45 protein-coding genes and 3 pseudogenes are annotated in these 43,114 nt (G+C 37.4%); 32 read left to right on the top strand and 16 right to left on the bottom strand.

The features are described from left to right. Window positions 1-709: pseudogene (locus tag ACERC7_RS05035) on the bottom strand (IS3 family transposase); the annotation flags it as partial. A gap of 93 nt (window positions 710-802) precedes the next feature. Between ACERC7_RS05035 and ACERC7_RS05040 the strand changes: the two are divergent. The 5 genes from ACERC7_RS05040 (at window position 803) to radC (ending at window position 5,860) form a co-directional block, all read left to right on the top strand. Then, the gene (locus tag ACERC7_RS05040) at window positions 803-1,504 is read left to right on the top strand and encodes a recombinase family protein (protein WP_373666317.1); all 702 of its coding nucleotides are present in this window, start codon (window positions 803-805) and stop codon (window positions 1,502-1,504) included. Next, window positions 1,501-3,066 carry a recombinase family protein gene (locus tag ACERC7_RS05045; RefSeq protein WP_373658786.1) on the top strand — a complete coding sequence of 522 codons (1,566 nt, stop codon included), beginning with the start codon at window positions 1,501-1,503 and terminating at the stop codon, window positions 3,064-3,066. Before ACERC7_RS05040 ends, ACERC7_RS05045 begins: the two co-directional genes overlap by 4 nt. Before the next feature lie 115 nt (window positions 3,067-3,181). Beyond that, window positions 3,182-4,006, top strand: coding sequence for a Cof-type HAD-IIB family hydrolase (locus ACERC7_RS05050; RefSeq protein WP_373659907.1), 825 nt, complete (start codon window positions 3,182-3,184; stop codon window positions 4,004-4,006). Window positions 4,007-4,022: 16 nt separating this feature from the next. Then, a complete protein-coding gene (locus ACERC7_RS05055) occupies window positions 4,023-5,135 on the top strand; it encodes an AI-2E family transporter (protein ID WP_373659906.1) in 1,113 nt (370 codons plus the stop codon). A gap of 41 nt (window positions 5,136-5,176) precedes the next feature. Continuing rightward, entirely contained in the window at window positions 5,177-5,860 is a 684-nt protein-coding gene (radC, locus tag ACERC7_RS05060; RefSeq protein ID WP_373666318.1) for a DNA repair protein RadC, read from the top strand. 229 nt (window positions 5,861-6,089) lie between these two features. On the opposite strand, the gene ACERC7_RS05065 is transcribed toward radC, so the two are convergent. Together ACERC7_RS05065 and ACERC7_RS05070 are read right to left on the bottom strand one after the other, a co-directional pair. After that, window positions 6,090-6,788 carry a gamma-glutamyl-gamma-aminobutyrate hydrolase family protein gene (locus ACERC7_RS05065; RefSeq protein WP_373658790.1) on the bottom strand — a complete coding sequence of 233 codons (699 nt, stop codon included), beginning with the start codon at window positions 6,786-6,788 and terminating at the stop codon, window positions 6,090-6,092. 167 nt (window positions 6,789-6,955) lie between these two features. After that, entirely contained in the window at window positions 6,956-7,597 is a 642-nt protein-coding gene (locus tag ACERC7_RS05070) for a redox-sensing transcriptional repressor Rex (protein ID WP_373658791.1), read from the bottom strand. A 150-nt stretch (window positions 7,598-7,747) separates the two neighbouring features. Between ACERC7_RS05070 and ACERC7_RS05075 the strand changes: the two genes are divergently transcribed. The 5 genes from ACERC7_RS05075 to ACERC7_RS05095 all read left to right on the top strand — a co-directional run bounded on the left by ACERC7_RS05075 (window position 7,748) and on the right by ACERC7_RS05095 (window position 11,429). Further along, on the top strand, window positions 7,748-8,617 hold the full coding sequence (locus ACERC7_RS05075) for an Rgg/GadR/MutR family transcriptional regulator (protein WP_373666319.1): 870 nt from the start codon (window positions 7,748-7,750) through the stop codon (window positions 8,615-8,617). A gap of 305 nt (window positions 8,618-8,922) precedes the next feature. Continuing rightward, window positions 8,923-9,306 (top strand): hypothetical protein, encoded by a 384-nt coding sequence (locus ACERC7_RS05080; protein ID WP_373666320.1) that lies wholly within the window; start codon window positions 8,923-8,925, stop codon window positions 9,304-9,306. Window positions 9,307-9,362: 56 nt separating this feature from the next. Then, window positions 9,363-10,151, top strand: a complete 789-nt coding sequence (locus ACERC7_RS05085; RefSeq protein WP_373666321.1) for a hypothetical protein — start codon at window positions 9,363-9,365, stop codon at window positions 10,149-10,151. Beyond that, window positions 10,135-10,797 (top strand): hypothetical protein, encoded by a 663-nt coding sequence (locus ACERC7_RS05090; RefSeq protein WP_373666322.1) that lies wholly within the window; start codon window positions 10,135-10,137, stop codon window positions 10,795-10,797. Before ACERC7_RS05085 ends, ACERC7_RS05090 begins: the two co-directional genes overlap by 17 nt. Continuing rightward, window positions 10,794-11,429, top strand: coding sequence for an ATP-binding cassette domain-containing protein (locus ACERC7_RS05095; RefSeq protein ID WP_373666323.1), 636 nt, complete (start codon window positions 10,794-10,796; stop codon window positions 11,427-11,429). The genes ACERC7_RS05090 and ACERC7_RS05095 overlap by 4 nt, the downstream gene beginning before the upstream one ends. Window positions 11,430-11,602: 173 nt before the next feature. Here the strand turns inward: ACERC7_RS05095 and ACERC7_RS05100 are convergent, their stop codons facing one another. The 6 genes from ACERC7_RS05100 to ACERC7_RS05125 all read right to left on the bottom strand — a co-directional run bounded on the left by ACERC7_RS05100 (window position 11,603) and on the right by ACERC7_RS05125 (window position 15,664). Next, window positions 11,603-11,824 (bottom strand): DUF4649 family protein, encoded by a 222-nt coding sequence (locus ACERC7_RS05100; protein ID WP_018367884.1) that lies wholly within the window; start codon window positions 11,822-11,824, stop codon window positions 11,603-11,605. Between the two features lie 12 nt (window positions 11,825-11,836). Beyond that, entirely contained in the window at window positions 11,837-12,184 is a 348-nt protein-coding gene (locus tag ACERC7_RS05105) for a DUF1831 domain-containing protein (RefSeq protein WP_018367885.1), read from the bottom strand. A gap of 3 nt (window positions 12,185-12,187) precedes the next feature. Further along, window positions 12,188-13,303, bottom strand: coding sequence for a cysteine desulfurase family protein (locus ACERC7_RS05110; RefSeq protein WP_373666324.1), 1,116 nt, complete (start codon window positions 13,301-13,303; stop codon window positions 12,188-12,190). A 1-nt stretch (window position 13,304) separates the two neighbouring features. Beyond that, a complete protein-coding gene (locus ACERC7_RS05115; protein ID WP_373658798.1) occupies window positions 13,305-14,285 on the bottom strand; it encodes a ribose-phosphate diphosphokinase in 981 nt (326 codons plus the stop codon). 238 nt (window positions 14,286-14,523) lie between these two features. Further along, entirely contained in the window at window positions 14,524-15,081 is a 558-nt protein-coding gene (locus ACERC7_RS05120; protein ID WP_373666325.1) for a GNAT family N-acetyltransferase, read from the bottom strand. Between the two features lie 10 nt (window positions 15,082-15,091). Beyond that, a complete protein-coding gene (locus ACERC7_RS05125) occupies window positions 15,092-15,664 on the bottom strand; it encodes a CYTH domain-containing protein (protein WP_373658800.1) in 573 nt (190 codons plus the stop codon). A gap of 96 nt (window positions 15,665-15,760) precedes the next feature. Here ACERC7_RS05125 and ACERC7_RS05130 point away from each other — a divergent pair, with 96 nt between their 5' ends. From ACERC7_RS05130 to pta, 4 genes are read left to right on the top strand one after another with little or no spacing between them, the layout of a single operon-like run. Continuing rightward, entirely contained in the window at window positions 15,761-16,429 is a 669-nt protein-coding gene (locus ACERC7_RS05130) for a GTP pyrophosphokinase family protein (RefSeq protein ID WP_018367890.1), read from the top strand. Next, window positions 16,404-17,234, top strand: a complete 831-nt coding sequence (locus ACERC7_RS05135) for an NAD kinase (RefSeq protein ID WP_373658801.1) — start codon at window positions 16,404-16,406, stop codon at window positions 17,232-17,234. The genes ACERC7_RS05130 and ACERC7_RS05135 overlap by 26 nt, the downstream gene beginning before the upstream one ends. After that, window positions 17,231-18,142: an RluA family pseudouridine synthase gene (locus ACERC7_RS05140; RefSeq protein ID WP_373666326.1), complete on the top strand. Its 912-nt coding sequence runs from the start codon at window positions 17,231-17,233 to the stop codon at window positions 18,140-18,142. The genes ACERC7_RS05135 and ACERC7_RS05140 overlap by 4 nt, the downstream gene beginning before the upstream one ends. Window positions 18,143-18,165: 23 nt before the next feature. Continuing rightward, window positions 18,166-19,155 (top strand): phosphate acetyltransferase, encoded by a 990-nt coding sequence (gene pta, locus ACERC7_RS05145; protein ID WP_373658803.1) that lies wholly within the window; start codon window positions 18,166-18,168, stop codon window positions 19,153-19,155. Window positions 19,156-19,196: 41 nt separating this feature from the next. Here pta and ACERC7_RS05150 read toward each other — a convergent pair whose 3' ends face one another. Both ACERC7_RS05150 and ACERC7_RS05155 read right to left on the bottom strand, forming a co-directional pair. Then, complete coding sequence (locus tag ACERC7_RS05150; RefSeq protein ID WP_373659890.1) at window positions 19,197-20,807, bottom strand: ABC transporter permease; 1,611 nt, start codon at window positions 20,805-20,807, stop codon at window positions 19,197-19,199. 1 nt (window position 20,808) lies between these two features. Beyond that, window positions 20,809-21,546, bottom strand: coding sequence for an ABC transporter ATP-binding protein (locus tag ACERC7_RS05155; RefSeq protein ID WP_373658806.1), 738 nt, complete (start codon window positions 21,544-21,546; stop codon window positions 20,809-20,811). Between the two features lie 126 nt (window positions 21,547-21,672). On the opposite strand from ACERC7_RS05155, the gene ACERC7_RS05160 reads away from it, so the two are divergent. After that, the gene (locus ACERC7_RS05160) at window positions 21,673-22,419 is read left to right on the top strand and encodes an SDR family NAD(P)-dependent oxidoreductase (RefSeq protein ID WP_373666327.1); all 747 of its coding nucleotides are present in this window, start codon (window positions 21,673-21,675) and stop codon (window positions 22,417-22,419) included. 37 nt (window positions 22,420-22,456) lie between these two features. On the opposite strand, the gene ACERC7_RS05165 is transcribed toward ACERC7_RS05160, so the two are convergent. Further along, window positions 22,457-23,059, bottom strand: coding sequence for a DUF3862 domain-containing protein (locus tag ACERC7_RS05165; protein WP_373659888.1), 603 nt, complete (start codon window positions 23,057-23,059; stop codon window positions 22,457-22,459). Window positions 23,060-23,200: 141 nt separating this feature from the next. On the opposite strand from ACERC7_RS05165, the gene rlmD reads away from it, so the two are divergent. From rlmD to ACERC7_RS05235, 14 genes are all read left to right on the top strand, one after another. Beyond that, window positions 23,201-24,556 (top strand): 23S rRNA (uracil(1939)-C(5))-methyltransferase RlmD, encoded by a 1,356-nt coding sequence (rlmD, locus tag ACERC7_RS05170; RefSeq protein WP_373666328.1) that lies wholly within the window; start codon window positions 23,201-23,203, stop codon window positions 24,554-24,556. Between the two features lie 516 nt (window positions 24,557-25,072). Then, on the top strand, window positions 25,073-25,330 hold the full coding sequence (locus ACERC7_RS05175; RefSeq protein ID WP_373659884.1) for a thiazolylpeptide-type bacteriocin: 258 nt from the start codon (window positions 25,073-25,075) through the stop codon (window positions 25,328-25,330). An 82-nt stretch (window positions 25,331-25,412) separates the two neighbouring features. Further along, entirely contained in the window at window positions 25,413-26,558 is a 1,146-nt protein-coding gene (locus ACERC7_RS05180; RefSeq protein WP_373659883.1) for a hypothetical protein, read from the top strand. A gap of 21 nt (window positions 26,559-26,579) precedes the next feature. Further along, window positions 26,580-27,821, top strand: a complete 1,242-nt coding sequence (locus tag ACERC7_RS05185; RefSeq protein WP_373659882.1) for an aminotransferase class III-fold pyridoxal phosphate-dependent enzyme — start codon at window positions 26,580-26,582, stop codon at window positions 27,819-27,821. Continuing rightward, entirely contained in the window at window positions 27,818-28,549 is a 732-nt protein-coding gene (locus ACERC7_RS05190; protein ID WP_373659881.1) for an SDR family oxidoreductase, read from the top strand. Before ACERC7_RS05185 ends, ACERC7_RS05190 begins: the two co-directional genes overlap by 4 nt. A 15-nt stretch (window positions 28,550-28,564) precedes the next feature. Then, window positions 28,565-29,254: an ABC transporter ATP-binding protein gene (locus ACERC7_RS05195; protein ID WP_143935231.1), complete on the top strand. Its 690-nt coding sequence runs from the start codon at window positions 28,565-28,567 to the stop codon at window positions 29,252-29,254. Continuing rightward, the gene (locus ACERC7_RS05200) at window positions 29,247-29,984 is read left to right on the top strand and encodes an ABC transporter permease (protein ID WP_373659880.1); all 738 of its coding nucleotides are present in this window, start codon (window positions 29,247-29,249) and stop codon (window positions 29,982-29,984) included. Before ACERC7_RS05195 ends, ACERC7_RS05200 begins: the two co-directional genes overlap by 8 nt. A 131-nt stretch (window positions 29,985-30,115) precedes the next feature. Beyond that, window positions 30,116-32,626 carry a hypothetical protein gene (locus ACERC7_RS05205; protein ID WP_373659879.1) on the top strand — a complete coding sequence of 837 codons (2,511 nt, stop codon included), beginning with the start codon at window positions 30,116-30,118 and terminating at the stop codon, window positions 32,624-32,626. Window positions 32,627-32,638: 12 nt separating this feature from the next. Next, window positions 32,639-33,742: a hypothetical protein gene (locus ACERC7_RS05210; RefSeq protein WP_373659877.1), complete on the top strand. Its 1,104-nt coding sequence runs from the start codon at window positions 32,639-32,641 to the stop codon at window positions 33,740-33,742. Between the two features lie 28 nt (window positions 33,743-33,770). Then, window positions 33,771-34,679: a hypothetical protein gene (locus tag ACERC7_RS05215; RefSeq protein WP_373659876.1), complete on the top strand. Its 909-nt coding sequence runs from the start codon at window positions 33,771-33,773 to the stop codon at window positions 34,677-34,679. A gap of 1 nt (window position 34,680) precedes the next feature. Next, window positions 34,681-36,579 carry a YcaO-like family protein gene (locus tag ACERC7_RS05220; RefSeq protein ID WP_373659875.1) on the top strand — a complete coding sequence of 633 codons (1,899 nt, stop codon included), beginning with the start codon at window positions 34,681-34,683 and terminating at the stop codon, window positions 36,577-36,579. Between the two features lie 23 nt (window positions 36,580-36,602). Further along, window positions 36,603-37,481, top strand: a complete 879-nt coding sequence (locus ACERC7_RS05225) for a lantibiotic dehydratase C-terminal domain-containing protein (protein WP_373659873.1) — start codon at window positions 36,603-36,605, stop codon at window positions 37,479-37,481. 1 nt (window position 37,482) lies between these two features. Continuing rightward, the gene (locus ACERC7_RS05230; protein ID WP_373659872.1) at window positions 37,483-38,253 is read left to right on the top strand and encodes a SagB/ThcOx family dehydrogenase; all 771 of its coding nucleotides are present in this window, start codon (window positions 37,483-37,485) and stop codon (window positions 38,251-38,253) included. 19 nt (window positions 38,254-38,272) lie between these two features. After that, window positions 38,273-38,437 (top strand): hypothetical protein, encoded by a 165-nt coding sequence (locus ACERC7_RS05235; RefSeq protein WP_172643155.1) that lies wholly within the window; start codon window positions 38,273-38,275, stop codon window positions 38,435-38,437. A 230-nt stretch (window positions 38,438-38,667) separates the two neighbouring features. On the opposite strand, the gene ACERC7_RS05240 is transcribed toward ACERC7_RS05235, so the two are convergent. The 3 genes and pseudogenes from ACERC7_RS05240 to ACERC7_RS05250 all read right to left on the bottom strand — a co-directional run bounded on the left by ACERC7_RS05240 (window position 38,668) and on the right by ACERC7_RS05250 (window position 39,946). Continuing rightward, window positions 38,668-38,877, bottom strand: a complete 210-nt coding sequence (locus tag ACERC7_RS05240) for a helix-turn-helix domain-containing protein (RefSeq protein ID WP_373658827.1) — start codon at window positions 38,875-38,877, stop codon at window positions 38,668-38,670. Then, window positions 38,867-39,148, bottom strand: a pseudogene (locus ACERC7_RS05245) (DUF2326 domain-containing protein); the annotation flags it as partial. The pseudogene ACERC7_RS05245 and the gene ACERC7_RS05240, both read right to left, overlap by 11 nt. Window positions 39,149-39,274: 126 nt before the next feature. Further along, window positions 39,275-39,946 (bottom strand): S24 family peptidase, encoded by a 672-nt coding sequence (locus tag ACERC7_RS05250; RefSeq protein WP_373658828.1) that lies wholly within the window; start codon window positions 39,944-39,946, stop codon window positions 39,275-39,277. Window positions 39,947-40,033: 87 nt separating this feature from the next. Between ACERC7_RS05250 and ACERC7_RS05255 the strand changes: the two genes are divergently transcribed. Further along, window positions 40,034-41,566, top strand: coding sequence for an ImmA/IrrE family metallo-endopeptidase (locus ACERC7_RS05255; RefSeq protein ID WP_373666329.1), 1,533 nt, complete (start codon window positions 40,034-40,036; stop codon window positions 41,564-41,566). Between the two features lie 54 nt (window positions 41,567-41,620). On the opposite strand, the gene ACERC7_RS05260 is transcribed toward ACERC7_RS05255, so the two are convergent. After that, window positions 41,621-42,313, bottom strand: coding sequence for a helix-turn-helix domain-containing protein (locus tag ACERC7_RS05260; RefSeq protein WP_373658830.1), 693 nt, complete (start codon window positions 42,311-42,313; stop codon window positions 41,621-41,623). 192 nt (window positions 42,314-42,505) lie between these two features. Here ACERC7_RS05260 and pezA point away from each other — a divergent pair, with 192 nt between their 5' ends. Together pezA and ACERC7_RS05270 are read left to right on the top strand one after the other, a co-directional pair. Further along, a complete protein-coding gene (gene pezA / locus ACERC7_RS05265) occupies window positions 42,506-42,982 on the top strand; it encodes a type II toxin-antitoxin system antitoxin PezA (protein ID WP_256770380.1) in 477 nt (158 codons plus the stop codon). After that, window positions 42,982-43,114: pseudogene (locus ACERC7_RS05270) on the top strand (toxin PezT); the annotation flags it as partial. The gene pezA and the pseudogene ACERC7_RS05270, both read left to right, overlap by 1 nt.

A 43,114-nucleotide genomic window follows, 5' to 3' on the forward strand; every position in this document is an offset into this window, starting at 1 on the left:
CGAGTGGAAGAGGTTGACCTTGGTCAGGGCGTAAGGAATGCTTTGGATGGCTTGTTTAACCAACTCTGCAGTCTTCTGCCAACCGACTGACAGACCAATGATTTCACGGTTGAAGAGGTCAATCATCAAGCAAACATAAGCCCATCGCTTGCCAACACGGACATAAGTTAAGTCTGTTACAATCGCTTCATGATACGACGAATGCGACGACGAGACACCGCCATCCCTTGCACTTCTAGGCATTTCTTGATTTTTCGTGCACCGTATCTGGATTTGCTCTCACGGAAAATCTGTTTCACCTTTGCTTCAAGCTCCGCTTCAGATACTGGCTCAGTGGCTTTGTAGTAATAGCTTGAACGAGGGATTTTCAAGCAACGACACATGGCTGAAATACTATATTTATCCTTGTTAGCAGTGATTATTTCCCTTTTCTTGCCATAATCACCGCTGCTTGCTTTAGGATATCGACCTGCATTTCAAGCTCTTTATTACGCTTTCTGAGTTCAATGAGCTCACGCTGTTCATCAGTGAGGTTATCAACCGTTTTAAATGAACCTGTTGTTTTGGCCTGTTTCACCCATTTGTCAAAGGTAGAGGGGGTTAACTCATATTCCTTAATGAGCTCGCTACGTTTCCTGCCAGCTTTGTGAAGGTCAACAATTTGTTGCTTAAAGTCATCACTAAATTGACGACGGATTTTTCTAGACATAGAGTTCTCCTGTTTTCTTTAGTGTAGAACACTTTATAAATTCTGTCTAGTTTAGTGTAACCGATTCAAGGCTTACCTCATAGTCCACAGGACATGTATGGTTATCGTTGGAAGGGCGAAGAGTATGTCATAGAACCTCATGAAGCTGAGGTTGTGAAAGAGATTTTTTCATGGTATTTAGATGGTCGGTCTGCCTCAAGTATTGCCAAAGAACTGGAAGGTAGAGGAGTGTGTACTAGAAGAGGAAATCGGTTTACCAAGCGAGTCATCCACAATATCTTGAATCAAGAAGCCTATACAGGACAGTTGGTGTTACAGAAAACCTACCGTCCAGCATTTGGTCATCGTTCGGTAGAGAATAAGGGGCAAATGAGCAAATATTTGGTAGAACAAGTCCACGAAGCGATTGTTTCTCAAGCACTTTTTAAGGCGGTTCAAGAAGAAAAACGTCAGCGAGCCAGCCGTAGACGTTCTAAGCATGAAGGAGTCGGTCTTTTTCAGGGGAGAGTCTATTGTGGACAGTGTCAATTAGATATGATTTATAGTCTTGAGAAGAAAAAGGATGGAGCAAGAAGGATTCGCTATTCTTGTCGAACACGAGCTAAAAGTGGAGTGACGGCTTGTTCTAATCGAACGATTACTGAAGAAGCTATTGTTACTCAGCTTCAGCAACAAGGCATTTCACCTCAAGAAATCAAGCGATTGGCATTTAATAATAGGACAAAGGAGTTGATTATCACTTATCGAGATAATCAAACAGGTGTCATACCACTGACGGAAAGGACAAGACCATGAAGAAAGTAACGAAGTTAGAGCCAGTTAAACAAGTCAGTCAACACTTGCCTATTCCAACACTTGCCAAACGCCGAGTGGCAGGATATGCCAGGGTGTCTACTGACCATGATGACCAAGCTACTTCCTATGAGGCTCAGGTTCAGTATTATACGAGCTATATTACAGGACGAACAGATTGGGAGTTTGTGGGGATGTATTCGGATGAAGGGATATCAGGGACATCAACCAAGCGTCGCACAGGATTCCGACAGATGGTGGACGATGCCTTGAAGGGAAAAATTGACCTTATCATTACCAAATCTGTCAGCCGATTTGCCAGAAATACTGTTGACTCTTTGACAACGGTTCGTCAACTCAAGGAGGCTGGGGTTGAGATTTATTTTGAGAAGGAAAACATTTGGACCTTTGACGCCAAGGGAGAGTTGCTTATCACTATTATGTCAAGTCTAGCTCAAGAAGAGAGTCGTTCCATTTCGGAGAACGTGACTTGGGGACGCAGGCGACAGTTGGCACAGGGCAAGGTCACCTTTTCCTACAGCCAAGTAATGGGCTTTCGTCAGAAAGAAGGAGGAGGGTTTGAAATTGACCCAGAAGAAGCCAAGATTGTCCGTTATATTTTTCAACAGGTTTTATTGGGGATAAACCCCAATAGAATCGCCTCAGACCTAACCCAGCAAGGCATTCCTACGCCAGCAGGCAAGAGTCGTTGGAGCTATGGCACTGTCAAGCGAATGCTTCGAAATGAAAAGTACAAGGGTGATGCCCTTCTTCAGAAACATTTTACAGTAGACTTCCTTACCAAACGTCAGAAAGCTAATGAGGGAGAATTGCCTCAGTATTATGTGGAAGATAGCCATGATGCCATTGTAGACCGAGAAACCTTTGACGCCGTTCAAGTTGAGCTTGATAGACTAGAGCAGAAACGGCAGACAGGCAATCATTTTTCAGGTAAGTTAATCTGTGGAGATTGTGGATCAAGTTTTGGTAGTAAGGTTTGGCATTCGACCAGTAAGTATAAGCGAACTATTTACCAATGCAGGTCCAAGTATAAAGGAAAAGACAAGTGTTCGACACCTCATTTCACTGAAACCCAAATCAAGGACTTATTTGTACAAGGGCTTAATCGCCTGCTCGTTCATCAGGAAGAAGTGTTGTCTAATTTATCTGCCTTGCTTCAGATAGTTGGGGATTGTTCTACGTTTGAAAGCACCATTTCTACTCTGGAGAAAGAATTGTCAGACCAGCATTATGCCCTGGAGTCCCTCATTGACCGACACGCTCGTACTAACTTGCCACAGGAAGACTTTCAAGAACGGTATGAGTCTTTAGCTCGCAACTACTCAATAACAAACGATAATCTCTCACAGGCTCAAGAAGAATTAGCCAGTCAAAAGCATAGAGAAATAGAGCTGAAACAGTTTATTGATGGGTTGGCGAATACCCCTCACTTAGTGGAGACCTTTGACTTAAAACTATGGCAGACAATGGTTGATAAAGTTATTATTAGAGATAAGGAACACGTCTGCTTTCATTTCAGAGATGGCAGTCAGATAGACCTATAACCTTGAGCGTACCGAGCAGGTACGCTTTTTTTGCGTTTTGTGGTATAATTTTAGAGAGATATGGGAAGTTTTATCTTATTTTTGCACCCCCTTGAAAGGTAAAAGGTTAGATTGTATGATTAAGGTAATTGCGACAGATATGGATGGCACATTTTTAGATCATAGGGGACTTTATGATCGTGAACGATTTGAAACAGTCTTAAAAGAGCTAGATCATCAAGACATCCGATTTGTTGTGGCTAGTGGGAATAATATGGGACGTTTGTCCTTGATGTTTGAGGGTTTTTTAGATAGGATTGCCTTTGTTGCAGACAATGGTTGTCATGTGATTGATCGTGGTGAAGAGCTGGTGCGCAGGACAATGGACAGGCAGTTAGTTGCTGATTTTCTAGCTTATTATCAGGACAAGCAGGCTGATTATTGCATTTCTATCACCACTGCAAACGGTCTTTATCTGTTGGAAAATGCTCATTTTCCGTTTAATCATTTCGCTATCGAAGCTGAACAAATGTCGCTCTTTTTATCTCGCATCAAACGTTTGACCAGTTTTTCTGAGTTGCCTGATGAACCGATATTAAAACTGGGCATGATGTTACCAGAAGAACAGTGTGATGACATCATTACGGTCTTTAACACTCATTTCTCAGGAAATTTGACTGCCACAACCAGCGGATATGGATCAGTTGACGTTATCGAAACAGGTTTACACAAGGCTTGGGGTCTGCAACATCTCTTGGATAAATGGGGTATTTCAGCAGAAGACCTCATGGCATTTGGTGATGGGGGCAATGATATTGAAATGCTTCAACTGGCTCATCATTCCTATGCAATGGACAATGCTCCAGATGCAGTGAAAGACGCAGCTCATTTTCTAGCGCCAAATCATCGTGATCATGGCGTTCTGAGTGTTATTGAACGAGAAGTGCTCACTAAAATTTAAGTGTGAAGGAGATGCTATGAATTTTAATAAATCAGTTGTGCTAACTGTTTTTCTATCTTTTTTATCTTGCTTTTTGCTATGGACCTATTGGTCAAGTGCGGCAGGCTTAGTTGATACAGGCTTCAAGGCTGCACAGCCCTTCTTGCTAGGAGCTGGTATTGCTTATATTGTCAATATTGTCATGAAAGCCTATGAGAAATTATGGCAGATTCTTTTTAACCAAAAAGCCCCTAAGTGGCGACAGTCTGTCTCTCTTTTACTGTCTTATCTCAGTTTCATCTTACTTGTATTCATCATTTTTAGCGTGGTTTTGCCCGATTTGATTTCAAGTATTAAGACCTTACTAACAGTGGATATTGACCATATTAGAGAGGTGATTGCTGATCTGCAGGAGAAACCTTGGGTGCAAGAGTTGCTTGAAAAAACGGGTGCGAATACGGATTTGAGCCAGCAGATTGCTAATTATAGCCAGCAACTCCTGAATCAGGTCTTAAACATTTTAACCAGCATGTTGACGTCTGCCACCTCCATTGCGAACACTGTCATGACTGTTTTTATCAGTTTAATTTTTTCCATCTATGTTCTGGCAAGTAAAGAGAGTTTGGGACGCCAGTTTTCCTTGCTGATTGATACCTTCACCGGAAAATTTGCTAAGACCATTTACTATTTGATTGGCATCTTTGACCAGCGGTTTCGTGGCTTTTTTGTCAGTCAGAGCTTAGAAGCGGTGATTTTGGGAAGTTTAACCTTTATAGGCATGAGTTTCTTGAAACTCCCTTATGCAGGGACGATTAGCCTTCTGATTGCCTTTACAGCGATTATCCCGGTTGTTGGTGCTTATATTGGAGTAACCATCGGGACCATCCTGATTTTGACCCAGTCTGTTCAACAGGCGATTATCTTTGTTATTTTTGTGGTCTTGCTCCAACAATTCGAGGGCAACCTTATCTACCCACGTGTGGTGGGCGAGTCAATCGGTCTACCTGCAATTTGGGTGTTGGTTGCGATCACTATCGGTGGTGCTGTTGCAGGGATTTTAGGTATGCTAGTTGCTGTTCCGGTCGCAGCCAGTTGTTATCAAATTTTGAAGGATTACATTCATAAAAAAAATAAGACCACCTTGTCTTAAAATCAGTCCTCCATTGCGAATAATCGTGTGGAGGAATTTTTATGTATTCTGTTGAATTTGCGCAGGACCCTTTACTACCCAGAGAGCGATTGTTAGCTTACGGTGCAGAACAGCTGAGCAATCAAGAGTTGCTAGCTATCTTACTGCGAACAGGCACACGAGGCGAACCTGTTTTTAATATTGCTAATCAAATCCTGGCGTGCTTGACCAATCTGGCTGACCTAAAAACCTTATCCGTTCAAGAATTACAAGCCTTGCCAGGCATCGGGCAAGTCAAAGCGATTGAAATCAAGGCGATTATCGAGCTTGCTAGCCGCATCAAAGATGCTGAATTTACTCGCCTAGATCGTGTTCTCAGCAGTCAACGGTTAGCTAAGAAAATGATGGCAGAGCTAGGAGATAAGAAGCAGGAGCATTTAGTAGCTCTTTATCTGGACAGTCAAAATAAGATTATCCATCGCGAGACCGTTTTTATTGGTGGTGTGAGGCGTTCCGTTGCTGAGCCGAGGGAAATTCTCTACCATGCTTGCCGTAGCATGGCGACGTCAGTAATTGTTATTCACAATCACCCATCCGGTGTCTGCACACCTAGTCCTGAGGACAAACAATTCACCCAAAAATTAAAACGCTGCTGTGATGATTTGGGGGTTATTCTACTAGATCATTTGATTGTGGGTAAACGACAGTATTATAGCTTTAGAGAAGAAGGAGATGTTTTAAACTAAACAAGAAACCTTCTGAACCTAGTTAGTCTTATCATGATAACCTTTCAAAGTGGTTGGTATTCTTCAACTGTCAAGTCTCATCCCTAAAATCTGGAAGGAAATCAGACGTAATAGCCAGTAAAAGTAGTCAATAAGGCTGTTAAGTCATGATCCTTACGCTTTTTTATCTTGACTAATCTAACTGCCATTGAAAAAAATGTGACTGAATAGATAATCCAGTCACAGGTATTTATAATTGGTTAACGACGTAATCAAACAACCGCTCGTCTTCTTGGCTGACCTCGTGCAGCAACTCGGGGTGCCACTGGACGCCTAGGAAACGGAAATTCGGCAGGCTAGACTCGACAGCTTCGATGGTTTGGTCATCCACAGCACGTGCCACCACGCGTAAGCCATCGGCGAGTCTGTCAATGGCTTGACGATGATAAGAATTGATGTGCGCACGTTGCCCATAGACCTTGCCCAGCAAAGAATCCTGTTCAATCGCAATCTGGTGTGTCTTGACATGAGGTAAGTCACTTTGCCAGTGGCTAACAATATCTTGATGGAGATTGCCACCAAGAGCGACATTGACCAGTTGAGTACCACGGCAAACCGTAAACAGAGGTTTCTGGTGTTGTCTGGCTAACGCGATGATTTTCAACTCGCAGAGGTCACGTTCCAAACTGTAGTCATCTTCAAAGGCATCTTTTTCTTGCCCGTAGAATTTAGGGTCAATATTTTGCCCACCGATGAGAATGAGTTTATCAACCAACTGCACATAAGTTGATAGAAGATCGTCTTGTGTGGTCATTGGAAAGACGAGAGGAATACCGCCAACTTTTTCAACCCCTTTAGCAAATCCTGTTGGGACATAGGTCCACGGAATATTATCAAGTGCGGTGTTGAGGCGTTGATTGGCAAAAATACCGATGAGAGGTTTTGTCATAAATTATCCTTATCTTGTGAGTTATTTGTCCAGTATAGCATAAGAGTTGACGTCTGTAAAATAGCGATTTATGATAACAGTGATAGGAAAATATAAACTAAAAAGGAGTAGGACGCTCTTATCAGTCTTGGGGTGATAGGCGTCACACTCCTTTTGTCAGGATAGGCTTAACTCTCTTTTTGACGGTTCATAAAGTAGAGCAAGGTTTGAAGTTCGCTCGTTAAGTCCACATACTGGACAATCACGTCATCAGGGACATCGAGATTAACTGGTGAGAAAGACAGGATGCCTTTAATACCAGCATCGACTAAAATATCTGCAATTTCTTGTGACTTCACACTTGGAACAGTCAAAATAGCAGTCTCAATATCTGTGCCCATCAGATGTTTTTTGATGTCTGAAATCCCGTAAATCGGAACATGGTCACCAATGGTTCCTCCGACTATGGGATTCTCGTCGGTATCAAATGCCATGGTAATTTTCATCTTGTTGCGGTCATGGAAACGGTAGTGCAAGAGAGCCCTACCGATATTTCCAACACCGACAATCAACACGTTTGTCACGGCCTTGTCGTTGAGAATATCTGCAAAGAAATCGGTCAATTTTTTGACATCATAGCCAAAACCACGGCGTCCCAGTTCACCAAAGTAAGAGAAATCACGGCGGACAGTCGCAGAGTCAATCCCCATAGCTTCGGCAATTTGCTTAGAGTTGGCGCGTTCGATTTTTTCAGCATTAAATCGTTTGAAAATACGGTAATACAGAGACAGTCGCTTAGCTGTCGCATTTGGAATCGTCTTATCTGACATCACAAGCTCCTTAAACATAATCTATGTCCTATTATAAATAAAGTTTGTGAAAAAAGCAACGTTAAAATTCACAAAGTTGTATTAGTGATTGATGTTAGCCTGTTTTTATGGTACACTAAAACAAAGTGAACAAAGAGAGATAATTTTATAGTGAACAATAGACAAAAAGAATTAGGAGAATTTTATAAAGAGTTGCGTTTAGCGCGAGGTGTCAAGCAAAAAGATGTTGCAAGAGGCAATCTGACAGCTTCGCAGTTATCAAAATTTGAGCAGGGGCAATGCATGTTATCAGCAGATCGTCTATTGCAGGCAGTCGAGGGCATAAACATGACATTTGCTGAATTTGGTCATGCTTTGAATGGCTACAAAGATAGACCTTTTATGATTTTTGGCCATCGTCTTAGCCAAGCTTTTTTTGAAAAAGACCTCCTTGCTCTTGAAGCTTTATTAGCGGAATTGGATAATGATAACATTCACCAAAGGTTACTGCAAGTTATGGTCAAAAACGCTATTTTTTCACTTGATCCATCAAGAAAGATTTTCGAAGAAGACATTGAGCTGTTGACGACCTATCTCTATGATGTTGAACAGTGGACAGCTTTTGAACTCTACCTGTTTACGAATACCGTATCGGTCTTAGATGTTTCAGACATTATTTTTTTAGGAAGAGCTTTGATTAAACGGTCGATTCTTTATCACTCCTTACATAATAATAAGAGGATGTATAAATTCGCTTTATTAAATATCGTTTCAACATTATTGGAGCGCAAGGAACTGTCTCTAATTGAGTACTTTATGTCAGAGTTGAGAAAAGTCTTGGATTATGAAGATGTGTTTATCTCAGTTATGTCAGAGTTTTTAGAACAGTTTTACAAGTATAGTGTCCTCGGAACGATTGACCTAGAAGACCTTAAAGCTTACCTGGATGCTTTGGTGATTTTGAAAAATCCCGAATTATTAGGAATTTTACATCTAAAATTAGAGCAACTCTTAACTATCTACGATAAAACCACTGATTAGATGGAGTAGGTCGTGTAGAAGCTGGACGGATGATTGCAATATTTAGTGTGATACCGCCTAGAGTAACTAAGGCAAAGAAGTTTTTAAAACTCATGTTGGTTCACCTGACTAATGATTTTTATTTATATACTATATACATTGTACAATGGTTTTAGGGTGATGGTTAAAAATCGCATATTTGAAATTTTTCATCTATAAAATTTCAAATATGCGATTTTTTCGTTTGGCTAATAAATAGTGTTAAAATGGAATTAAGGAAAAGCGGAGTTGCTGATAAACTCTAACACAATCTTATCTTTGTACAGATGAAAAAACTTATTAAAACACTTGTTGCCATGTCTCTTTTGGGACTGAGCTTAGCTGGTATTGTAGAAGCGAAACAAATCGGTTACTTTCACCGTTTCACAATAACAAGGGATTATGCCAGAACTTACTACGTTCAAAAAGATCATGCAAATTATCCCTATATTCAAAACCTAGAGGATAGTGCTGGTATGGGGATTAGAGTTAAACATGTTCTAGTAAACTCTAATGGTGAAGCTCGTAGTGATGTTTATAAAACTTGGTGTGGGGATCGTACGGAGCATGCTAACTGGGCGACTGCTGGTTACATCTATGCTCTTGATATGGCTCGTGAGAATCCTTGGGATGGTCCAGCTTATATTACAGGTAGCTGGTCTCCAAACTAAGATCGCATCATAACTTCCAACTCCGTTTTTCTATTTTTATTATATCGGAGGCTACGATGTTTTATTGGAAACTCGCTCGTTACAAATGGGTGTATGTTACAATTGGTTTTTTCTTTCTTGCCTTGAGCTTTAAAGAACCTGTCATCCATTACTTAACCTTTAACCCTAATGCCCCTGATTTGGCTAATTTTGACGGTTTGAAAATCAAAAATGAGATTCTTCAATCTATGTTAAGCGTGGAGAATCGTCTCTTTGATTTTAATATGAAAAATGTGGAATTTCTAGTTTTGCTCATCGTGTTGATGGGTTATGATTATGCTAGCTTGAAAGACAAGTTCATCAGATTAGGTATCGGAAAAAATACGACCTATCATAAGATGAGAAAATTTTTGAAAATCCAGCTTGGCTTACTAGCTAGTTCAATCTATCTTTTTATGTTTTGGCTGTTAATCATTGGTTTAATGATTGCCACAGGTACAAGTTTAGAAGATCGGCACCTTCATGGTTTTTTAGATGGTAGCCTATTAGACCATTTCTTTTCAGGCAAATTATCTTATTTAATTTTCTTTTCATTATGGATGGCTTTGGGTGTTTTTATAAATTGTCTCTTGTATTTTAAAGTCTTGGATATTACAAAAAACTTCTTGCGTGGTGCAGGTTTCTATTTTATCTGTTTAATTCCTGGTTGTATGTTGTTGTATTATATTTTACCGAGTTGGTTTGTTCCTCTAACAAGCCTTTTATCTATCACTTACTTTGATTGGACAATCCCAAAACTTTTATCACCCTTCATTCCTTATCTCATTGGTTACGGAGTACTTTCTTATTATGATAGAGACATCTAAATGGAACACTTTTATCAAACCCTTGCTGATTTTGTTGGGGCGAGTCGGGCTTTTGCAGGTGTTTGTATGGCTTTTATTAGGCAGATTGAGCCGACAGTTTACGGTTTCCATAACGGGTACAACTTTTTTTAGACAAGGGCTGTGGACATTCTTGGGAATTGATGACTTTGGTAATCCTTATTTTGATTTAATTAAGTTATTGCTTGTTTTTTCTATTTTGGGGATTGGTTTTTTAAGTACGATTGCCTTTACCAGCGAGCTGTCGGAGCAGTTTTATCATGTTATCAAGTATCATAGTGCTAATCGGTTCACTTATCTATCTAAACGATTGCGGTTTCAACTTAAGTTTTTCTTGGCTGATGTTATGGTTTGGTTGCTGACATCGCTAGTGATTTACTTATACACCAAAGACTTAGGCATCGCTGTCTTGCTGGCTCAGTTTTTAGTTGTCAATTTCTTGGGAGCTTGGCTAATTTCTCTTTTAGCACCAAATACCATGTACAGTTTACTAGGATTTGTGCTACTTATTTTTAGCCAAGAGTTTTTATTTAATAATATTCTTTTAACCCTTATTCTATTTATCGTAGGTATTGGGGGATTATTCTTACTGCCTTTTGGCAGTCAATTACGAGGTGATGAATCATGACATTAACAATTTTGAATGGAAGTAAGCGTCTGGCGGATAAGGTCATCCTTGATGATGTCACAGTCACATTTGACAATGGCTATATCTATGGTCTTAAAGGCGATAACGGTTCAGGCAAGACTGTTATTTTAAAGCTATTAGCAGGTTATTACAGATTGGATACAGGAGAAGTTTATCAAGATAAAACCCTCATCAGAAAGTCCAAGAACTACATCACTGATGCAGGGCTAGTGATTGAACATGTCGAATTTTTACCTTATCTGACCTTGCTAGAGAACTTGAAACTCTTAAAACACCTCTCTCCCAAGATTACAGATGAGAGCATCGACTACTGGATTGATTATTATGGTCTAGGAAAATTTAAGACAATCGCTTATAAAAATCTCTCCTTGGGAACCAAGCAAAAGCTAGCGCTTATTCAAGCTTTTATCCATCAGCCAAAGATTTTACTGTTAGATGAGCCGATGAACGCTTTGGATGAGAAAAGTGTTGCCTTGACAAAGGACCTTATCCGTTCTTATGGACAAGCAGCTGACCGATTGGTCATTATGACTTCCCATATCTCAGAAAATATTTCTGACTTATGTCACGTTACTTGTTTACTTCGAAATGGCAAACTTTATAGACAGTAAAAATAAGCGATATAGAACTAGGTCAGCTAAAAAAACGTCGTTGTCAAAGCCTTGCACGGTCTAGTAGGACAGTCCAAATCTTAAAAGATGGAAGCATAGGGTACTGTGTTTTGTTCAGATCTCAAATAGTGTTAATGTTAAATAGGCTGGGACTTTTTGTCCCAGCCTATTTACTAATTATATTGACTTCTATCCAGCTTCATCAGGTAGAAGTAGAGGTCGCCAAATTGACCAGTATAGTCAATGTCATGACCGTTTAAGGTAACTTTTGTGACCTTGTAATGGTCAGCTAATGGTGCAGAGCAGGTCAATTGAGAGCGCTCATAGTCCTCATAGCTGTCATATTTGAGTTCAAAGGGTTGTTGTGACGAGTTGAGGTAAGTAATAACTAGCATGTTGTCACCTTTCTATTGTTCTGTTTTAGTAAAAATACCACGTTCCACTAAGCTATCCATTAAAAAGTAGAACTTGTCTTGGTGCATTTTGTGCTCAGGATTTTTGAAAATATTAACCAAACGAAGACCAGAACGGTCAGTGATGTTCAACTTGGCTCCGGTCAAATCAGCATTGATGATGAGCTTGAGCGGAAAACCATTACCTGAATTGGGCAACTCTTCCAGCAAACGGGTGAGTTCATAATTGCCGACTTTGGTTTGGGTAAAGGTCGTGTCTCGTAAGGTATAGGGCTTGACCGCTGGGTTGATGGTATAGCGGTACTTGCAATCTTTTAGGGAAATAGTTTGTTCAAAAGCCATAAGTTATCCAATTACTTTCTTTAAGGTAGTGGCAAAAGCGGTTATCTCTTCTAAGGTGGTGTGATGAGACAGGCTGATGCGGATTGACTGTGTGATTTTTGGGGACTTGTCACCGTATAGGGCGATTAAGACATGGCTGGGTTCAACATTCCCAGCGGTGCAGGCTGAGCCACTCGAGATGGCAAAACCTGCCAAATCCATTTGCGTGAGCAACAGGGCGTTGTTGGCTCCATAAATCGATAAGTTAATCACATGTGGTAAGGCCTCGTCAGGACTGTTTAACGTTATGCGCGGATGACTCAGTTGTTGCAATAATTCCTGTTTGAGATGATGAACAGTAGCTAGATGTTGCTCTAGTTGTTCCGTACAAGCTGCTAGGGCAGCGACCATACCTGAGATGCCGATTAAGTTTTCAGTTGAAGCTCTGCGACCGGCTTCTTGATTGCCACCGTGTAGGAGTTTGTCAAATGCCTTTGTTTTAGCATAGAGAAAACCGACACCTTTTGGACCATAAAATTTATGAGCAGAAGCAGAGAGGAAGTCAATCGGTAAACAATTTAGGGAAATCGGTAGTTTGCCAACGACTTGAACAGCATCCACATGAAAGGCTGCTTGATGGTGGACTAAGAGGTCGCCTATCTCACGAATGGGATTGAGATGCCCAGTTTCGTTATTTGCCCACATGAGGCTAACCAAGATAGTGTCAGGTCGTAAGGCTTCCTCAACCTGTTGAGGAGAAATCGTACCGTCCTCAGATGGTGGTAAAAGCGTTACGTCAAAGTCAAAACGTTCCTGTAGATAAGCCAAGACATCAAGTACAGCATGGTGTTCCATCTGACTGGAAATGATATGTTTACCTTTGTTTTGATTAGCTAAAGCATAGCCCTTGAGGGCGAGGTTATTGCTTTCTGTTCCACCAGAGGTGAAAATAAACGCATCAGCATTAGCGTCAAGCAACTGTGCAAGTAACTGCCGGCTTTCCCTTAGTAATTTGCTTGCCTGTCGTCCAAGAGCGTGTAAGCTTGATGGGTTGCCAAAAGTTTCAGACATGGTGGTTGTCATCGCTTGGATGGCAGCTTCTGACAAGGGACTGGTTGCGGCATAATCTAGATAAATCATCTTAGTAATCCGTATCCTCATCGTCATAGTAGACAAAGAGAGGGCTGAGAGGTTGGCGTTCGTGGATGCGGATAATGGCATCGGCAATGAGCTCACTAGCCGTCAAATAAGTGATGTGTTCTGGTACTTTTTCTTTTGTCTTAACAGAGTCGGTCACTAAGATTTCTTTAATAGGAGCAGCATTAAGGATTTCAGCTGCACCGCCAGCAAACAAGCCATGGCTAGCCACAGTATAAATTTCTGTCGCTCCGCCACGTTCGACAATTTTGGCAGCTTCCGCAAAGGTCTTACCAGTATTCAAAATATCGTCAATCAAAATAGCTTGCTTACCAGCAACATCTCCGATAATATAGCCTTCTTCACGCATCGCATCATCTTGAGCATAGTCGATAATGGCTAAAGGTGCTTCAAGAACTTCAGCCAGTGCCCTTGCCCTACGGATACCAGAGTTTTTAGGACTTACCACGACCACCTCATCGCCCCTTAGCCCCATATCGATGTAGTGTTTGGCAAATAGCGGAGCAGTTAGGAGGTTATCTACTGGCACATCAAAAAATCCTTGGATTTGCACGGCGTGCAGATCCAGTGTTAAGACGCGATCGACACCAGCCTTAACCAGCATATTAGCAACAAGCTTGGCAGTAATCGGTTCACGGTCTTTGGCGATACGGTCTTGACGAGAGTAGCCAAAGTATGGCAAAACCACGTTAATCGAATTGGCACTGGCTCGCTTGCAGGCATCAATCATAATCAAGAGTTCCCAGAGGTAGTCATTGACAGGACTGTTGGTCGACTGGATGATGTAAATATCGTCTCCACGAACACTTTCTTCAATGTTAATCATGATTTCACCATCGGAAAATTGACGCGAAGATAATTTCCCCAAGGGAATCCCTGCTGCGGTAGCAATTTTTTCAGCAATCTCAGGGTTTGAGGTCAGGGAGAAAAGTTTTAATTGTTTATCAGCATAGCGCTCTGCCATAGTCAACTCCTTTTGTTTCGATTAGTTTTATTTTACCAAAAAAATCTGATTTTGTCTTATCTTTTCTTGGGAGAAGACGACAAACACATGAAGAAAAAGACTTGCACCACAGGTGACCTGGCAAGTCTTTTATATAGAGTATATTCAGAAAAATTCATGATATTTGGCAGACAAACGTATTGCGTAAGCACTTGTGACATCACGTTGTCCTGTTAGGAGCAGGAGCTTGTCCTGCATCTCAAGACCTCTGATCGTCTTCTGCAAGGATAGCACACATCGCCAGTTTGACAAGCACTCCTTTGACTAACCGTACTTGTCGCATCACACCTTCATGTGTCATCCCTAGTTTCTCCATCATGCGCCCAGAAGCAGGATTGCGCACATCATGAACAGCCTGAATGCGGTTAAGCCCCATCTCATTAAAACCAAAGGCAAGCAGGGCTTGTCCAGCTTCTGTAACGTAGCCCTTGTTCCACCAGTGTTTACCGATACAGTAGCCGACCTCAGCCATGCTGTCTCGTTTAGAGACGGCCACAAAACTAAAGGTGCCAATAAGCTGTCCAGTTTCCTTGATAACCATGCCCCAGTTATAAAAATCGGGCCTGTCGTACTGTTTGGTCCAGAGAGACAGGAGTTCTCGAGTGTCTGCTGGACTGGCGTGGGTGTCCCAGGTCACGAAGCGTGCAACGTCCTCATCGCTAGCCCAGTTTTTGTACATCTGTTCAGCGTCAACTAGGGTCAATGGTCTGAGTAATAACCGCTGCGTTTCAATCTCAGAAGTTCCTAAATGATGCATAGCTGTCCTCCTAGTATTTCTTTTTCAAGGTGCTAGCAAATCGTGCTACTTTACTTTTGGCGTACTTGAAGTTGATTTGGTGTTTGTCTAAGAAACGTTCAAAATCAGCTCGTCCTTGCTCAGCATCAGTCACCTCAAGTTCCAGCTCATAATCTTTGATGTCAGCGTAAATATTGCTGTCAATAGCGAGCAAGCCGATGTCCAAAGGAACCTCTCGCCGTCTGGTGGTCAAATGCCCCAGGATAGAGAGTGCATCTAAAGGAAGCTTTTTTTCTAATAATTTGTCTCTAATCAGCCCGTCAGGTAGGACAAACTCTTGTTTAAGGGACTTGACAGTCTTTAAGTTCAGCGACTGGTTAAATTCGAGATTTCCAATATCTTGAGGAATTTTCAAAGTTAACTCCGCACGGTCAAGGTAAGTTCTTATACGAAGCGACAGGCGTTTTGACTTGAGGATAAAGTCTGCGCTGTCAATGTAGTAGTTTGTTTGTTGAATCGGTTTGAATTGCTGATACAGGCCATCTAGTCGTCTGAACTCATCGATGGTCAGCAGTGTCTTGTATTCAATTTCTAAATTGGTCATCACTTTCCTCTCGAAAATAGCTAATCTGTGGTATAATAAAGTGTTATGTTCATTTTACTACAAAATGAAGCTCTTGTACATGAAAGGAGTGTCGAGATGTTTGAATGGGAAGAATTTTTAGATCCTTATATCCAAGCGGTGGGGGAATTAAAGATTAAATTAAGGGGGATTCGCAAGCAGTTTCGTAAGCAGGGCTTACATTCGCCTATCGAGTTTGTGACGGGGCGGGTCAAGTCTGTAGAGAGTATCGTCGAAAAGATGGAGCGCTATGAGGTTGACCTAGCTGATATTTCAGAAGGTATCGAGGACATTGCTGGTTTACGTGTCATGGTACAGTTTGTTGACGATGTTTACAAGGTTGTTGAGCTCCTTCGTCAAAGGCAAGACATGACGGTGATTTTAGAAAAAGACTACATCGCTAATATGAAAGACAGTGGCTATCGCTCTTATCACGTGATCGTAACGTATCCTGTCGAAACCATAAAAGGTCGGCGTGAGGTCAATGTTGAAATTCAAATCAGGACCTTATCGATGAATTTTTGGGCGACGATTGAGCATTCCTTGAATTACAAGTACCAAGGCAATTTTCCAGATGAAATTCGCCACCGTTTGGAGGTGACCGCTCGAATTGCCCGTGAGTTGGACGATGAAATGAGTAAAATTAGAGACGATATTAGAGAGGCTCAGTTGCTCTTTGATCCTGTTGTGGGAACATTGAGTGATGGGGTTGGAAATAGTGATGATACAGACGAATTCTACCGTTAAACGTGTGGCAATCATTGCCAACCATAAATTTCAAAGCAAGAAAATTGCCAACAAATTATTTACAACACTCCGTAAGGATGAGCGATTTTACTTGACAAAAAAATCACCTGACATTGTGATCACCATCGGTGGTGACGGGGTTCTGTTATCGGCCTTTCACACCTATGAAAATGAGTTAGAGCATGTGCGATTTGTTGGTATCCATACTGGTCATTTGGGATTTTACACTGACTATCTGGAACATCAGGTGGATGAACTGATTACCACTTTGCGCGAGGATACAGGAGAGAAAATTTCTTATCCAATCCTTCAAGTTTCCATCGCCTTAGCTGATGGTAGGCGCATTCGCGGGCTTGCTCTCAATGAGTCAACCATTAAGCGGATTGAAAAAACCATGGTCGCTGATGTGCTTGTTCATAATGTCAAATTAGAGCGTTTTCGTGGCGATGGGCTATTAGTGGCTACTCCGACTGGTTCTACAGCTTATAATAAATCACTCGGTGGTGCAGTTCTCCATCCGACTATTGAGGCGCTTCAACTGACTGAGATTGCTAGTATTAACAATCGGGTTTACCGTAGCATCGGTTCATCGATGATTGTGCCTAAAAAAGACCATATTGAGGTCTATCCTAAAAAAACTGGGCGCTACATCGTTTCTGTCGATAACAAAACCTATACCTATAAGGACATTGTTAAAATAGAGTATCAGATAAGTCCTCAAAAAGTTCATTTTGTTTCGACCCCTTGGCATACTAGTTTTTGGCAACGGGTTAAAGATGCCTTCTTAGGAGATTTGGATAGATGAGATTCACCTTTACCGCGGATAGGATCTGTCAGGTCAAGACCTTTCTGAAAGCACAGGATATTTCCCGAGGACTGTTAGCCAAAATCAAGTTCCGAGGTGGTGGGATTTGGGTCAATAGCAGAGCCGAAAATGCTGTTTATCATCTGTCAATCGGAGATGTGGTAACAGTTGATATTCCTGATGAGGCCGCTTTTGAAAATTTGGTGGCTATCGAGCACCCTCTGACCATCGTTTATGAAGATGACCATTTTCTAGCCATTGATAAACCTGTTGGCTATGCGTCGATACCGAGTGCTATTCACAGCAACACCATCGCCAATTTTGTCAAACATTATCTGGTAAGCCAAAATTATCCTAATCAGCAAGTGCACATCGTGACCAGATTAGATCGTGATACCAGCGGGCTCATGCTCTTTGCCAAGCACGGCTATGCGCATGCCAGGCTGGACAAACAGCTCCAGTCTAAAACTATCGAAAAGCGCTATTACGCCCTCGTTGAAGGAGAAGCAGAACTTCCAGATGAGGGTGAGATTGTAGCACCGATTGCTCGTGATGAGGAATCTATTATCACCAGACGGGTTCATGACTCTGGCAAGCCAGCCCATACTAGTTTTCAAGTGATTGGGCGTTATGGAGCGGTAAAGTTGGTGGATATTCAACTCCATACCGGGCGTACACATCAGATTAGGGTACATTTTTCTCACATTGGTCACCCTTTGTTGGGAGATGATTTGTATGGAGGAAATTTATCCTATGGCATTCATCGGCAGGCGTTGCACTGTCATTCCCTGAGCTTTTTTCACCCCTTTGAGGAGAAACAAATCAACCTGAGTTCAAACTTGACAGATGATATGGAAAAGGTTATTATAGAAACTGTTGAGAAGCGGATACCCACTGACCAAAGATAAAACATAGGAACAAGGAGTTAGAGATGGAAATTCGGAATTTATTTGGTGAATTAAAGCAGAAAATTGTTGGTAAGCACATCAAGATTGTCTTCCCTGAGGGCAATGACCATCGTGTGGTTCGTGCCGCAGCTCGTATGAAATTTGAAGGTCTGGCTGAGCCAATTATCCTTGGTAATCCTCAAGATGTTCATAGTTTATTGACAGACCTTGGCTTTTCTAACCCTGGTATCGAGATTATCAACCCAAATGACTATGCTGATTTTAATCAGATGAAAGAGCTTTTTGTTGAGATTCGTAAAGGCAAAGTCAGCCCAGGAGATGCTGAAACGATTTTGCGTGATGTGAACTATTTTGGCGTGATGCTGGTGCAAATGGGCTTGGCAGACGGGATGGTTTCTGGTGCTATTCATTCAACAGCGGATACGGTTCGTCCAGCCCTACAAATCATTAAGACAAAGCCAGGTATCTCACGGACGTCAGGTGTTTTCCTGATGAACCGTGAAAATACTAATGAACGTTACATTTTTGCTGACTGTGCGATTAACATTGATCCAAATGCTCAAGAATTAGCTGAAATTGCAATCAGCACAGCTGATACTGCAAAAATCTTTGACATTGACCCTAAAGTCGCTATGCTCAGTTTCTCAACGATGGGAAGTGGTAGCGGTGCTCAGGTTGAAAAAGTTGTTGAAGCGACTCGCCTGGCAAAAGAATCTCGCCCTGACTTGGCCTTGGACGGTGAACTCCAGTTTGACGCAGCTTTTGTTGAGGCTACAGCTAAACTCAAAGCTCCTGATAGCCCAGTTGCCGGTCAGGCAAACGTCTTTATCTTCCCAGACTTGCAATCAGGTAATATCGGCTATAAGATTGCACAACGTTTGGGCATGTTTGAAGCCGTTGGTCCAATCTTGCAAGGTCTTAACAAACCAATTAATGACCTATCACGCGGATCAAGTTCAGAAGACATTTACAAGCTGTCAATCATTACCGCAGCACAAACGTTAGATAACTAAAAAAAGAAGTGACCTCACTTCTTTTTTTAGTTATCCATGGTTTATTCAAATGTTTTCCAGAAACCGCGACCGACAAACCAATAGGCGATGATTAGAATGACGAAAGCGAGGGCGGTCAGTCCTGCGCTAATCAGGTGAGCTGAGACAAAGCTACTCATAATGATTGAGCCAATGATAATGAACATTCCAAGAAACATCACACCAAGCATGGTAAAAGCGACAACCCACTGGCCATGGCCACGACTAAAGAGCTGGTTAATGTTTTGCCAGTTAAGGTCTAAGAGTTTGTAATCTCGTCGGTAAGCCCTTAGACCGACTAAATAAGCGGCTGCCAAATAACCAATGGTGTAAGCAAGGATGAGGAGTGGGGATAGTCTTAGTATCAGTCCACCTAGAATATGAAGTGCGAGAATTGGAACGATTTGAACCAAGAGAAGGGTATAAAATTTTGACTGTAAAAAGCTAATAAAATTAATCGGTAGCGTGCGGATAAAGTTTAGATTTTCCCGTTCGAGGGAGATCCCCACAGACAAGAGGCTTGTCGCACCAGTTGTCAATGCGCCTAGCATTAAGCCTAAAACCAAAGCAGTACCATAGTAACTTGGCGCAATAGCTGAAAAGTTAGCACCCTCAGAGCCGACAATTGGCATCAAGCCGCTAAACCCGACAATCAAAGGCATCAAGAAAGCCTGCATGAGTAAATTACCATCCTTGATTGTGCTAAGATGATGACGAACGATGGCCTCTTTTAGGCTGTATTCTTTTGAGTTTGTTCGTTTTTTGCGTGTCACCTGCCCTTGGTTGGCACTGATTTTTAGCATTTGGTCAAAGTATGTCGGAATAACTCGTTTTAGAATATAGATGACCAAGGCAATCAGGAGGGCATTAGGTAACCAGAAGTGCAAGACGCTGTCGAGGCTAAATGGGTTTGCCACAACATGATAAAATCCAATAAAGTAAGGAATCTTAGCCGTGATTAGACCACCGTCTCCAGCCAAACGAACACTAGTTGAGCTACTTTGCACTAAAAAAATTAGACCAACAGACAGAAGAGTTGATAGGACAACTAGACCTGTTGAGATGATTTTTTTATGGCGACTTTTTTCAAGGACTTGACCAATTCTATCCAGAAGAAGGAGTGACACCGTATTGATGGCCAGTAGCAAGAGTAAAAACATAGGAAGTGTCAATACTATTGCAATGACTGGCGATCCAATCTGCCAGTAGGCGATGGCTAGCAGAGACAAGAGAGGAATGAGGTAGGTCAGAATAGCAGGCTGAGCGGCTAGTAGCTTAGCCAGATAGACTTCCTCTGACTTGACTGGCAAAGAGAGGTAGAGCTTGGTGTCTTTACTGTCGTAAAAGACGGCAAACAGGCTGTTAAAGCCAGTTCCCAGTGCAATCAAGCTAAACAAGGCAAGTTGTATTGAGAAATAGCCTGGTGACTTGCTGTAATCAATACCGATAAACATGGTTGAATAGAGGACAAAGAAAACGAAGCTGAGTATGAGAAATTGGTTACGAACGCCCCTAATCACTGAAAACTTTTTCTTTGGTTTCTGGGCTTGCTTGGCTTGAACCTGTGAGGTGACTTGAGGATGGGCAGATAGGAAGTTAATATTTAAAAGTTCTTTGACATTGTTCCAATTCATCTCAGCTACCTGTACTTTCTTGCTGACGACCAGCCAGCTCCAGATAAATGGTCTCTAAGTCCTTGTCTGGGTAAGTTTGGCGCAAGTCGTCCAAGGTTCCAACAAAGATAAGTTGCCCTTTTTTCAAGATCCCGATACGGTCACACAGTTGCTCTGCTACTGATAAGACATGGGTTGAAAACAGCACGGTATGTCCAGCTTGGGCATGTTCTTTCATGAGACGTTTGAGGTCAAATGAGGCTTGTGGGTCTAATCCAGTCAAGGGCTCGTCTAAAATCCAGATGTCAGGATTTGGAATGAGGGCACCGATGATGATTGCTTTTTGCCGCATCCCATGCGAAAAGCTATCGATGAGATTATCCTGCTTATCAGTCATGTCAAACAGAGCACAGAGGTCACTAATACGCTGCTCTGCCATGTCCTTAGACACTCCATAAATGCTCGCTAAAAACTGCCAATACTCACGTGCAGTCAGATGTAGAAAGATGTCAGGTGAATCAGGCACATAAGCAATTTGTTTTTTAATGGCATCGCGGTGCTGGGTCAGGAGCAGGTCATCAACATAAATCTCTCCATAAGTCGCCTGAATAATGGAGGTTAGAAGGCTGATTGTTGTGGTTTTGCCAGCACCATTGTGACCGATAAGTCCAAAAATTTCCCCGTTGTTAATGGTTAGATTGAGGTCAGATAGTGCCTCAAATTCTCCATAAAGTTTAGACACATGGTCAAAACGAATCATAACATCATCTCCTTTAGATTTAATAGTTCAAATTTATTGTACTGCTATCTCAAAACAAAGTCAAGCCGCAGTCAACTCTCTCACGAAAAATGTGGTATAATACATCGTAGAATAGGAGGATATGACATGACAAGTATTTTAGTAACGGGCGCTTCCGCAGGTTTTGGGCGTGCCATTTGCCATGATTTGGTGAGCGCTGGCTATACAGTTGTTGGTGCAGCGAGGCGTTTTGATAAATTGCAGAGCTTAAAAGCAGAACTAGGAGAACGGTTTATTCCAATTCAGATGGACGTGAGCGATAAGGCTTCTGTGACGGCTGCGCTGTCGGAACTGCGTGAGCAAGGTGTGGTGATATCAGGCTTAGTAAATAATGCTGGTTTAGCCTTGGGGCTTGATAAGGCACAGGAAGCAGATTTTGCTGACTGGGAAGTCATGATAACAACAAATGTTGTTGGTATAACTTATCTGACGCACCAGCTCTTGCCTACCCTTGTTGAACAGAAGGGCTATATCATTAACATTGGCTCTATTGCAGGTACTTACCCTTATCCAGGTGGGAATATTTATGGGGCGACCAAGGCGTTCATGAAACAGTTTAGCCTGAATTTAAGGGCGGATTTATCAGGCACGGGTGTTCGTGTGAGCAACCTTGAACCTGGTCTTTCAGGAGGTACAGAATTTTCGACTGTTCGCTTCAAAGGTGATGCCCAGCGTGCACAAGAACTTTATGACGGCACAAACAGTCTCCAACCTGAGGATATCGCGCATATGGTCACATGGTTGTTTCAACAGCCACCACATATCAACATCAATCGTTTAGAAGTTATGCCAACTAGCCAAAGTTTCTCTCCATTAGCTGTTTACAGACAGTAAAAAAAGAATGCTGGGTATGCCAGTATTCTTTTTCTAATTAGTCAGAGAGACCTTGTTGATTTTTAGTTTTGAGTGCATTGTTCTCAAAGAGGAGCTGAAGTTGCGCTTGATTGTCTGTTTTCAAGCCACTTACCCAGAGTGCTTGGAGTTCTTCCTTGTCAGAGGATACTCCTTGAGAGAGGACATCAGGTTCACCTAAGAGGTCAACTGCTTGTGTATAGGTCATGCCTTCTTTAAGCTGTTCAAAGGTTTTTGCATCAATCTTGGAATCTCTGATAAAGTAAAAATTAGAGATTGAACGTGCGATGGCGCTGTCTTGGTAGAGTTGGACAAGGACTTCAACATGTTCAAACTGCCAGCGGTACACGTCAAGCGTGACATCTCCAGCTGGTACTTGTTCATGAGAAACAGGTTCGCCAAATAATTCTTTCAGTTTTGCGAGATTTGTCCCGCCTTTAAATTCTTGATCTGCTTTAGCAAGACTAATGTCATTAAATTTTAGTCGAATATCAGAGTGCTTGGCTACAATCTGTTGAGATTCAACAGAAGAAGTTGTGTCATCAGTCTGATTGGTTTTTGAACAGGCCATTAACCCAAGCGACAATATAGTAACAATCATCAGATTAAAAAAGCGTTTCATAAAAAATTCCTTTATCCTATAAACTATAGAGATATTATAACATAGAACTTATTGTTTGTCACTTGTTATAGGAAGGGCTAAATATGGTATAATGGAGGGACGAGACGTTGCTCCAATTTTTATGAATAGAAAAGAGAAAACATGCTAAAAAAGAATGATGTGATTGATGTTGAGATTGTAGACCTGACCCATGAGGGGCAGGGGGTGGCTAAGCGCGAGGGGCTGGTCTTTTTTGTGGACAATGCCCTACCAGGTGAGCAGATTGCCATGCGGGTCTTGAAGGTCAAAAAATCGGTTGGCTTTGGTAAGGTGGAGACCTATCACAGCCTGTCACCCCACCGAAATCAGGCACTTGATACGAGCTATCTACGGACGGGGATTGCAGATCTGGGTCACTTGACCTATGACCAGCAGCTGGTGTTTAAGACTGCTCAGGTTAAGGCTGCTCTAAGCAAGATTGCAGGGATTACGGATGCTCCTATTTTGGATACTCTCGGTATGGCGCAACCTCTGGCTTATCGCAATAAGGCGGCTATTCCTGTCCGCCGTGTCAATGGACAGCTTGAGACGGGCTTTTTCCGAAAAGGGTCGCATGACCTCATACCGATTGAGGATTATTATATCCAGCATCCAGAGATTGACCGCTTGATTAAGGCGACGCGAGACTTGCTTCGTCGGTTTGACCTCAAACCCTATGACGAGGCGACGGGAGCTGGACTGATTCGCCACCTCGTGGTCCGTCGTGGCTATGCGACAGGGCAGCTGATGTTGGTGATTGTGACAACCCGTCCCAAGATTTTCCGTGTTGAGCAGCTCATCGAGCGGCTGACCGCTGACTTCCCTAATCTCGTTTCTATTATCCAGAACATCAACGACCAAGCGACTAACGTGATTTTTGGTCAGGAGTTCATCACGCTTTACGGTCGCGACACGATTGAGGACCAGCTCTTAGGCAATACTTACGCCATTTCAGCCCAGTCCTTTTATCAGGTTAACACGGAAATGGCTGAGCAACTCTACCAGACGGCGATTGATTTTTCAGAGTTGAGTACAGACGATGTTGTCATTGATGCCTATTCTGGGATTGGTACCATCGGCCTCTCTCTAGCAGGTCAAGTCAAAGCTGTTTACGGGGTCGAGGTCGTGGACAAGGCTGTCGCAGACGCTATGAAAAATGCCCAGAACAACGGCATCATGAACGCCCATTATGCCTGTGATACGGCTGAGAATGCGATGGCAAAATGGCAGAGCGAGGGGCTTCGCCCCAAGGTCATTATCGTCGATCCACCACGAAAAGGGCTAACCGAAAGCTTTATCCGTGCCAGCTCTGCCATGTCCCCAGAAAAAATCACCTACATCTCCTGCAACCCAGCCACCATGGCGCGTGACATTAAGCTTTACCAAGAACTCGGCTACCAGCTGACCAAGGTGCAACCAGTGGATCTTTTTCCACAGACGCATCACGTCGAGGTAGTTGGTTTGCTGGTGAAAGCCTAGAAACCTTTGAACGAAAGCAAGCTAAAAAGCCTTGGAGACAAGGCTTTTTAGCTTGGGGTGGGGTAGTATCAGAGTGACTACCTCAGTTGAGGTAGCTGAAGTTCTGGGAAATTTATAAGGTATCTATTTCCGTAGACACAAAGGGGGGACGTGGGTAAAGGAGTATGAGGAAATAGATGTCCCCCCTAAATCCTAGAACGCTTAAATTGTATCAAAATGAGTAACCACACCGAAATCGGAATAAGGTAATTGATACAATAGAATACAAAGAAAGCCTTGGAATAAGCTGTTTCCAAGGCTTTTATACTGTCTATAGCTATATGGGTAAAGTTATTAGAGAGGTTGCTAGTTTAGAGAGGCACCTTGATTTGTAAAAAGTTAAATTTTAGACAATTATCCCCTTTAAAAAATCTATTTAAATCTTAGCTAATTGAAGTGAATTTTTATAGAACATAATTCCAGATTATAATCATTTTTTTCAGAAGAAATGTGTTGTTTCCTCTTCATGAGTACGTTGTGACTTTTTTTTATAAAAAGCTTGACAAACGAAAAGAAATCGTTTACAATGATATTGTAAAAAATAATAAGGAGGATGATGAAATGGATAAACAGAGAGATTTAGATATTTCTTTTCTTGATGACTTTGAATTTGAAGTCATCGAACTTGATGACGTCTCTGTGCTTCCTGAAACTGCTGCTTCAAGTGGTAGTACTGGAGATAACGTTTATTCAACATGCGGTTCTTGCTCATGTTGTTCATCGTGTTGCACATAGTTAGTCGGTATATTTTAGCCGGTTAGCTTTAGTCTGCCTGCTAAGTTTAAAGGTCTTAGCAGGCTTTTCTATTATTAAAACTATGGATAATAATATTTTTTTTAAATTAGAGAATTCAGGATTAGTAAGTGTCTTTGTAAATAATATCCCTATTGAAAAATGTACGTATTATAAAGTTTTAAGTATAGCTCGGAGATTATATGGGGACATTATTATAAAATATCCGAAAAGTTATTCTATAATAAGGGATAATCTAAGCTTTCTCCTGTTTAATGATTTTTTTATTAAATTCCGTAAACATATTATTTGGGAACCGTATGAACATAATTTTGATATTGATTTTTCAGTATTTAAAAATGGTTTTTTGTGTTTTTATACAGGGATATATCCAATAGAAAAGAAATACAGTGGTGTAATTCATTTATCAATTGATAATTTTACAAATGTAGATTTAGACTATCTGCTTTTAAATAGTAATGTAAATAGTTCTTTTATTACTGATAATACTTCAACTTTTTGTAACTTTGGGTTAGTTAATGTAGTGCAATTAGCTGACCAGATACAAATTTGGGATAAATCGAGTAGCATTAAAATTGATTCTTTTCCTATCAGTTATCATAACTTTAAAAACTACAAGAATACAGATGTTAAAGTATATGATGGGAGAGAAGTCTTAGTTGATTTATTTACTTTTCAAGAAAGATATGAATTTCTAGAAATGCTTTTTCAGTTTTATTTAACTGGGGAAATACTCGTGAAATTTATTATTCCATATTATAAAAATGAGAATTTTATTGTAGTAAATAATGAATCTTTCATTGATATCGCACGTTTGTCAATTTCTAGCACAAAAGATTTGATTAATTTGGATCTTTTTAATTATTTAAATTATAGAAAACAAGCTAGTAGATTCGCTTTCAAAGATGGTGATTTGGATAATTGCATGCTTCAATTTGAAGATTTTAATCAATTGAACGATGATAAGAATGAAAATGAACTTATTAATGGAAATAAACATATACTAGATAGTTGGAAAATAAAAAATCTATTAAAAAGTTTGGTGATATCACTTCTAATAAAAAAAGAAATTTCAATAATGGATAAAGTATATGTTGAACCAAAAAATTTTACTGAACAATATTATCGGAGATATATAGTATTTTATATAAATCAAGTTAGATACGTAGTAGACAGAGTTAACTTAAAATATTATATTTCCTCAAAGTAAATTAATTTAGAGGAGGGGGCTATGTCGCAAATTTTTTCATCGGTTGAAAGAGAGAGATATAATAATCTGCTAGTTATTGATGGTCACGATGGGTGTCACGTCTATTCCAAAGGTAAGAAGTATTTAGATTCAATTAGCTGCCTTTGGAACAAAAATTTAGGGTACAATGATGAAGAAATCACTGAAGCAATAACAAACCAAATTAAAGTGTGTGGATCATTGAATCCATGGATATCTACCACTGAAATAAATAAGAGCTATGCAGAAGCCCTTTTGAGGTTTGCTGAATATTTGGATGGTAATGTATATTTTTCTTTATCTGGTTCTGAAAGCATCGAGGTTGCTATCAAGGCTACTCGAAAATATCATAATTTAAATGGAAATGATGAGAAAAAATTGATTGTTTCATTTGATAAAAGTTATCATGGAGGAACGATAGGTGCTTGGAGTATATCTGGGACGCAACGCCGATTATTTGAACCCTACTCTCCATTAATGGGAGGACATGTTTTTATTCCTTTTATACATGATAAAGTAACTTTAGAATTCTTCAGAGAATATGTCAAGCAATATCATAAAAAAACGGCAGCAATTATTATTGAACCTATAATTTGTTATGGCGGAGGTTTTGAAATTCCTAAGTGGGTGATGGAAGAAATTGTGAGTATTTGTAAAGATTATGAAATTCAAATTATTTTTGATGAGGTATCAACTGGATTTTATAGAACTGGTGAAAAGTTTGCATATATTGATTTAGGTGTTAGACCGGATATAATTTGTTTATCAAAAGGTATAAACAATGGTATATTACCATTTGGTGTTACAATCTTTAAAAATACCGTTTTTGAAAAACTATCTACTACGGATACCTTTGAACACTTTTCTACACAGAATTTTAATCCGATATTAACAGCGAGTGCTATGTATGTTCTAACAAAATATAAAGAGAAAAACTACAAGAAGAAAGTTCTAAATTTATCAACTCTATTTAAACAAGAAATCGAAATGCAGTTAGCTCCTTATCTTAGTAGATTCTTTATTAAGGGATTGTTTATAACTTTGGAATTCCATAATATAGTAAATCATGAGGTATTGATGTGCTTTTTTGAAGAACTGTTATGTAATGGATTAATTACATATGTATATAGCAATGATACTAATTATGGAATTACACTTGTCCCTATGTTTATTACGGAAACTGATGAAGTTACTGCAATAGTAAATATAATAAAGAAGACGTATGAGGAGATGTTTAAAATATGAAATTTGTATTAGTCACTGGGGCATGTAGCGAAATTGGGAAAAGAACAATTTTTGATTTAATAAAGGAGAATTATTTTGTAGTTGCTTCTGATTTACCCGCTCGGGAGGAAGAATTTTATAATATATTTCGAAATCAAACAAACGTTGATTTTTTTGGAATAGATATACGCAAAAGGTCTACTGTAAAAAATATTATAAGTAAAATCTTTGAAAAATATAAAATTGAATCTTGTGTATTTATAATTGGTAAGAATTTACTAGTACCCTTTTTTCAGTGGGACTATAATAAATTGTGTGATGTTTTTGAATTAAATTTTATATATGCTTCACTATTTATAAAGGATATTGCAGAAGAATTTATCAGGAGGAGAACAGAGGGGAGTTTTGTTGTAATTTCTTCTCAGCACGGAATAGTTGCAAATACTCAAAGGTTGCCTTATTGTGTCAGTAAGTCTATGCTGAGTCAGCTATGTAGATGTTTAGCTTTGGAATTATCTCTATTTAATATTAGAGTAAATTCAATCTCCCCAACATTCATTGAAACAAAAGATAACTGTGAACTATTAAACAGTTCGTATATGTTATTAGATGCAAAAGAGAAAATACCGTTGCAGCGTTACGCCTCTCCTAAAGACATCTCAGGTGCTATTTTATTTTTAATAAGCAGTAGGGCAAAAATGATAACTGGACATGATTTAGTTATTGATGGTGGATGGACAATTCAGTAACAATTGGAGGTAAAAATGATTGAATTAAAAAATATTAAAATTGCTTATGGGGCAGATACTATTTTGGAGAATATTAATCTTAGAATCAATGAAGGCGAAAAAATAGCAATTATAGGAAAAAATGGATGTGGAAAGACCTCTTTACTAAATGCTATATTAAAATTAAAAAGTCCTAAAGTTGGAGAAATAAAATATTCTTTAAATGATGGACAATTCTATAGAAACTTTGGAGTACAACTACAGGATGCTAGTTTTGATGAAAGATTAACAATAAGAGATTATTGTGATTTAATGGAGAGTATTTATAACATAAAAGGCAAAGCTGATTTTTATTTAGAACTGTTTGAATTAAAACAATTGATTCGAAAAAAAATTGCCAATCTATCTGGAGGTGAGCGACAGAAGTTAAATATTGTGTTTTCATTGTTCCATGATCCGCATATACTTATTTTTGATGAAATAACAACAGGTCTGGATTCACTTAGTCGGTCTAAAATAAGAAATTATATAAAGAAATTTTCAGAAGAGCGAACACTTATTATTGTGAGTCATTATATGGAAGAAATCGAGGAACTCTGCGATAGGGTTGTACTTATCAATAATAGAAAAATTGAAATTGATAAAAAAATATCAGCAGTTATAGAGGAATATGGAAGTGTTAGTAATATGTACGAAGTAGTGCTAGGAGGAACTTTTAATGAATAAATTCTTTGGATTGTTTAAAGTTGAATTTTTGAAATTAATGAGAACACCAGTAATTTTATTTTTTGGCTTCATTGCTCCTCAGTTTTTTTTATGGATGCAGTCGACAAATTTTTCTGAAATTACTTTGGAGGGGAAAAAAGTTGCAACGGTTGACTATAGTTTCCCAATGTATGTTTTTTTGACAATATTAGTTATTGGAGTTGGGAATGTTGGGGTTGGTATGTCATATAATCGATTAATCCGATTTTTTAAGCGCTTAAAATTATCTGGAGTATCAACCTTTGATTTTATTATTGCAAATTTTTTGTTGCAACTGTTTGTTGTTACTATCTCGGTAGTTTCTCTTCTTTTAACAGCAATTTATATACTGGATATGAATTTAAATGGAAAAGCAATTTTTTCAATGATAGGAGTTTTCTTTGTGGTATGGTGTATGGTTTACTTGCTAGGAATGATATTTGCAAATTTGACAAAAGATGCTAAAACGTCCCAATCAGTTGCACTTGTTTCATATTTCTTTTTGATTTTTATAAGTGGTGCAACATACCCAGTGGAACTTATGCCTGAAATTTTACAAAAGATAAGTAAAGTATTGCCTACTTATCCTGCTCTAAGTTTATTGAAAGATACTTGGATAAATGGAAGCGCTTCGGCTGTGGATTTTGCTGTGGTGCTGACATTTACAGTAGTATTCTTATTTATCGCTATAAAAATTTTTAAATATGACTAAAAATACTATTTAAATAGTCTAGTAGCAGCCATGAAGTATGAAATTTGAATAATCTTTATTAGGTTGAGATTTCAATTTATATTTTGTGTAGGAGGCTTCTAGCTCCTAAATGATAGGTATTAGGGGGGGTTATGAAAGAATTTCCAATAACCATAATGAGAAAAAATCCTTTACGTCCCAATTGGTTATTTCAATTATCTTCGGAGAAACTACAGTCTTTATATATCCTACGAAAGTTAGAACAAAAAGAGTTTGATCACTTGAAAGAACTTTTGTTGGAAAAATTAGAACAAGAGATTGCAACTATTTCAGGGAAAAACAGAAGTGATTTAGTCGGACTTAAAAGAAAAATTTTTAATGACAATATTTCGAAGATACCTTTAGAAGAATTAAGTTTTGATTTAAAGGAAAAGGTAGTTACGCTAAAGGATTGTAAGAAAAAACTGGATTCTATAAAATTAGAGATTGAGCAAGTAATCGAAAATGAATATCTAAAAGAGAGAGAAATTATTTTCAAAGTTAGTAAAAATCCAAATATTCGAAATGGGATATGCTTTCTATCTTCAAGTGCATATAGTCGATACAAACGGTATATTAGTCAATTACCTATTGTACACAACAAAAAAAATCGAAATTTTGATTATTATTTATTAAAAATACTGTGTCGGGCAACATTGAAATTAAGTCCCTTCAGCACTTTGACTAGTAGTGAAATATTATGTCATTCTTCCTTAGAGGGGATTAAACAGAAAAAGAATTCGGTTCAAATTAATTATAAATTGTTGTTAGAAGTCTTTGAAAAATTAAAGTATTTCAATGATTTCCTAGTGACACTGCATTTCTATATGAATGATACTGTGACCTTTAGTGGAAATCAAGTGGTGTACACTGCTTCAAAAAGCAGAAATGACTCATCAAAGGTATTTGAAACTCTTGATACTTTTTATAAATTTCCTAAAACGAAATTTTTAGAAGATTTATATTATAAGATAGGTTCAGTAGAAAAAATATCATACAAGAATTTATTGAGTTTTATAGCAGATTATTATCCTAGTAAAGAATCACAGGTAATACAGTTTTTATTAGAAAATAAAATGTTACTTTCTGTTGAGTATCTGTCTGAATCTCCTCATATTTTAGAGGATTTGCTAAAATGGATTTCTGATAAAAATAGTAAGAACCCTATAGTAAATAAAGTGTCTTTGCTACTTTTAGAATCAAAGCGTCTATTAGAAATAATAAATTATAATTTTTTACATTCTGAAGTTCAGATTCAATCACTCAAAGACTGTTTTGGGCAAATATGTGAACTATTAAATATTAACAATGTTAGTAGTGATAATTTTATTTATCAAGATATTGTAGAGTTGAGGCAAATTGAAGAAGAAAGTTTAAAAGTTGACAATAAGTCAATAAGAAAGCTATTAATTCTAACGAGATTATTTGATAGTAATTTGTTTTTTCAGCTACTATTCGGACAATATTATTATAATAAATACAAGAGAGAACACAAGAAGGTAGGGACATCAGAAGAAATAGTTCAGGATATAGTTAACATAATCATAAAAGAAGCTCCTAGACTCGCTAATGTTAATTTGGAAACATATTATCCAGATGAATATATGTCAAATATATTGAAGCAATTACTACTTTTTAGAGAGGAATTTATAAAAAATATTTTGAATGGGGTTGATGTGGATAAAACAGTAGTAATAAAAAATGATTTTGTAGAAGAGTTGGAGAACTTTTTAAAAGAGAATGATTTGCTAGATTTTTCAAATAGCATATTTTTTCAGTTATCTGGAGATAAAGTAGTAGTGAATAATATTTACCCAGGATATTTAGCATATTTTAATAGGTTCCTTACATTTTATCCGAAAATATTCGCTATTAAAGAAGTTAGAGAATATATTGACTTTTTAAATTTTGAAAAGAGAATTGCGGATATGTTTTATTGTTGGGGATTTAATGCAAATTCTAGAGTATTGACAGCTGAGAAAATAATTGAAATCCCAAATCACCAAATCAATGTTAAGTATATAAAAAAAGTTATAAAAATGAGTGAACTCTTGTTTGGTGTTGATAGTAACAACAGAATTAGGTTGTTTAACAATAGAAGGGAATTGATAAAAACTATTTTCCAAGGTTCTGTAATTAAGTCAGCAATTCCTGCTCTAGCTGCTACTTTGGATACAATCAGTAACAGTGGATCATTTCAAATTTCTTTATCAAAGCAGATAATTAATAATTTAGTATTAAGTGGTAAAGATAAAGTTACAATTCCTAGGATAGAGTTAGACAATGTTGTTCTTTCAAGACAGAAGATTATTGTATCAGTTTCGTATATAAATGATTTTTTGGATTCGAGATTTCCAGATAAAATAGAGTACATTTTAAATTTTTTAGAAGGAGCTGGTTTCAATACTAAAGTAATGGTCTACTTTGGGAAAATTATAGAAGAAGATAAGAACTATTTTGTTAATCTTGAAAAGCCCCAGTATTTTGATTTTACCAGTATACTTTTCAATAAGTTATTCTTTAAAGAATTAAACAAGTTTGATTACATGGTTATTGAAGAACTCATTCCAAATCTTGATGAAGATGTAATGATGACAGAGTATATAAAAGAGTATACTGAATAGGAGCAATCTATTATGATTTCAAGTAAAGTACGTTGTTACATATATAATTCTAAAATTAGAGGTAAAGTTCTGTATGAATTATATGAATTTATAAATGAAAATAAGCAATTGATGGATGCAATTAATTCAATTAAAGTTGATAGTAGTAATGGTTTTAGTATTCAAATATTACATTCAGGAGGACAGCAAACAACTGTCTTATTAACAGATTTTTTTACTAAAATTTTAGGTTTGTTTAAGGAATTTAGGGTTACAAATAAGAATACTCTTGAGCAGGTAAAAAACCAAATTAACATACTAAATCATTCTGGTCCCAAAATGGATTTAACGAATATAAAAACAGATTACTCAATAGTGGAAGAAAAATTAGATTGGCAAAGTAAAATATCTAAAATTTATCCGAATGTTGAATTTATAAAAATTGAAAAATTAAAATTGATTTTGTTGTGTAAATATAGAAATCAAATTATTGACTTAGAGGATGATAAAAAAAGATTGTTACTATTGAAATTATTATATTTGACTTCAAAGCAATTTTGCTATGATGAATTTAAAGGAGCGAAATTTGGGTGTATGTCATTTTTTTCTCATTATCAAGGTTATATGAGCAGATTAGATTCACTCACCTCAGATAAATATGTTTCGGTTAAACAGAGGATTGTTTCCTCTATTTCTAAATTAGTTGAGCAATATTCAGATTATATTATAAATCTGGATAGAACTTTAGTTGATTCTCCAAGTGATACCTTTGAGAATCAGCTATTTGATGATTGGGATCATATATTAAGCGAAATAACGACATATAGCGAATTATTAGCAAAATCAGGATTGTTATATAATTCGCTAGACTATAAGATTGATAACGTACAAAAAGAAGTAGCCAAGCTAAGTGACTTTCACCAGTCTTTATTTAAAATTGAAGGATTTTCAGATTTTTTTGATAGTTGGCAATTTCAAAGATATAGGTCTCTCGTGAACCAAGTTTATGAAATTTTTTCAATGTTACAAGTAAGTAGTGTAGAAAGGACTGTGTTGTGTGGAGCTCTAAGTACTATTGTCTTTAGTAAGTCAAATTTTAACTATCAAGCTTTTTTTGAGTATTTAAAAGATATGTAGAATTCGATTTTAAAGGAGGCTGAAATATATGGATTATGTAGATGTAATATTGGATGAGTATGGGAGTGTTTTTCTGATAAAGGATTACATAAAACTAGAAATTAATAATCTAGAACTATATCGGTATTTTAGTAGCTTTGGAATGAGTCATCTTCAATTTAGAAAAGAAGAGCTTCCAGGAAAATTAAAGCAGTTTGATTTTGAAAAAAATAAAAGTGAAAGTTATTTTTCTAAGAAAAATAGTTTGATTGATTTTATTAAGAGAAATTATTTTTATGATATTAAGTTATATTCTGATAATCCGAAAAATCCGATAGAGTCTTGGGAAAATAAGACAGAAAAAATTAAGATTGCTAAAAGTGCAGAAATTCTTTGGAGTGAAGTAGCAAATTTTTCGTCAATTTCTAAATCTCCTTATTATTGCTTGTTATATAATTTAAAGAATACTGAAAATTACATATTGATAATCAGTAAGACATATTTTTCAGCCATCCAAAAAATGGTTTCGTATAATCTAAATAATTATTTTGAATTAGAAGATGTTTGTTGTAAAAGCATAGTGAGTAAGCGAGAATTGATAGAAAACTCAATTAATATCAACAAAAGCAAAATGAAACTCCTAAATGCTTGCGAAGGTAGTAAAGGTTACACAAGAAGAGTGTTTAAGTACAATAATATTTTTGTGGGGCAATTGGAATTTCACTCTAACATAATCTTTTCAGAAATTGCCTTAAATGAATTAAGTATTGTTAAGCTTTTAGATTCTGTTGAAAGTGTTTTATCTGAGCAACTATTTGGAAAATTAAATTGGGATAATTTATTTGTTGTTTTATCAGATGATTTTAATGATTATCTGGATATAAATGAATCTCAAAAATACTATTCAAATGGTTCTTTGAGAGGACTGGAGCTTGGAATCTTTATGGGAGAGGTTTAAAATGAGAATAATTGAAATTGTTGATGTTGAGGACCAACTTTTACAACTTTTAAGTGCACATACCAATATTGATATTAGAGCACAAGAGTTATCAACACTTAACCCAGATTCAAAAGTTGATTTGATCATATACTTGAAATCTCGACGTGATATTGAAAACATAAATAATATTATTATTAAATCACCTAACAGGAATATCGTTTTTATAATAAATGCTTTTAATATTATATATGCATTGTATTTTCCAAAATCAACATCTAGACCTTGTTTGAACTGTCTATTATTAAAACTTAAAGATAACAACCCTGAGCATAATCTATTATTATTCCTGAAATACGGAACATTACCTAGTAAACATTTTAATCTTGATAATAGGTTAAAATCAAATTTAATACTATTTAATGAGAAGTTAGACCCTAAGGTAGAGGAGTATAGTATTGAGGGGGTAAATACTACAAATTTTACTTTCCATTTTAGTTGTAGCTGTGAAAATAGTAGTTACGATATGTCGGAAAGAATGGCAGATATTCTACTTGGTGAAGGAAAAAAATTATCTCCTAAAAATTATCGTTTAAAAAAGAGTGAGCATCTATTCGATTTTACTAGATATCTAGATAGAAATTTTGGATTTTTTCATCATTCATATGATGAAAAAATTTCCGAATATGCGCCTCTCCATGCAGTAGAGATTAATGTTGATGCTGGTTACGAGTCAGGCTGGGGAAGGACTTTTATGACAGAGGCTGCAACAAAATCTGCTTTTTTAGAGTCATTAGAGAGATACTGCAACTCTAGAAATAGACGCTATAAAAAATTAATTAGAGGGTGTTTTTCTGATTTATCTAAAAAGTACAATACATTAAATCCTGTTGATTTTTGTCTTTCTAATAAAGAATATAGAGATAGTTCCTATAAATTTCATGATTTTGATTCTGAGAAAAATTATGATTGGATATTTGGTAAAAATATAACTACCGGAAAAATTTGCTTATTGCCCTCGCAACTAGTATTTTATAAAGACTTTAGTAAAAGCGAAGAAAATGAAAGGTTTGTTTATGAAACATCAAATGGATGTGCTTTGGGGAGTAGCATTGAGGAAGCTATTTTTTATGGGATTTTAGAAATTATTGAAAGAGATAATTTTTTACTTACATGGTATTTAAAAGAAGAAGTAAAACAATTATCATGGGAATCTTTACCATCTCGCCTACGTATTATTAATGAAAGACTAAAAGAGGATAACTGTGAGCTCAAACTTTTTAATATAACTAAAGAAGTGGGCATACCAGTAATTTGGGCATTGTATATAAATCATAATGAAAATGCTAGTATTCGAAGTTTTTCAGCTGCAGGCTGTCATATTAATCCTTTAAGTGCAATTGAATCAGCAATTTTTGAAGTAATAACCTCTGTGCCAACTTTTGAAAGATTAATTGAAGTTAGAAGTAAAGAGTCATTTATTGAGGAGATTCAGAATAATTTTTCTTTAATACGAGATATTGACGATCATATATTGTATCATGCTCATGCGGATTATAAAAATAAAATGCCCTTTTTATTTAAAAATAATTATAGTGAATATCAAAATGAATTTGATGAGAATAGAATTTTTAATACTTATTCACATGCAACGCTTACCTCAGATTTACAGGCACTAATAAAAATTATTGAAAAAAAATTTGGAGATATATATGTAGTGAATATAAGTGATAAAGTTTCCGAAAAATTTGGACTTTATTGTGTTAAAGTGTTGATTCCTGGACTTCTTAATATGTCATTTGGACATTCAAATCGGCGTGTAAATATAGAGAGGATAAAAAATTATGTAGATTATAGAGGGGGAAATGTAAATAGTATTACATTGAATTCCATAAACCATCTTCCCCATCCATTTCCATAAGATTATATATAAAGGAATAATAAATGAAAAGAGATTGGAAATCAAAGCATTTATTTTATCATGATGTTCAACAATTTGATAAATTGGTAATCTATTTATCAAAATTTATGGATAAATTAGTTAATCAGAATCAGATTGAAAAATATTTCTATATTCGTTATTGGGAAGGGGGGCCTCATATTCGATTAAGATATTTGGTGAGGGATACACAAAATTTCGAAACAATTGATAGTATGATAAATAAGTATGCTTATAAATTTTGGGAGAATAATCCTCCAACGAAGTTATTAAATAAGACCGATTATAAGAAAATTTATAATGAGAGTATTGATAACAACGGAAAGATGGATAGAAAATTGAGGAAAAATGCGACTATTGAAAACATTGCCTATATACCGGAAATAGAGAGATATGGCGGGGAAGAAGCTCTGATAGTAAGCGAAGATCTATTTTGTATCTGTAGTCAGATTTCAACTGCGTTACTTAATGTGGTAGATAACTATTATTACGAAAAAAAATTCTTGTGTAAAATTCTATTGACTTTCTATATTATTTTTGTATTTCATAACGAATGTAATTTAACAAGTGAAGAAATTTTAAAGATGGATTCCTATGCTATTAATTTCTGGGAGAGTAAAGGGGTCGGTATTGACAAAAAAATCTTGGAATTTATTCAAAAAAATATTACAGTTATTAAAAATAAAAATTTTTTGAATAAAGATTTTGATATTTATGTTAAAAAGATTCATAATTTATTCTTTGTCATTTCTACTTTAGTTTCAAAAGAGCAATACATGGGGATAGTTTCTTCCCAAATACATATGTTCGCAAATAGGATGGGAATTTCTCCCACTATTGAAGTTACCATGCTAGATTTTTTTCTGAGGGAGAATTCTGATTAATATGGAAAAATATTTTTTTGATATTTCTATTTTTGAAAAAATAAAAAAAGTATTATCATACCAATCTAAATATTGGGAAATATCGAAGCCTAGGGATAAGTACAGTTTCAAAAGTCAAAATAGAATATCTGGCTCTAATAGCATTAAATTTAAAGATTTTGAGTTAGATTATGAACTGGAGTCACTTGATAAAATACTTTTAAAAAGGAGATCGTCTTTACTAAATGAATTTGATAAGAATGTGAGTTTTGACAAACTGATTTACTTGTTGAAAACTGTATTCTCTCCTACAAATTGCAAGTTTGTATTTGGAGAAGAGGTTCCTTTATTTAGCTATCCTACATCAGGTGCGTTAAATTCAATTACTCCTTTTGTTTATATTGATAATATGGATGAAGTAAAGAATGGTATATATGAAGTAAAGTATGACGGACTTGAATTTAAAAAAAGTATGAATATTATAGACTTAGAAACATTTGCCCCAATAACAAGTAAAAACAGTGACGTACAAAATAATTCATTTAAAAAGGTAAATATGATAATTATGTTATGTTCGAACTATGAAAATATTTTCAATAAATATGGATTATTAGCTTATCGACTTTTGCATTTAGAGGCTGGTCATATTGCACAAAATATCCAGCTTGTTTCTACTGCGCTAGGAATAAAAAGTTTACCGATGGGAGGTTGGTTTGATGATAAAATAGAAACTTTTATTAATGAAATTAGTGATAAAAAAAATATTTATCTCTATGCAATTGCAGTTGGATAAATTTAAGGAGGAAGTGTAGATGAACGCAGAGGATAAATTCCGCGAACTAGAAAATGAAAATAAACTTCTAAAACTTCATAACAAGGAGCTTGAGAATGAAATTCAAAATGGATGGAAATTTTGGATATGGGTAGCTGTCCCTATTTTAGGTTTGATATATGCTATTATTCAAAAAATTTTTTAATTATGCTAGTTTGTCAGGTTGAGTAGTTTTTGTTCAAAATTTAATAAACTTTTTTCAATGAAGATTATCTAAAGATTGCTTCTCAGATGAGAATGGCTTCTCTATCTTATATAAATTATCTTCATAGAGTGTCCTGTTATTCATGTTATCACAGAATAGATAGTTTTTTTTGAATCAATAGAAAAATCAGCCTGAATCATTTAGGCTGATTTTAATATCTGCAGTAACCATCATTCAATATACGGTATAATTTCCATAATATCCCCAATCTGACAATCTAGTACTGTACAAATTTTTAAAAGTACATCAGTAGTGACATTCTCTCCCTTGCCTAACTTTGCAATGGTTGAAGTGCTGATTCCTGTTTTTTGCTTAAGCTTGGTTTTGGTCCAACCTTTATCAATAAGAAGTTTCCATAATTTATTGTAGCTAAACTTCATCTGAGTTTTCTCCTTTGTTCCATGAAATACCGTAGAGTTCATTTCCGTCACTAGAGAGTCTCAATACAATATTTTCTGACAAGAGTTTATTCGCTTCTGGAGAATATGAGCTTGCTTTATCGAAGGCTAAAAATACTTGTTTATTCAATGAGTTTGATTGGTCATATAGTTTTAATAGAGCTTCGGTTGCTTGGTAACTAATATTACTCAAGAGTAATGAGTCGTGTGCCAGTGCTGGCAGGTTAGTGAGATAGAGTATTGCTAAGTCGAATCAAATTACCCTTATATATTATTGAATCCTCATATCTTAAGAATGATTTTTCTTATCATAATGTTAAATTTTTATGTCTTTCGTATAATATGTGAAGTAGGTTCGGAAAAGTTTTGATGAATTATACTATTCTATAGGCATAAAATTCCCAACTATTTTCCCCACAATCCTTGGCTCATCCTCTGCTGGTGCGAACTTATCTGGATAATCTTTGTTGATGGAGACGAGACGGAAGCCGTTGGCTTCAAGGTAGATTTTCTTGATATAAACTTGCTCATTCCATGCCACCGCATAGACGGCTCCGTCGTAATCAAAACCTCCTTCACGGATGAGGGCGACTTCCCCATCTTGGTAGACAGGTTCCATGGAATGACCAGTAATCCAAGTTGCCACATCGTAGAGATATTCCTTGTCGGTAAAGACCTCTCTGGTCTCGTATTCGTCGTAGAAACCAGAGCCATGTCCTGCTGAGAGAGCGATATTATCAAGAACTTGTACACTAAAGAGAGGCATAACTTTTTGTGCCCTGAGAAGGTCGTGAGTTAGCTCATCGACCTTCTTTTTGTTTGTCTTGTTGAGCTGTTTGTAGAGGGTGAGGTGGGGGTGCTCCTCGTACAAGTCTTGGATGTTAATATCTAGGACTTGAGCGAGTTGGTCTAAGTGTTTTTTATTTGGGACAGCTTTCCCAGTTTCCCAGGAAGATAGGGCAGACCTTGTAATACCTAGTACACTCGCAATAGCAGTCTGGGAAAGATTTTTTTCTTGTCGATGTTGTTTGAGTTTTGTGGGTGAGAACATGGTCTTTTCTCCTTGTCGATTTATAACTTGACAAAATTATACCATAAGCTATAATAGAATTCAAGATAAAAGAAAAGGAGTCCTGCCATGTCCAGACCATCTCTTGAAACCTATATCCAAAAGAAGTATTATAATCTCCTTTTTACTAAGGCCAGGGCGTTTTTGATTGAACACAGAGAGGAGATTGATTTATCAACTAGAAATATCCGAAATCCTAGGAATTATATCGAGTTGATAGATATTGATGTCTATGCTATTTACACCTCTATGTTAGACAATAACCGTTTGGAGATGGAGATTGTGGTGACTGCCTTTGTGGAAGTGAGCGAACGGTATAAGGGAGAATTAGAGGTAGATGAGAAAACCATCTGGCTCTCAATGGTCACAGAAGTTGTCCTAGATAATGGTATTCAGTCTTTTGTGGTTCAATCCGTTGACCTGAAAGAACAAAATAGACGGTGTAGCCGTTTCCTCAGTCGGTCAGGTGTACCCTATATCAAAAAGACAGATTTTGATGAGTTGGCTAACGCTTTTCTAGCCCAATACTATCCACAAGCTCTCAAGTCACCTACCAAGATTGACGTGACTGAACTTGCGGCTGCTATGGGGCTTACCATCATGGAAACCAAGCTCTCTTCTGACTTTTCCATTTTTGGTAAGATGGTTTTTAAGGATACTGAGATAGAGACTTATGATGCTAACAATCAAGCTATTAGGCGATTAATCAAGAAAGGAACAATTTGTGCAGATGAGGAGGTTTCTCAAAAACGAAATATTGGCTCCCTAAACAATACTATTATCCACGAGTGTGTTCATTGGGAGTTTCATCGCATTTATCATGAATTGCGTATGCTTGTGGATGAAACTCATGATTCGGTATCCTGTCGAACACAGGAAAACCTGTCAGATGTGGCCAACTGGACTGATTTAGACTGGATGGAATGGCAGGCTAATAACCTAGCTCCTAAAATCCTTATGCCAAAGAAGCAGACAAGACAGAAAATTGAGGATTTCTATCGTGCCTTATCATCCATTTATAGTGATCTGTCTAAGATTGAAGTCACCACAGAAGTGGTGGATAGTCTGGCAAATTTCTTTGGGGTATCCAGACAAGCCGCAAAAATTCGGATGATTGAGTTAGGCTATAAAGAAGCTCATGGTGTCTATAATTATTTGGATGACCGTTATCTGAGAAACTACAGTTTTGAGCTAGATGCCTTTAAGGACAGGCAGACCTATACGATTTCTTTCACCGAGTTATGCTTTCAATACTTTTCTAATGTTCGTTTTAAGGAGGCCATTGATAGTCAGAAGTTTGTCTTTGTGGATAACCATGTCTGCCTAAATAATGATAAGTATATCGAGACTTATGAGAACACTATTATCATGACCGATTATGCTTATGAACACATGGATGAGTGTTGCTTACGCTTTACTTTTTCAGACCGTAATGCTAAGAAGACGATTAGCTCGGAAGAGTTTAGTGATTATGTCCTCAACCGTACAAGAGTCAAATCTGCTTACGACATCAAGGTCGATTTTATGGAGGATATGGGCAATAATGGTTTGGTAGAGAGCTTAGCTCCTGAGAATTTCATGAAAAGGGGTGCCTTTTCATAAAATAGATACGGTTATCTCTGAGATAAATCATTTCTTTAATATTGACTGACATATTTAAGCTCCTATAACAGGCATAAAGTGACTTACGACAAGTCCCACGATACGAGGATTGTCTTCATAAGGAATCCATTTATCAGGGTAGTTATCGTTGAGGGATACCATTCTAAAGCCATGTTCTTCTCGATAAAGTTTTTTGATATAGACAGAGTCATTCCAGGATAGGGCGTAGACGGCACCATCATAATCAAAACCGCTAGCACGGATAAGGGCTACTTCGCCATCAAGATAGATGGGTTCCATAGAATCTCCTTTAATCCAGGCAGCAATATCATAACCATACTGTTCTTCCTCAGCATAGACGGTTTCTGTCTCGTATTCCTCAAAGAGCGATTCCCCAAGACCAGCAGAAAGTGAAACATCAGATAAGACCTCAACTGCAAAAAGAGGAATTACTTTCTCTTGTGATTGTTGTTTTTGAAGTAACTCATCAGCATACTGATCAACCTTTCCTTGATTTTCTGATGAGAGCTTGAGGTAAGTATTGACTATATTGTACTCAGATTCAAAATAAGTTTCTGAAACATCCAAGATAGTCGCTAGTTGTCTGAGATTATTTTGATTTGGCTTCGTTTTTCCATTCTCCCAGTTGAAGTAGGAGGAACGATTGATATGAAGTTTATCTGCCATAGCAGATTGTGAATAACCTAAAACTATTCGTCTTTCTTTTAAACGATTTCCTGAAAACATACAACCTCCTAATCCATTTGTTGTTTTATAAACTAACAAAATTATATCAAAAAAATTTAAAGTTGCAACAGAAAATATCACTTCCTAAGTCACTAATATTTTAATAATTATAAATAAAATAGATAACGCACCATTTTTGGTGCGTTATCTATTTTTGTGATATAATAAAGAAAAAATCAAAGGAGACTTTTTATGATTGGAGAAAATATCAAATCGTTACGAAAAACGCATGATTTGACCCAACCTGAATTTGCCAAGATAATTGGAATTTCTCGAAATAGTTTGAGCCGTTATGAAAATGGGACAAGCTCGTTATCAACAGAGCTCATAGACCGTATCTGTCAGAAATTTAATGTATCCTATGTTGATATTGTAGGAGAAGAAAAAATGTTAACACCAGTGGAAGATTATCAATTAACCTTAAAAATTGAAGTTATCAAAGAGCGTGGCGCAGCGATTTTGTCCGAACTATATCGCTATCAAGATAGTCAAGGAATTACTTTTGATGATGAGACTAGCCCTTGGATTTTGATGAGTGATGATTTGTCTGATCTTATCAATACCAAGATTTACCTTGTCAATACTTTTGATGAAGTGGAGCGTTACAATGGTTATTTAGATGGTATTGAGCGAATGTTGGAGCTTGCTCATCATCAGGTGGTGGCTTAATGCGGTTAGAAGAATTTAGCAAAGATGACTTTGACTTAGCCTTAAAACGAACTATTCGTTCCTTAACTCGTGGCAAAACGACATCAGTTACCCCAAAAGCCATCTTACTTGGTGGGGGGGGGGGGGGGGGGG

This window comes from Streptococcus sp. E17BB (assembly GCF_041807725.1).
Taxonomy (GTDB): domain Bacteria; phylum Bacillota; class Bacilli; order Lactobacillales; family Streptococcaceae; genus Streptococcus; species Streptococcus entericus.

Coding starts and splice junctions, on each gene's coding strand:
- ACERC7_RS05040 (WP_373666317.1), top strand. CDS start 803: ATGTATGGTTATCGTTGGAAGGGCGAAGAGTATGTCATAGAACCTCAT.
- ACERC7_RS05045 (WP_373658786.1), top strand. CDS start 1,501: ATGAAGAAAGTAACGAAGTTAGAGCCAGTTAAACAAGTCAGTCAACAC.
- ACERC7_RS05050 (WP_373659907.1), top strand. CDS start 3,182: ATGATTAAGGTAATTGCGACAGATATGGATGGCACATTTTTAGATCAT.
- ACERC7_RS05055 (WP_373659906.1), top strand. CDS start 4,023: ATGAATTTTAATAAATCAGTTGTGCTAACTGTTTTTCTATCTTTTTTA.
- radC (WP_373666318.1), top strand. CDS start 5,177: ATGTATTCTGTTGAATTTGCGCAGGACCCTTTACTACCCAGAGAGCGA.
- ACERC7_RS05065 (WP_373658790.1), bottom strand. CDS start 6,788: ATGACAAAACCTCTCATCGGTATTTTTGCCAATCAACGCCTCAACACC.
- ACERC7_RS05070 (WP_373658791.1), bottom strand. CDS start 7,597: ATGTCAGATAAGACGATTCCAAATGCGACAGCTAAGCGACTGTCTCTG.
- ACERC7_RS05080 (WP_373666320.1), top strand. CDS start 8,923: ATGAAAAAACTTATTAAAACACTTGTTGCCATGTCTCTTTTGGGACTG.
- ACERC7_RS05085 (WP_373666321.1), top strand. CDS start 9,363: ATGTTTTATTGGAAACTCGCTCGTTACAAATGGGTGTATGTTACAATT.
- ACERC7_RS05090 (WP_373666322.1), top strand. CDS start 10,135: ATGATAGAGACATCTAAATGGAACACTTTTATCAAACCCTTGCTGATT.
- ACERC7_RS05095 (WP_373666323.1), top strand. CDS start 10,794: ATGACATTAACAATTTTGAATGGAAGTAAGCGTCTGGCGGATAAGGTC.
- ACERC7_RS05100 (WP_018367884.1), bottom strand. CDS start 11,824: ATGCTAGTTATTACTTACCTCAACTCGTCACAACAACCCTTTGAACTC.
- ACERC7_RS05105 (WP_018367885.1), bottom strand. CDS start 12,184: ATGGCTTTTGAACAAACTATTTCCCTAAAAGATTGCAAGTACCGCTAT.
- ACERC7_RS05110 (WP_373666324.1), bottom strand. CDS start 13,303: ATGATTTATCTAGATTATGCCGCAACCAGTCCCTTGTCAGAAGCTGCC.
- ACERC7_RS05115 (WP_373658798.1), bottom strand. CDS start 14,285: ATGGCAGAGCGCTATGCTGATAAACAATTAAAACTTTTCTCCCTGACC.
- ACERC7_RS05120 (WP_373666325.1), bottom strand. CDS start 15,081: ATGCATCATTTAGGAACTTCTGAGATTGAAACGCAGCGGTTATTACTC.
- ACERC7_RS05125 (WP_373658800.1), bottom strand. CDS start 15,664: ATGACCAATTTAGAAATTGAATACAAGACACTGCTGACCATCGATGAG.
- ACERC7_RS05130 (WP_018367890.1), top strand. CDS start 15,761: ATGTTTGAATGGGAAGAATTTTTAGATCCTTATATCCAAGCGGTGGGG.
- ACERC7_RS05135 (WP_373658801.1), top strand. CDS start 16,404: ATGATACAGACGAATTCTACCGTTAAACGTGTGGCAATCATTGCCAAC.
- ACERC7_RS05140 (WP_373666326.1), top strand. CDS start 17,231: ATGAGATTCACCTTTACCGCGGATAGGATCTGTCAGGTCAAGACCTTT.
- pta (WP_373658803.1), top strand. CDS start 18,166: ATGGAAATTCGGAATTTATTTGGTGAATTAAAGCAGAAAATTGTTGGT.
- ACERC7_RS05150 (WP_373659890.1), bottom strand. CDS start 20,807: ATGAATTGGAACAATGTCAAAGAACTTTTAAATATTAACTTCCTATCT.
- ACERC7_RS05155 (WP_373658806.1), bottom strand. CDS start 21,546: ATGATTCGTTTTGACCATGTGTCTAAACTTTATGGAGAATTTGAGGCA.
- ACERC7_RS05160 (WP_373666327.1), top strand. CDS start 21,673: ATGACAAGTATTTTAGTAACGGGCGCTTCCGCAGGTTTTGGGCGTGCC.
- ACERC7_RS05165 (WP_373659888.1), bottom strand. CDS start 23,059: ATGAAACGCTTTTTTAATCTGATGATTGTTACTATATTGTCGCTTGGG.
- rlmD (WP_373666328.1), top strand. CDS start 23,201: ATGCTAAAAAAGAATGATGTGATTGATGTTGAGATTGTAGACCTGACC.
- ACERC7_RS05180 (WP_373659883.1), top strand. CDS start 25,413: ATGGATAATAATATTTTTTTTAAATTAGAGAATTCAGGATTAGTAAGT.
- ACERC7_RS05185 (WP_373659882.1), top strand. CDS start 26,580: ATGTCGCAAATTTTTTCATCGGTTGAAAGAGAGAGATATAATAATCTG.
- ACERC7_RS05190 (WP_373659881.1), top strand. CDS start 27,818: ATGAAATTTGTATTAGTCACTGGGGCATGTAGCGAAATTGGGAAAAGA.
- ACERC7_RS05195 (WP_143935231.1), top strand. CDS start 28,565: ATGATTGAATTAAAAAATATTAAAATTGCTTATGGGGCAGATACTATT.
- ACERC7_RS05200 (WP_373659880.1), top strand. CDS start 29,247: ATGAATAAATTCTTTGGATTGTTTAAAGTTGAATTTTTGAAATTAATG.
- ACERC7_RS05205 (WP_373659879.1), top strand. CDS start 30,116: ATGAAAGAATTTCCAATAACCATAATGAGAAAAAATCCTTTACGTCCC.
- ACERC7_RS05210 (WP_373659877.1), top strand. CDS start 32,639: ATGATTTCAAGTAAAGTACGTTGTTACATATATAATTCTAAAATTAGA.
- ACERC7_RS05215 (WP_373659876.1), top strand. CDS start 33,771: ATGGATTATGTAGATGTAATATTGGATGAGTATGGGAGTGTTTTTCTG.
- ACERC7_RS05220 (WP_373659875.1), top strand. CDS start 34,681: ATGAGAATAATTGAAATTGTTGATGTTGAGGACCAACTTTTACAACTT.
- ACERC7_RS05225 (WP_373659873.1), top strand. CDS start 36,603: ATGAAAAGAGATTGGAAATCAAAGCATTTATTTTATCATGATGTTCAA.
- ACERC7_RS05230 (WP_373659872.1), top strand. CDS start 37,483: ATGGAAAAATATTTTTTTGATATTTCTATTTTTGAAAAAATAAAAAAA.
- ACERC7_RS05235 (WP_172643155.1), top strand. CDS start 38,273: ATGAACGCAGAGGATAAATTCCGCGAACTAGAAAATGAAAATAAACTT.
- ACERC7_RS05240 (WP_373658827.1), bottom strand. CDS start 38,877: ATGAAGTTTAGCTACAATAAATTATGGAAACTTCTTATTGATAAAGGT.
- ACERC7_RS05250 (WP_373658828.1), bottom strand. CDS start 39,946: ATGTTCTCACCCACAAAACTCAAACAACATCGACAAGAAAAAAATCTT.
- ACERC7_RS05255 (WP_373666329.1), top strand. CDS start 40,034: ATGTCCAGACCATCTCTTGAAACCTATATCCAAAAGAAGTATTATAAT.
- ACERC7_RS05260 (WP_373658830.1), bottom strand. CDS start 42,313: ATGTTTTCAGGAAATCGTTTAAAAGAAAGACGAATAGTTTTAGGTTAT.
- pezA (WP_256770380.1), top strand. CDS start 42,506: ATGATTGGAGAAAATATCAAATCGTTACGAAAAACGCATGATTTGACC.